The organism is Pseudomonas sp. NPDC096950 (genome assembly GCF_044762525.1).
Classification (GTDB): Bacteria; Pseudomonadota; Gammaproteobacteria; order Pseudomonadales; family Pseudomonadaceae; genus Aquipseudomonas.
The window spans coordinates 113,814-169,351 of record NZ_JBIWEL010000008.1 but is presented as its reverse complement, the minus strand read 5'-3'; the positions used below and the strand labels follow the sequence as shown (position 1 = coordinate 169,351).

Annotated in this window: 55 protein-coding genes (2 of these 55 cut by a window edge); 23 read left to right on the top strand and 32 right to left on the bottom strand. The window is 60.5% G+C overall.

Annotated features, from left to right (window positions below; genetic code table 11):
• The 4 genes from ACIQY3_RS15370 to ACIQY3_RS15355 form a co-directional block, all read left to right on the top strand.
• Window positions 1-1,459, top strand: partial view of a DUF2126 domain-containing protein gene (locus tag ACIQY3_RS15370; RefSeq protein ID WP_403020786.1) — the 3' portion only. It extends 1,817 nt beyond the left edge of the window; the window shows 1,459 of its 3,276 coding nt (coding positions 1,818-3,276); its start codon lies off the left edge, out of view; the stop codon is at window positions 1,457-1,459.
• 88 nt (window positions 1,460-1,547) lie between these two features.
• Window positions 1,548-4,034: a circularly permuted type 2 ATP-grasp protein gene (locus ACIQY3_RS15365; protein WP_403020783.1), complete on the top strand. Its 2,487-nt coding sequence runs from the start codon at window positions 1,548-1,550 to the stop codon at window positions 4,032-4,034.
• Window positions 4,034-4,924, top strand: a complete 891-nt coding sequence (locus ACIQY3_RS15360) for a transglutaminase N-terminal domain-containing protein (protein ID WP_403020781.1) — start codon at window positions 4,034-4,036, stop codon at window positions 4,922-4,924. The genes ACIQY3_RS15365 and ACIQY3_RS15360 overlap by 1 nt, the downstream gene beginning before the upstream one ends.
• A 139-nt stretch (window positions 4,925-5,063) precedes the next feature.
• The gene (locus ACIQY3_RS15355) at window positions 5,064-5,441 is read left to right on the top strand and encodes an NUDIX domain-containing protein (protein WP_403020779.1); all 378 of its coding nucleotides are present in this window, start codon (window positions 5,064-5,066) and stop codon (window positions 5,439-5,441) included.
• Window positions 5,442-5,514: 73 nt separating this feature from the next.
• Here ACIQY3_RS15355 and ACIQY3_RS15350 read toward each other — a convergent pair whose 3' ends face one another.
• Complete coding sequence (locus tag ACIQY3_RS15350) at window positions 5,515-5,706, bottom strand: hypothetical protein (protein WP_018928487.1); 192 nt, start codon at window positions 5,704-5,706, stop codon at window positions 5,515-5,517.
• 68 nt (window positions 5,707-5,774) lie between these two features.
• Window positions 5,775-6,362: a TIGR00730 family Rossman fold protein gene (locus ACIQY3_RS15345; protein WP_054044093.1), complete on the bottom strand. Its 588-nt coding sequence runs from the start codon at window positions 6,360-6,362 to the stop codon at window positions 5,775-5,777.
• Window positions 6,363-6,705: 343 nt separating this feature from the next.
• Between ACIQY3_RS15345 and azu the strand changes: the two genes are divergently transcribed.
• Complete coding sequence (azu, locus tag ACIQY3_RS15340; protein WP_403020775.1) at window positions 6,706-7,152, top strand: azurin; 447 nt, start codon at window positions 6,706-6,708, stop codon at window positions 7,150-7,152.
• A gap of 200 nt (window positions 7,153-7,352) precedes the next feature.
• On the opposite strand, the gene nadE is transcribed toward azu, so the two are convergent.
• From nadE to ACIQY3_RS15325, 3 genes are all read right to left on the bottom strand, one after another.
• Complete coding sequence (nadE, locus tag ACIQY3_RS15335; RefSeq protein WP_403020772.1) at window positions 7,353-8,180, bottom strand: ammonia-dependent NAD(+) synthetase; 828 nt, start codon at window positions 8,178-8,180, stop codon at window positions 7,353-7,355.
• A gap of 4 nt (window positions 8,181-8,184) precedes the next feature.
• Window positions 8,185-9,408: a nicotinate phosphoribosyltransferase gene (gene pncB, locus ACIQY3_RS15330; protein ID WP_123402411.1), complete on the bottom strand. Its 1,224-nt coding sequence runs from the start codon at window positions 9,406-9,408 to the stop codon at window positions 8,185-8,187.
• A gap of 228 nt (window positions 9,409-9,636) precedes the next feature.
• Entirely contained in the window at window positions 9,637-10,548 is a 912-nt protein-coding gene (locus tag ACIQY3_RS15325) for a LysR family transcriptional regulator (RefSeq protein ID WP_403020770.1), read from the bottom strand.
• A 184-nt stretch (window positions 10,549-10,732) separates the two neighbouring features.
• Here ACIQY3_RS15325 and ACIQY3_RS15320 point away from each other — a divergent pair, with 184 nt between their 5' ends.
• The 9 genes from ACIQY3_RS15320 (at window position 10,733) to ACIQY3_RS15280 (ending at window position 21,856) form a co-directional block, all read left to right on the top strand.
• Window positions 10,733-12,223, top strand: coding sequence for an aldehyde dehydrogenase family protein (locus ACIQY3_RS15320; protein ID WP_054044088.1), 1,491 nt, complete (start codon window positions 10,733-10,735; stop codon window positions 12,221-12,223).
• Between the two features lie 162 nt (window positions 12,224-12,385).
• Window positions 12,386-13,669, top strand: a complete 1,284-nt coding sequence (locus tag ACIQY3_RS15315; RefSeq protein ID WP_403020766.1) for an NAD(P)/FAD-dependent oxidoreductase — start codon at window positions 12,386-12,388, stop codon at window positions 13,667-13,669.
• A gap of 365 nt (window positions 13,670-14,034) precedes the next feature.
• Window positions 14,035-15,168 (top strand): branched-chain amino acid ABC transporter substrate-binding protein, encoded by a 1,134-nt coding sequence (locus tag ACIQY3_RS15310; protein ID WP_169371860.1) that lies wholly within the window; start codon window positions 14,035-14,037, stop codon window positions 15,166-15,168.
• A gap of 171 nt (window positions 15,169-15,339) precedes the next feature.
• Window positions 15,340-16,254, top strand: a complete 915-nt coding sequence (locus ACIQY3_RS15305) for an ABC transporter permease subunit (protein WP_027921961.1) — start codon at window positions 15,340-15,342, stop codon at window positions 16,252-16,254.
• Window positions 16,255-16,257: 3 nt separating this feature from the next.
• Window positions 16,258-17,541, top strand: coding sequence for a high-affinity branched-chain amino acid ABC transporter permease LivM (gene livM / locus ACIQY3_RS15300; protein WP_403020763.1), 1,284 nt, complete (start codon window positions 16,258-16,260; stop codon window positions 17,539-17,541).
• Window positions 17,538-18,413, top strand: a complete 876-nt coding sequence (locus tag ACIQY3_RS15295; RefSeq protein WP_403020761.1) for an ATP-binding cassette domain-containing protein — start codon at window positions 17,538-17,540, stop codon at window positions 18,411-18,413. The genes livM and ACIQY3_RS15295 overlap by 4 nt, the downstream gene beginning before the upstream one ends.
• A complete protein-coding gene (locus tag ACIQY3_RS15290; RefSeq protein WP_213940976.1) occupies window positions 18,410-19,126 on the top strand; it encodes an ABC transporter ATP-binding protein in 717 nt (238 codons plus the stop codon). The genes ACIQY3_RS15295 and ACIQY3_RS15290 overlap by 4 nt, the downstream gene beginning before the upstream one ends.
• 852 nt (window positions 19,127-19,978) lie before the next feature.
• Window positions 19,979-20,749 (top strand): SDR family oxidoreductase, encoded by a 771-nt coding sequence (locus ACIQY3_RS15285; protein ID WP_054044081.1) that lies wholly within the window; start codon window positions 19,979-19,981, stop codon window positions 20,747-20,749.
• Window positions 20,750-20,950: 201 nt separating this feature from the next.
• Window positions 20,951-21,856, top strand: a complete 906-nt coding sequence (locus tag ACIQY3_RS15280) for a cation diffusion facilitator family transporter (protein ID WP_403020758.1) — start codon at window positions 20,951-20,953, stop codon at window positions 21,854-21,856.
• 102 nt (window positions 21,857-21,958) lie between these two features.
• Here ACIQY3_RS15280 and ACIQY3_RS15275 read toward each other — a convergent pair whose 3' ends face one another.
• From ACIQY3_RS15275 to ACIQY3_RS15245, 7 genes are all read right to left on the bottom strand, one after another.
• On the bottom strand, window positions 21,959-23,086 hold the full coding sequence (locus ACIQY3_RS15275; RefSeq protein WP_403020756.1) for an AGE family epimerase/isomerase: 1,128 nt from the start codon (window positions 23,084-23,086) through the stop codon (window positions 21,959-21,961).
• A 172-nt stretch (window positions 23,087-23,258) separates the two neighbouring features.
• Entirely contained in the window at window positions 23,259-23,831 is a 573-nt protein-coding gene (locus tag ACIQY3_RS15270) for a HupE/UreJ family protein (RefSeq protein ID WP_403020754.1), read from the bottom strand.
• Between the two features lie 29 nt (window positions 23,832-23,860).
• Window positions 23,861-24,475, bottom strand: a complete 615-nt coding sequence (gene ureG, locus ACIQY3_RS15265) for an urease accessory protein UreG (protein WP_054044077.1) — start codon at window positions 24,473-24,475, stop codon at window positions 23,861-23,863.
• Window positions 24,476-24,498: 23 nt separating this feature from the next.
• Window positions 24,499-25,173, bottom strand: coding sequence for an urease accessory protein UreF (locus tag ACIQY3_RS15260; protein ID WP_403020751.1), 675 nt, complete (start codon window positions 25,171-25,173; stop codon window positions 24,499-24,501).
• Window positions 25,170-25,670: an urease accessory protein UreE gene (ureE, locus tag ACIQY3_RS15255; protein WP_054044075.1), complete on the bottom strand. Its 501-nt coding sequence runs from the start codon at window positions 25,668-25,670 to the stop codon at window positions 25,170-25,172. Before ureE ends, ACIQY3_RS15260 begins: the two co-directional genes overlap by 4 nt.
• Before the next feature lie 273 nt (window positions 25,671-25,943).
• Window positions 25,944-26,576 carry a TetR family transcriptional regulator gene (locus ACIQY3_RS15250; protein ID WP_403020749.1) on the bottom strand — a complete coding sequence of 211 codons (633 nt, stop codon included), beginning with the start codon at window positions 26,574-26,576 and terminating at the stop codon, window positions 25,944-25,946.
• 157 nt (window positions 26,577-26,733) lie between these two features.
• Window positions 26,734-27,246, bottom strand: a complete 513-nt coding sequence (locus tag ACIQY3_RS15245; RefSeq protein WP_403020747.1) for a hypothetical protein — start codon at window positions 27,244-27,246, stop codon at window positions 26,734-26,736.
• A gap of 388 nt (window positions 27,247-27,634) precedes the next feature.
• On the opposite strand from ACIQY3_RS15245, the gene ACIQY3_RS15240 reads away from it, so the two are divergent.
• The gene (locus ACIQY3_RS15240) at window positions 27,635-29,710 is read left to right on the top strand and encodes an AsmA family protein (RefSeq protein WP_403020745.1); all 2,076 of its coding nucleotides are present in this window, start codon (window positions 27,635-27,637) and stop codon (window positions 29,708-29,710) included.
• A 116-nt stretch (window positions 29,711-29,826) separates the two neighbouring features.
• On the opposite strand, the gene ACIQY3_RS15235 is transcribed toward ACIQY3_RS15240, so the two are convergent.
• Together ACIQY3_RS15235 and ACIQY3_RS15230 are read right to left on the bottom strand one after the other, a co-directional pair.
• Window positions 29,827-30,357 carry a bacterioferritin gene (locus ACIQY3_RS15235; RefSeq protein ID WP_403020743.1) on the bottom strand — a complete coding sequence of 177 codons (531 nt, stop codon included), beginning with the start codon at window positions 30,355-30,357 and terminating at the stop codon, window positions 29,827-29,829.
• Window positions 30,358-30,448: 91 nt separating this feature from the next.
• A complete protein-coding gene (locus ACIQY3_RS15230; protein WP_403020741.1) occupies window positions 30,449-31,390 on the bottom strand; it encodes a LysR substrate-binding domain-containing protein in 942 nt (313 codons plus the stop codon).
• Window positions 31,391-31,511: 121 nt separating this feature from the next.
• Here ACIQY3_RS15230 and ACIQY3_RS15225 point away from each other — a divergent pair, with 121 nt between their 5' ends.
• The 3 genes from ACIQY3_RS15225 (at window position 31,512) to ACIQY3_RS15215 (ending at window position 33,453) form a co-directional block, all read left to right on the top strand.
• The gene (locus tag ACIQY3_RS15225; RefSeq protein ID WP_403020739.1) at window positions 31,512-32,150 is read left to right on the top strand and encodes an FMN-dependent NADH-azoreductase; all 639 of its coding nucleotides are present in this window, start codon (window positions 31,512-31,514) and stop codon (window positions 32,148-32,150) included.
• Window positions 32,151-32,456: a DMT family transporter gene (locus tag ACIQY3_RS15220; RefSeq protein ID WP_403020736.1), complete on the top strand. Its 306-nt coding sequence runs from the start codon at window positions 32,151-32,153 to the stop codon at window positions 32,454-32,456. It begins immediately after the preceding gene.
• Between the two features lie 106 nt (window positions 32,457-32,562).
• The gene (locus ACIQY3_RS15215; RefSeq protein ID WP_403020734.1) at window positions 32,563-33,453 is read left to right on the top strand and encodes an esterase/lipase family protein; all 891 of its coding nucleotides are present in this window, start codon (window positions 32,563-32,565) and stop codon (window positions 33,451-33,453) included.
• 96 nt (window positions 33,454-33,549) lie between these two features.
• On the opposite strand, the gene ACIQY3_RS15210 is transcribed toward ACIQY3_RS15215, so the two are convergent.
• Window positions 33,550-34,437, bottom strand: coding sequence for a DMT family transporter (locus tag ACIQY3_RS15210; RefSeq protein WP_403020732.1), 888 nt, complete (start codon window positions 34,435-34,437; stop codon window positions 33,550-33,552).
• Window positions 34,438-34,535: 98 nt separating this feature from the next.
• Between ACIQY3_RS15210 and ACIQY3_RS15205 the strand changes: the two genes are divergently transcribed.
• The 3 genes from ACIQY3_RS15205 to ACIQY3_RS15195 all read left to right on the top strand — a co-directional run bounded on the left by ACIQY3_RS15205 (window position 34,536) and on the right by ACIQY3_RS15195 (window position 36,952).
• Entirely contained in the window at window positions 34,536-35,324 is a 789-nt protein-coding gene (locus ACIQY3_RS15205; protein WP_403020729.1) for an AraC family transcriptional regulator, read from the top strand.
• Between the two features lie 72 nt (window positions 35,325-35,396).
• On the top strand, window positions 35,397-35,702 hold the full coding sequence (locus ACIQY3_RS15200) for a PsiF family protein (protein WP_403020727.1): 306 nt from the start codon (window positions 35,397-35,399) through the stop codon (window positions 35,700-35,702).
• A 236-nt stretch (window positions 35,703-35,938) separates the two neighbouring features.
• Entirely contained in the window at window positions 35,939-36,952 is a 1,014-nt protein-coding gene (locus tag ACIQY3_RS15195) for an AI-2E family transporter (RefSeq protein ID WP_403020724.1), read from the top strand.
• A 117-nt stretch (window positions 36,953-37,069) separates the two neighbouring features.
• Here the strand turns inward: ACIQY3_RS15195 and ACIQY3_RS15190 are convergent, their stop codons facing one another.
• On the bottom strand, window positions 37,070-38,344 hold the full coding sequence (locus ACIQY3_RS15190; protein ID WP_054044063.1) for an Hsp70 family protein: 1,275 nt from the start codon (window positions 38,342-38,344) through the stop codon (window positions 37,070-37,072).
• A 297-nt stretch (window positions 38,345-38,641) separates the two neighbouring features.
• Here ACIQY3_RS15190 and ACIQY3_RS15185 point away from each other — a divergent pair, with 297 nt between their 5' ends.
• Window positions 38,642-39,589 (top strand): DnaJ C-terminal domain-containing protein, encoded by a 948-nt coding sequence (locus tag ACIQY3_RS15185; protein WP_403020721.1) that lies wholly within the window; start codon window positions 38,642-38,644, stop codon window positions 39,587-39,589.
• A 27-nt stretch (window positions 39,590-39,616) separates the two neighbouring features.
• On the top strand, window positions 39,617-39,922 hold the full coding sequence (locus ACIQY3_RS15180) for a chaperone modulator CbpM (RefSeq protein WP_054044061.1): 306 nt from the start codon (window positions 39,617-39,619) through the stop codon (window positions 39,920-39,922).
• A gap of 127 nt (window positions 39,923-40,049) precedes the next feature.
• Here the strand turns inward: ACIQY3_RS15180 and ACIQY3_RS15175 are convergent, their stop codons facing one another.
• The 16 genes from ACIQY3_RS15175 to ACIQY3_RS15100 form a co-directional block, all read right to left on the bottom strand.
• On the bottom strand, window positions 40,050-41,174 hold the full coding sequence (locus ACIQY3_RS15175) for a sensor histidine kinase (protein WP_403020719.1): 1,125 nt from the start codon (window positions 41,172-41,174) through the stop codon (window positions 40,050-40,052).
• 199 nt (window positions 41,175-41,373) lie between these two features.
• Entirely contained in the window at window positions 41,374-43,074 is a 1,701-nt protein-coding gene (gene ureC / locus ACIQY3_RS15170; protein ID WP_403020716.1) for an urease subunit alpha, read from the bottom strand.
• Between the two features lie 139 nt (window positions 43,075-43,213).
• Window positions 43,214-43,519 (bottom strand): urease subunit beta, encoded by a 306-nt coding sequence (locus ACIQY3_RS15165; RefSeq protein ID WP_096513645.1) that lies wholly within the window; start codon window positions 43,517-43,519, stop codon window positions 43,214-43,216.
• Entirely contained in the window at window positions 43,516-44,052 is a 537-nt protein-coding gene (locus ACIQY3_RS15160; protein WP_054044056.1) for a GNAT family N-acetyltransferase, read from the bottom strand. The genes ACIQY3_RS15165 and ACIQY3_RS15160 overlap by 4 nt, the downstream gene beginning before the upstream one ends.
• 5 nt (window positions 44,053-44,057) lie before the next feature.
• Window positions 44,058-44,591 carry a GNAT family N-acetyltransferase gene (locus ACIQY3_RS15155; protein WP_403020711.1) on the bottom strand — a complete coding sequence of 178 codons (534 nt, stop codon included), beginning with the start codon at window positions 44,589-44,591 and terminating at the stop codon, window positions 44,058-44,060.
• Window positions 44,592-44,600: 9 nt separating this feature from the next.
• Window positions 44,601-44,903 carry an urease subunit gamma gene (ureA, locus tag ACIQY3_RS15150; protein ID WP_033055605.1) on the bottom strand — a complete coding sequence of 101 codons (303 nt, stop codon included), beginning with the start codon at window positions 44,901-44,903 and terminating at the stop codon, window positions 44,601-44,603.
• Between the two features lie 162 nt (window positions 44,904-45,065).
• Window positions 45,066-45,905, bottom strand: coding sequence for an urease accessory protein UreD (locus ACIQY3_RS15145; protein ID WP_403020707.1), 840 nt, complete (start codon window positions 45,903-45,905; stop codon window positions 45,066-45,068).
• A 30-nt stretch (window positions 45,906-45,935) separates the two neighbouring features.
• Window positions 45,936-46,634, bottom strand: coding sequence for an urea ABC transporter ATP-binding subunit UrtE (urtE, locus tag ACIQY3_RS15140; RefSeq protein WP_123435938.1), 699 nt, complete (start codon window positions 46,632-46,634; stop codon window positions 45,936-45,938).
• Between the two features lie 132 nt (window positions 46,635-46,766).
• A complete protein-coding gene (gene urtD / locus ACIQY3_RS15135; protein WP_403020704.1) occupies window positions 46,767-47,636 on the bottom strand; it encodes an urea ABC transporter ATP-binding protein UrtD in 870 nt (289 codons plus the stop codon).
• On the bottom strand, window positions 47,633-48,712 hold the full coding sequence (gene urtC / locus ACIQY3_RS15130; protein WP_403020702.1) for an urea ABC transporter permease subunit UrtC: 1,080 nt from the start codon (window positions 48,710-48,712) through the stop codon (window positions 47,633-47,635). The genes urtD and urtC overlap by 4 nt, the downstream gene beginning before the upstream one ends.
• On the bottom strand, window positions 48,712-50,214 hold the full coding sequence (gene urtB, locus ACIQY3_RS15125) for an urea ABC transporter permease subunit UrtB (RefSeq protein WP_403020700.1): 1,503 nt from the start codon (window positions 50,212-50,214) through the stop codon (window positions 48,712-48,714). The genes urtC and urtB overlap by 1 nt, the downstream gene beginning before the upstream one ends.
• 251 nt (window positions 50,215-50,465) lie before the next feature.
• Window positions 50,466-51,731 carry an urea ABC transporter substrate-binding protein gene (urtA, locus tag ACIQY3_RS15120; RefSeq protein WP_403020698.1) on the bottom strand — a complete coding sequence of 422 codons (1,266 nt, stop codon included), beginning with the start codon at window positions 51,729-51,731 and terminating at the stop codon, window positions 50,466-50,468.
• Between the two features lie 336 nt (window positions 51,732-52,067).
• On the bottom strand, window positions 52,068-53,078 hold the full coding sequence (locus ACIQY3_RS15115; protein ID WP_403020695.1) for a FecCD family ABC transporter permease: 1,011 nt from the start codon (window positions 53,076-53,078) through the stop codon (window positions 52,068-52,070).
• Window positions 53,075-54,022 carry an ABC transporter substrate-binding protein gene (locus ACIQY3_RS15110; RefSeq protein ID WP_403020693.1) on the bottom strand — a complete coding sequence of 316 codons (948 nt, stop codon included), beginning with the start codon at window positions 54,020-54,022 and terminating at the stop codon, window positions 53,075-53,077. The genes ACIQY3_RS15115 and ACIQY3_RS15110 overlap by 4 nt, the downstream gene beginning before the upstream one ends.
• Complete coding sequence (locus ACIQY3_RS15105) at window positions 54,019-54,807, bottom strand: ABC transporter ATP-binding protein (RefSeq protein WP_403020691.1); 789 nt, start codon at window positions 54,805-54,807, stop codon at window positions 54,019-54,021. Before ACIQY3_RS15105 ends, ACIQY3_RS15110 begins: the two co-directional genes overlap by 4 nt.
• Before the next feature lie 116 nt (window positions 54,808-54,923).
• Window positions 54,924-55,538, bottom strand: the final stretch of a protein-coding gene (locus ACIQY3_RS15100; RefSeq protein WP_403020689.1) for a TonB-dependent receptor. The gene runs 1,506 nt beyond the window's last position; the window shows 615 of its 2,121 coding nt (coding positions 1,507-2,121); its start codon lies beyond the right edge, outside the window — the gene reads right to left on this strand; its stop codon occupies window positions 54,924-54,926.

Here is a 55,538-nt window from a genome sequence, read left to right as displayed (position 1 = left end):
GTTTATGCCGCCGCTGGAGCGGGTCGAGGATTATCTGGAACTGGTCACCGCCATTGAAGCCACCGCGCAGGAACTGCATTGCCCGGTGTTGCTGGAAGGCTATGAACCACCGAGCGACCCGCGCCTGAGCAACTTCCGCATCACCCCGGATCCGGGCGTGATCGAGGTCAATGTGCAACCGTCCGCCACATGGGATGAATTGGTTGAACGCACCGAATTCCTCTACGAAGAAGCGCGCCAGACTCGCCTGACCACCGAAAAATTCATGATTGATGGTCGACATACCGGCACTGGCGGCGGTAACCATTTCGTACTGGGCGGCGCGACACCGGCTGACTCACCGTTCCTGCGCCGCCCCGATCTGCTGCGTAGCCTGATCAGTTACTGGCATAACCATCCGTCCTTGTCCTACCTGTTTTCCGGATTGTTCATCGGCCCGACGTCCCAGGCGCCGCGGGTGGACGAAGCGCGTAACGACTCGTTGTATGAGCTGGAAATCGCCTTCGCCCAAATGCCCAAACCGGGAGAAGAATGCGCGCCGTGGCTGGTGGACCGACTGCTGCGCAACCTGCTGATCGATGTCACCGGCAACACCCACCGCGCTGAATTCTGCATCGATAAACTCTATTCACCGGACGGCGCCACCGGGCGTCTCGGCTTGCTGGAATTGCGCGCCTTTGAAATGCCGCCCCATGCGCGCATGAGTCTGGCCCAGCAGCTGTTACTGCGGGCACTGGTGGCGCGGTTCTGGCGCGAACCTTATGCGCCGCCGAAACTGGCGCGCTGGGGCACCGAGCTGCACGATCGTTTCCTGTTGCCGCACTTTATCGAGCAGGATTTCGCCGATGTCATCGTCGATCTGAACGCCGCCGGTTATCCGGTGCGCGCCGAGTGGTTTGCGGCGCACCTGGAATTCCGCTTTCCCAAGGTCGGCGATTACGCCGTCAGTGGCATCGAGCTGGAAGTGCGCCAGGCGCTGGAGCCTTGGCATGTGCTGGGCGAGGAGGGCGCGGTCGGCGGCACGGTGCGTTATGTGGATTCGTCACTGGAGCGCTTGCAGGTCAAAGTCACCGGCCTGGCACCGCAGCGTTATCTGTTGACCTGCAACGGCATTCCGGTGCCGTTGCAACCCACTGGCCGGATCGGCGAATTCGTCGCGGGCGTGCGGTTCCGCGCCTGGCAACCGTTCAACTGCCTGCAACCGACCATCCCGGTCCACGCGCCGCTGGTGTTTGACTTGCTCGATACCTGGATGGAGCGCTCGCTGGGCGGCTGTCAGTACCACGTCGCTCATCCGGGCGGGCGCAACTATGACAGCCTGCCGGTGAACGCGAACGAGGCGGAGAGTCGGCGCATGGCGCGTTTCTTCCGAATCGGACACACCCCTGGGAAACTTCCTATACCTAACGTCACGATTAACGACGAGCTGCCGATGACACTCGATTTACGACGTTTCTAAGCCCTACGCGACACTCGGATTTTTCGTATATCCGAGCGTCATGAGCCTGCGTTAGTCTGACCGTTCTTTGCTGTCTGACGAGCTTTCCATGCCTGACCTGCTTGACCGCTACCCGCTGACGGCGGGCACTTATCACGAACTGCTCGACGACAGCGGCGCGGTGCGTCCGCACTGGCGTCGGCTGTTCGACCAATTGCAGCGCAGCACCCCGACGCAACTGGTGCAGCGCCAGGCGTTGCTGACCCGGCAAATCCAGGAAAACGGCGTGACCTACAACGTCTACGCCGACCCCAAGGGCGCCGATCGTCCGTGGGAACTGGACCTGTTGCCCCATGTGATCGCCGCCGATGAGTGGCAGCAACTGTCCGCCGGGATTGCCCAGCGCGCGCGCTTGCTCAACGCGGTGCTGGCGGATTTGTATGGTCCGCAGCGTTTGATCGCCGAAGGCCTGCTGCCGGCCGAACTGGTGTTCGGGCACAACAACTTTCTATGGCCTTGTCAGGGGATTTCTCCACCTGATGGGGCCTTTTTGCATCTGTACGCGGTGGATCTGGCGCGCACCCCGGACGGTCGCTGGTGGGTCACCGCGGACCGCACCCAGGCGCCGTCGGGTGCCGGTTATGCGCTGGAAAACCGCACCATCGTGTCCCGGGCCTTTCCCGAGTTGTACCGCGATCTGAAGGTGCAGCATCTGGCCGGGTTCTTCCGTACGTTGCAGGAAACTTTGGCCCGTCAGGCGCCGAGCGACGATGAAGCGCCGCTGATCGTGCTGTTGACGCCGGGGCGGTTCAACGAAAGCTATTTCGAACATTTGTACCTGGCGCGCCAGCTCGGTTATCCGCTGGTGGAAGGCGGCGACCTGACGGTGCGTGACGCCACGGTCTATCTGAAAACCTTGAGCGGTCTGCGGCGGGTGCACGCGATCATGCGTCGCCTCGACGATGACTTCTGCGATCCGCTGGAACTGCGTACCGACTCGGCCCTCGGCGTGCCGGGGTTGCTGGAAGCCGTACGCCAGGGCCGGGTGCTGGTCGCCAATGCCCTGGGCAGCGGCGTGCTGGAATCGCCAGGGCTGTTGGGCTTCCTGCCGAAGATCAATCAATTCCTGTTCGGCGAAGAATTGATCCTGCCGTCCATCGCGACGTGGTGGTGCGGTGAAGCGCCGGTGCTCGCGCAAGCCCTGGAAAAACTCCCGGAATTGCTGATCAAACCGGCATTCCCGTCCCAGAGCTTTGCGCCGGTGTTTGGCCGTGACTTGAGTGAAAAACAGCGTCAAACGCTGGCCGAACGCATGCAGGCGCGGCCTTACGCTTATGTCGCGCAAGAATTGGCGCAGTTGTCCCAAGCCCCAATCTGGCAGGCCGAGGACGGTCAACTGCAACCCCGGGCCATCGGCATGCGCGTGTATGCGGTGGCCAGTCGCGAAGGTTATCGGGTGCTGCCCGGCGGCCTGACCCGTGTCGCCGCCGAGGCCGACGCCGAAGTGGTGTCGATGCAGCGCGGTGGCGCGAGCAAGGACACGTGGGTGCTCGGTGAGCGCGCCCCGAGCGGCGAACAATGGAAAACCCAGCGCACCATCGGCGTCCACGATCTGGTGCGACGCGATCCCTATCTGCCGTCGCGAGTGGTGGAGAACCTGTTCTGGTTCGGTCGTTACTGCGAGCGCTGCGATGACAGTGCGCGGTTGCTACGGATCATGCTGGCGCGCTATGTCGATGGCGATGATCCGCAAGCGCTGGAAGCGGCGGTGGATCTTGGTGAGCGGCTGAACCTGCTGCCCGACGAAGGCGAGTTGCCGGAGCGCTTGCTGGCCGCATTGCTTGGCGATGACTGGCCATTCAGCCTGCGTTCCAACCTGCAACGTCTGCAATGGGCGGCCTCGCAAGTGCGCGGCAAGCTCTCCCGGGAAAACTGGCAGGCGCTGGTGGAGTTACAGCGCGAGGCCATGGAGCTGGAAACCGAGGAACCGGATTTCGGCGAGTTGCTGGATTTCCTCAACCGCTTGGTGATGTCCCTGGCGGCCCTGTCCGGTTTTGCCCTGGACGACATGACCCGGGACGAAGGCTGGCGTTTCCTGATGATCGGCCGGCGCATTGAGCGCTTGCAGTTTCTCAGCGGCAGCCTCGCGGCATTTCTGCGTGGTGCGGGTGCCTTCGATCAGGCCGGGCTGGAATGGTTGCTGGAGCTGGGTAACAGCAGCATCACCTACCGCTCGCGCTACCTGGCGGTGGCGCAGTTGATTCCGGTGCTCGACCTGTTGCTGCTGGATGAGCAGAACCCGCACGCGGTGCTGTTCCAGTTGAAACTGGTGACCCGCACATTGAAGCGCCTGAATGACGATTTCGGTGCGCCGCGAGAGGCGGGGCTGCCACGGTTGGTGGAGCGCTTGATGCACTTCGATCTGGGCTGTCTGGAGAACTCGTTGTTTGGCGAGGCCAGCGTTCACGCGGCGGTCGAGGGCTTGGCCGATTTGCTGCAAGAGATCGCCGATGCCAGCGGCCAGGTCTCGGATCGCCTGGCGCTGCGCCATTTTGCCCATGTCGATGATGTCAGCCAGCGCACGGTGTCCGTCTGATGAATGCTCGTTACCAGATTTTCCACGACACCCATTATCACTACGACAGCCCGGTGTCCCTGGCCCAGCAGTTGGCGCATTTGTGGCCGCGCGCCTGCACATGGCAGCGTTGCACCGCCCAGGCGTTGCTGATTAGCCCGGACCCGACGACCCGTCGCGATGAACTGGACGTGTTCGGCAATCCGCTGACCCGCCTGGCTTTCGAGCGCCCCCACGATGAACTGCTGGTGAACGCCGAGCTCACGGTCGAAGTGCTGGCCCGGCCGATCCTGGATTTCAATCAATCCCCGGCCTGGGAAGAAACCCGAAATGCCCTTACTTATAGCAGCCAACCGCTTTCGCCTGAGCTGCTGGAAGCCTGTCGTTATCGTTTCGAATCGCCGTACGTGCATTTGAAGCGCAACTTCGTCGAGTTCTCGGAAAGCTGTTTTCCTGCGGGACGGCCGCTGCTACTGGGTGTCCAGGCATTGATGGAGAAGATTTTCAGCGAGTTCACCTTCGATGCCGAGGCGACCCAAGTGGCCACGCCGCTGGTGGAAGTGCTGGAGCGTCGACGCGGGGTTTGTCAGGACTTCGCGCACCTGATGCTCGCCTGTGTGCGCTCGCGGGGTCTGGCGGCGCGGTACATCAGCGGTTATCTGCTGACCCAGCCACCACCGGGCCAGCCGCGACTGATCGGCGCCGATGCGTCCCACGCCTGGGTATCGGTGTTTTGCCCGGTGCTTGGCTGGGTGGATTTCGACCCGACCAACAATGTGCAACCGGCGCTGGAACACATCACCCTGGCCTGGGGCCGGGATTTTTCCGATGTCTCGCCGTTGCGCGGGGTGATTCTTGGCGGCGGCAATCATGATCCGGAAGTCCGAGTGACCGTGATGCCACTGGATTAACAGAAATCCCCTTGTGGGAGCGGGCTTGCTCGCGAATGCGGTGTATCAGTCGATATCAATGTGGCTGACACACCGCATTCGCGAGCAAGCCCGCTCCCACAGGGGTTGGATGGTGTGACAGTGAAAAGGAGGAAATCCGATGTTCCCGGTTTCAATCAAGGGTGTCCTGCAATCCCCCGAAGGCTTGGTCGTGCTGATGCTCAACGAGCGTGACGAATGGGAATTACCCGGTGGGCGAATCGAGCTGGGTGAAACAGCACCGGACTGCCTGGCACGGGAAATCGCCGAGGAGCTGGACGTCGAAGTGGGGGTGGGAGAGCCGCTGGATTCGTATCTGTTCGAGGTGATCCCCGGCAAATACGTGTTTATCTCGACTTACCGCTGCCAGTTGCTGGGCGGTTTTGTGCCGAAAGTCAGTCATGAACACAAGGAGATCGGGCTGTTTGATCCGGCGAATCTGCCGGGCAACTTGCCCAAGGGGTATCGCGATTCGATTCACAAAGCGTTGGGCCTGTGAGGGTCAGCAGCGACGCTGCTGACCCTGGACACAGATCCGGTGAGCCTGATCAGATCATCGGGCCCTGAGGGTCTCAGGCGTCGGGCGCCTGATCTTTCGGTGCTTCAACATCATCTTCTGCCGCTACTTCACCTTCTGCATCCGGGTTCAGTGCTGCTGCTTCTTCTTCAGCTGTAGCTTTCTTGCGCTGAAGCTTTTCCTCTTTCTTCTGCTCCTTGGCCAAGTCTCTCTGACGTTTGGCGAAGGAATAATTAGGTTTAGCCATGGGCGATCCTCTGGGGTCGAAGGTGAGGTTGAGCGGCGCATATTCTGCCCTGTATCGGTGCCTAGCCGTTAGCTGGGTTTTTGCTCGGCCCATTTTGGCAGGATCGAGGGTTGCCAGGCGTCCAGTGCATCGAGCAGGGTTTGCGGCGATTCGCTCACTTGCAGCATGTCACGGTGTGGTGCGCGAACGAAGCCTTCGCCGACGATATGATCAAGAAAAGCGGTCAATTGGCCATAGAAACCGTTTACTTCGAGCAAACCGAGGGGTTTTCCGTGGTAACCGAGCTGGCCCCAGGTCCAGACTTCGAACAGTTCTTCGAGCGTGCCGAGGCCGCCGGGCAGCGCGATAAACGCATCGCTGAGTTCAGCCATCCGCGCCTTGCGCGCATGCATGCCGTCGACCACTTCCAGGCGCGTCAGGCCGCTGTGGCCGATTTCCTTGTCCTTGAGGCTTTGCGGGATGATCCCGATCACTTCGCCACCCGCCGCCAGTGCCGCATCGGCGACGATTCCCATCAGCCCGACGGCGCCGCCGCCATAGACCAGGGTCAGCTTGCGCTCGGCCAATGCTCGCCCCAGGGCGACAGCCGCTTCACGATAAGCCGGGTTGGTGCCAGTGCTGGCACCGCAAAATACACAAACGGACGCGATAGACATGCCTTACTCCATGGTCAGGTTGGCCACAGAGTAAAGGCAGGCAAGCATCGATCCAAGGGTTAAACCTCGCGTTGAGGTGTTTCGTAAGTGCCGCTGGCGCCACAGGCGTAGGCGGCGAGCAAACTGCGTAATAAGCTGTTGATGGACATGACAGGCGCTCCAGATAAGGGATGACGACTTGAGGATAAGGCCGACCCAGACGTCTGGCTGTTAGATTGTTTCGATGAGTGTCATAGCCCGAAAGTTGTATACAATTTTTGATTCAGGTCATAGGAACTTGCGAAGTTTTCAGGCAGTCTTCTGTCCATTCGCGATTTTGTTAACCCTGCCTTGGAGATTCACCATGTTTGCCAAACTTGTTGCGGTATCCCTGCTGACACTGGCCAGCAGCCAATTGATGGCTGCCGAATGCAAGACCACCGTCGACTCCACTGACCAGATGTCCTTCAACACCAAAGCCATTGAAATCGACAAGAGCTGCAAGACCTTCACCGTCGAGCTGACTCATTCGGGCAGCTTGCCGAAAAACGTCATGGGCCATAACTGGGTGCTGAGCAAAGAGGCTGACATGCAGCCGATCGCCACCGCAGGCCTGGCCGCCGGCATCGATAAGAACTACCTGCCCGAAGGCGACGCACGCATCATCGCCCACACCAAGATCATCGGTGCCGGCGAGAAAGATTCGGTGACCTTCGACGTGTCGAAACTGGCAGCTGGCGAAGCGTACGGTTTCTTCTGCTCGTTCCCTGGCCACATCTCGATGATGAAAGGCACGGTTACCCTGAAATAAGTCGGCCACCGCGTTATCGTTCTTCGCGAGCAAGCCCGCTCCCACAGAAGATCTTCTGCGAACACAGTATTTGTGTTCAGCACAGATCCAATGTGGGAGCGGGCTTGCTCGCGAATGGGCCTTCAGCATCGATCAATGCTTGAGCCAAAGAAAAGCCCGCTGCGGATCAACTCCTTCAGCGGGCTTTTTTTATTCACTGATCAAGGCGCAAACGGCATCACACGTTTGTGATGCGTCTTTTTGTACGTATCACAGATGATCTTGAACGCTTCCTCACGCACCGGCTCGCCGTGCAGAAACGCGTCGATCTCGGCATAGGTCACGCCGTGGGACGCCTCGTCCGGTTTACCCGGCGACAGGTCTTCAAGGTCGGCAGTCGGGATTTTTTCCACCAGCGATTCCGGCGCGCCGAAGCTGCGGGCAATCGCCCGCACCTGATTTTTCACCAGCCCGCTCAACGGAGCCAAATCGCAGGCACCGTCACCAAACTTGGTGAAGAAGCCCATTACCGCTTCCGCCGCGTGATCAGTACCGATCACCAACCCGTGGGCCGCGCCGGCGATGGTGTACTGGGCGACCATGCGCATCCGCGCCTTGGTGTTGCCGAGCACGAAATCCACCGACACCGCGTGCTGGCCTTCGAAGGCCGCGACTTCAGCGGCCAGGGATTTGACCGCCGGGCCGATGTTCACTGTGTGGCGTTCGTCCGGGGCGATGAAATCCACCGAAGCCTGGGCGTCGTGTTCATCGAACTGGGTTTCGTACGGCAGGCGCACGGCGATGAACTTGTAGCTGTCATCACCGGTGCGGGTGCGCAGTTCGCGCATGGCACGCTGGGCCAGCAGGCCGGCGGTCAGGGAATCGACGCCGCCACTGATGCCCAGCACCAGGGACTTGAGCCCGGAATTGACCAGGCAATCCTGGATAAAAGTAATCCGCCGGGCGACTTCAGCCTCAAGGGCCGCTTGGTCGGCGAATGGCGGCTGAACCTTCAACTGATCAGCAATCTCACGCTGTACGGCTTGCATGAATTCACTCCTTGCTAGGAATACTGGAAAGGGCAGGTACTTTGAAAACATGTCGCAAATAGGCGACGAAATTCGGGTCTTTGCAGTGAGTCTTGCCTGGCTCGTCGGAGATCTTCGCCACCGGTTGGCCGTTGCAGGCGGTCATTTTAAGCACGATGCTCATCGGTTCAACACCCGGAATATCACAGGTCAGGTTGGTGCCGATGCCGAAACTGACATTGATCCGACCCCGCAGCGCGCGGAATATTTCCAGGGACTTGGGCAGCGTGAGGCTGTCGGAGAACACCAGGGTCTTGCTCATCGGGTCGATGCCGAGCTTGTGGTAGTGGGCGATGGACTTCTCCGCCCAGAGCACCGGATCACCGGAGTCATGACGTAAGCCGTCGAAGAGCTTGGCGAAATACAGGTCGAAATCGCCGAGGAAGGCATCGGTGGTGATGCAGTCGGTCAGGGCGATCCCCAGCAAGCCGCGATACTCGCGGACCCAGCAATCGAGGGCGGCAATCTGGCTGTCGATCAACCGTGGGCCGAGTTGCTGATGGGCCATGATCCACTCGTGGGCCATAGTGCCCAAGGGTTTCATGTCCAGCTCCCGGGACAGATGCACGTTGCTGGTGCCGACGAAGCGTCCGGGGAAGTCGTGCTTGAGCACGTTCACCACTTCTTCCTGCACACGGTACGAAAACCTGCGACGGGTGCCGAAATCGGCTACCTGCAACTCGGACAATTCGTCGCTGCTGGCGTTGGCGGTCAGCCAGTCGAACTTGCGATAGAGCTGCTCGCGCGCTTGCTCGAGGACGACTTCCCGGTAACGATAGCGGTTTCGCACTTCGCTGACGATCGCCAGCATCGGCACTTCGAACAAAATCACATGCAGCCACGGCCCGCGCAGGCGGATGAACAACTCGCCGTTTTCAATGCCGGTGTGGACGTAGCGCAGATTGAAGCGGAACAACCCGAGAAACCGCAGGAAATCCGGCTTCATGAAGCTGATGCGCTCAAGGAAACTCAACTGGTCGGCGCTCAGGCTCAACTCAGCCAGGCGCTCGATCTGGTAGCGGATTTCCGCCAGGTACGGGCGCAAATCCTCACTGTTACGGCAACGAAACTCCCATTCGACTTCCACGTTAGGGTAGTTGTGCAGCACCGCCTGCATCATCGTCAGTTTGTAGAAGTCGGTGTCGAGCAGGTTCTGCACGATGCGATCGCCAAATACGCTCTCGCTCATAAGGGAATCTCCAGGCTGGCCGCGGCCCGTGGTCGCGACGTTTCAGCTGTATCAATGAATGGGGCTAGTGGCGCATATCGGCGGTGGTGATTGCCAGCGATTTTTTTTGCTGTAGCAGATCCCGGTGGGAGCGGGCTTGCTCGCGAAGGCGGTGGGTCAGTCAATATTAATGTTGAATGTGCCGGCCTCTTCGCGAGCAAGCCCCCTCCGACAGGGATTGGGGTAACTCTAAATCTGTGGTGTGTCCGGGCTATCAATCTGCTCCAGCATCCACTTCACAAAGTCCCGCACCTTGGGCACTTCCGCCGAATGTTCGGGGTAGGCCAGGTAATACGCGTCGGAGCTCGGCATCGCATGCTGCCAGGGTATGACCAGTTTGCCGTCCGCCAATTCCTCTTCCACCAGAAACCTTGGCAACAACGCCACGCCGCAGCCGACTTGCGCGGCGCGGATGCACATATAAAAGGTTTCGAAACGCGGGCCGTGGTAGCTGTGTTCGGTGTGGTAGCCCTGGCTGTCGAACCAGTCGTGCCAGGCCTGAGGCCGGGAGGCGTTTTGCAGCAGGACCAGGTCGGTGAGTTGCGTCGGGTCGGTGAACGGTGTATCCGGCAGGCTACCCGGTGCGCAGACCGGCACCAGCTCTTCGCCGAACAGCTTCAGGCTTTCGGTGCCCGGCCGCGAGCCTTGGCCGAAATAAAAGGCCAGGTCGCTGCGGCCTTGCAGTAGGTCGTCGGCTTCCTGCTCACTGCACAAATCGAGGTGAATCGACGGATGACGCAGGCGCCAGCCTTTCAGGCGCGGCACCAGCCAGCGGGCGCCGAAGGTCGGTGGCGTCGAGACGCGCAGGACTTCGGTGTCACCGCCGTAGGAACGCAGGTAGTGGGTCGACATCTCGACCTGAGTGAGGATTTTTCGTACCTCCACCAGGTACAAATCACCGGCCGGGGTCATTTGCAGGCGTCGACGCACCCGGCGGAACAGCAGGTGTTGCAGCAGCTCTTCGAGTTGCGCGACCTGTTTGCTGACGGCGCTCTGGGTCAGGTTCAGCTCTTCGGCGGCCCGGGTGAAGCTCAGATGCCGGGTCACGGCCTCGAAACACTGCAATGCGGTGATCGACGGCAAGTAGCGTTTATTCAGCATGGGTGGTCCTTTTTCTTGTATCTCTATGCTTTTCTTAACCGGCAGATGCGAAGCATGAATAAACGGAATGATATCTCGCTTAATGGTCGTTTGTTGGCTCGTCTCGGTGGCGCTACAACTACAGGTCTGATCAGCCGTGAAATTCCGGCTGCACGATTTCCGTTTTCTGCTTGAGGAGTGACCCATGGTTGCCGCATTGCTTGATCGTCTTGGTGTGAACCCGGCCCTGTACCAGAACGGCAAAGTGCCGGTGCATTCGCCGATCGATGGCAGCCAGATTGCCGCCGTGAACTGGGAAGGCGCTGCCGAAGTCGAGCAACACATCAGTCGCGCAGATCATGCGTTCGAATTGTGGCGCAAGGTCCCGGCACCGCGCCGTGGCGAACTGGTGCGCCAACTGGGCGACATCCTGCGTGAATACAAGGCCGATCTCGGTGAGCTGGTCTCCTGGGAAGCCGGCAAGATCACCCAGGAAGGGCTGGGCGAAGTGCAGGAAATGATCGACATCTGCGACTTCGCCGTCGGTCTGTCCCGCCAGCTGTACGGCTTGACCATCGCTTCCGAGCGTCCTGGCCACCACATGCGCGAAACCTGGCATCCGCTGGGCGTTGTCGGTGTGATCAGTGCGTTCAATTTCCCGGTCGCGGTCTGGGCCTGGAACACCACGCTGGCGCTGGTCTGCGGTAACCCGGTGATCTGGAAACCGTCGGAAAAAACCCCGCTAACCGCTCTGGCCTGCCAGGCACTGTTCGACCGCGTGCTGAAAAACTTCTCCGACGCACCACCGCACCTCAGCCAAGTGATCATCGGCGGCCGCGATGCCGGCGAAGCACTGGTGGATGACCCGCGTGTCGCGCTGATCAGCGCCACCGGCAGCACCCGCATGGGCCGTGAAGTGGCGCCGAAAATCGCCGCACGCTTCGCTCGCAGCATTCTCGAACTGGGCGGCAACAACGCAATGATCCTCGGCCCAAGCGCCGACCTGGACATGGCCGTTCGCGCGATCCTGTTCAGCGCTGTCGGCACCGCCGGCCAGCGTTGCACCACCCTGCGTCGTCTGATTGCCCACGAATCGGTGAAAGAAGAAATCGTCACCCGCCTGAAGGCTGCGTACTCCAAGGTTCGCATCGGCAACCCGCTGGAAGGCAATCTGATCGGCCCGCTGATCGACAAAAACAGCTTTGAAAACATGCAGGAAGCGCTGGAACAGGCTCTGAGCGAAGGCGGCCGGGTGTTTGGCGGCAAGCGTCAACTGGAAGACAAGTTCCCGAATGCCTACTACGTGTCCCCGGCGATCGTGGAAATGCCGGAGCAAAGCGACGTGGTTCGCGATGAAACCTTCGCGCCGATCCTCTACGTTGTGGGCTACACCGATTTCGCCGAGGCCCTGCGCCTGAACAACGCTGTACCCCAAGGCCTGTCTTCGTGCATCTTCACCACCGACGTGCGTGAAGCCGAGCAGTTCATGTCCGCCGTGGGCAGCGACTGCGGCATCGCCAACGTCAACATCGGCCCGAGCGGCGCGGAAATCGGCGGCGCGTTTGGTGGCGAGAAGGAAACCGGCGGTGGTCGTGAGTCGGGCTCCGACGCATGGCGCGGCTACATGCGCCGCCAGACCAACACCGTGAACTATTCGCTGGAGTTGCCGTTGGCGCAGGGGATTACCTTCGACTAAGTACAACGCTTGAACCCATGAAGATCCCCTGTGGGAGCGGGCTTGCTCGCGAAAGCGGTGTGTCATTCAGCACAAATGTTGGATGTGACGCCGCCTTCGCGAGCAAGCCCGCTCCCACACTGGGAATGGTGTGTTGGTTAGGTTTCTGATTGGAGTCTGGCAATGCCGTTACGCGAAGAGTGTCTGTGGGAAAAACTGACGCCACAAAGGCCCGACAATGCGGCGCTCAAGGGTGAAGTGAAGGTTGATGTCTGCGTCATCGGCGCCGGGTTTACCGGGCTGTCGGCAGCGGTGCATTTGTTGGAGGCGGGTAAAAGCGTCTGTGTGCTGGAAGCTCATCGCGCCGGGCATGGCGGGTCTGGACGCAACGTCGGGCTAGTCAATGCCGGGATGTGGATTCCGCCGGACGAGATCGAAGCCGGATTCGGCGAAGCGGTGGGCAGTCAGCTCAACCGCATGCTCGGCGCGGCACCGTCCCTGGTGTTCAGCCTTGTGGATAAGTACAACATCGATTGCCAATTGCGCCGCGAAGGCACGCTGCACATGGCGCACAACAGCCGTGGCGAAGCGGATTTGCGCAGTCGTGAAGAACAATGGAAACGTCGCGGCGCCCCGGTCGAACTGTTGACCGGCCAGGCCTGCGAACAAGCCACCGGGACCAAAAAGATCGCCGCCGCGTTGCTGGATCGACGTGCTGGCACGATCAACCCGATGGCCTACACCACCGGGCTGGCCAAAGCGGCCATCGCCCTCGGAGGTCAGCTGTTCGATCATTCCCCGGTAACCCGCCTCGAACGTCAGGGCCAAAAGTGGTCAGTGCAGACCGCCCAAGGCTCGGTGCTGGCCGATCAGGTGGTCATCGCCTCCAACGCCTACACCGAAGGCGACTGGACAGAACTGCGCCGCAACTTCTTCCCCGGTTACTACTACCAAGTGGCCTCGGTCCCGTTGACCGAAGACGCCGCGCAACAGATCCTGCCCGGCGGCCAGGGTTCCTGGGATACGCGCCAGGTACTCAGCAGCATCCGTCGCGACAAAGATGGACGCCTGCTGCTCGGCAGTCTCGGCAACGGCAATCAGAAACCGACCTGGTTCTTGAAAGCCTGGGCCGATCGGGTCCAGCAGCACTATTTTCCGTTCCTCAAACCGGTGGAATGGGAATGCACCTGGACCGGTTGCATCGCGTTTACTCCCGATCACCTGATGCGTCTGTTCGAGCCGGCGCCCGGTTTAGTGGCGGTCACGGGGTACAACGGCCGGGGCGTGACGACGGGAACTGTGGTCGGCAAAGCCTTTGCCGACTATTTGTGTAACGGAAATCCTCAGGCGCTACCGATTCCGTTCGCACCGATGCAGCCCCTGGCAGGTGTTGGCCTGCGCAGCTGTCTGTATGAGGCCGGTTTTTCGCTGTATCACGCAGGCCAGTGCTTGCGGATCGTGATTTGATTGTTGAAATGTGTTGCTGGAAGCGGCGCTTTTTCGCGCAGCGACTAGCCTGTAAAAGGTGCGGGTTGTAGCAGTACCGCACCAGCAGTGTGCACTTCGGTGACGCACGTTGTTACAGGCTGGTTGCACGTCGTTTAGTGCCGCGGTTGCAATGATGGCGCGTGCGGGTTGCGCCTTTTTAAAGTAATGGTTTCACCTCCCGCGGTTTAGACGGTTGCACGCCCAATGAAAATGGGATCGAAACAGTCGAAATAACAATAAAGCAGCGACTTTTTTCAGAATAAAAAACCGATGGCACGGCCCTTGCTCTGAGCAACCAGAGAAGTCGCAGTGCCAACTAAAAAAAAACCTTGGAGCACCACCTCATGTCCCAGACGTTTTACAAGAAAGGCTTTCTGGCCCTCGCAGTGGCAACTGCGTTGGGTGTTTCTGCGTTTGCACAAGCTGATGTGAAAATCGGTGTGGCAGGTCCAATGACTGGCGCCAACGCGGCATTTGGCGAGCAGTACATGAAGGGTGCACAGGCAGCAGCCGACGCGATCAACGCATCGGGCGGCGTCAACGGGGAAAAAATCGTACTGGTCAAGGGCGATGACGCCTGCGAACCGAAACAGGCTGTGACGGTCGCCAAGGACCTGACCAACCAGAAAGTCGCTGGCGTAGTCGGCCACTTCTGCTCCTCGTCGACCATCCCGGCCTCCGAGATCTACGACGAAGCGGGCATCATCGCGATCACTCCAGGTTCCACCAACCCACAAGTTACCGAGCGCGGCCTGAGCGCCATGTTCCGTATGTGCGGGCGTGACGACCAGCAAGGCATCGTGGCGGGCGACTACATCGTCGACGTGCTCAAGGGCAAGAAAGTCGCCGTATTGCACGACAAAGACACCTACGGCCAAGGCCTGGCGGATGCCACCAAGGCTCAACTGGTCAAGCGCGGCGTAACGCCAGTGCTGTACGAAGGCCTGACCCGCGGCGAGAAAGACTTCAGCGCCGTGGTCACCAAGATCCGTGCGGCCGGTGCCGACGTGGTCTACTTCGGCGGCCTGCACCCAGAGGCGGGTCCACTGGTTAAACAGCTGCGTACCGAAGGCCTGAAAGACGTGAAATTCATGTCCGATGACGGCATCGTGACCGACGAACTGGTGACCACCGCTGGCGGCCCGCAATACGTCGACGGCGTGCTGATGACCTTCGGCGCCGACCCGCGTCTGCTGCCAGACAGCAAAACCGTAGTGGACGAGTTCCGCAAAAAAGGCACCGAGCCTGAAGGCTACACCCTGTACGCCTACGCTTCGGTCCAGACCCTGGCTGCCGCCTTCAACGGCTCCAAGTCCAACAGTGGCGAAAAAGCCGCCGAGTGGCTGAAGAAAAACCCGGTCAAGACCGTCATGGGCGAGAAGACCTGGGACAGCAAGGGCGACTTGAAAGTCTCCGACTACGTGGTTTACCAGTGGGACAAGGACGGCAAATACCACCAGCTGGAAAAACAGAAGTGATATGAACTGCTGACTTGCCCGGCGCCTTGTGCGCCGGGCAGTCAAAGAACATGTCCGTGCAGTACCTGTCTTTTCTCGTAGAGCTGCACACAACCGTGTTGCACTGGCGGCTGAACCCCGGTCCGTTGCAACCCGCTTCTGTGCAGTCTCTCAAATGCGTGAGATTGCGTTATGGATGGTATTTTCCTGCAGCAACTGGTCAACGGTCTGACCCTCGGGTCGGTCTATGGCCTGATCGCCATCGGCTACACAATGGTCTATGGCATCATCGGCATGATCAACTTCGCCCACGGCGAGGTTTACATGATTTCCGCTTACCTCGCGGCAATCAGTCTGGCTCTGCTGGCTTACTTCGGTATTGAATCCTTCCCTCTGCTGATGCTCGGCACACTGGTCTTCACCATCGTCGTCACGGCGGTGTATGGCTGGGTCATCGAGCGTGTCGCCTACAAACCGCTGCGCAACTCCACACGACTGGCACCGCTGATCAGCGCCATCGGTATTTCCCTGATCCTGCAAAACTACGCACAGATCGCCCAGGGCGCTCGCCAACAGGGTGTTCCAACCCTGCTGACCGGTGCATGGCGCGTTGAAGTCGGTACTGGCTTCGTCCAGCTGACCTACACCAAGATCTTCATTCTGGTGGCAGCGTTCGTCGGCATGGGCCTGCTGACCTATGTCATCAAGTACACCAAGCTCGGCCGCATGTGCCGCGCCACCCAGCAAGACCGCAAGATGGCCTCGATCCTGGGGATCAACACCGACCGCGTGATTTCCTACGTATTCATCATCGGTGCAGCGATGGCGGCCCTCGCCGGCGTGCTGATCACCATGAACTACGGCACGTTCGACTTCTACGCAGGCTTCGTTATCGGGATCAAGGCGTTCACCGCCGCGGTACTCGGTGGCATCGGTTCGCTGCCTGGCGCGATGCTCGGCGGGATCATCCTCGGGATTTCCGAGTCGCTGTTCTCAGGTCTGGTGAACTCGGACTACAAAGACGTTTTCAGCTTCTCGCTGCTCGTTCTCGTTCTGGTCTTTCGGCCCCAAGGCCTGCTCGGCCGTCCTCTTGTGTCGAAGGTGTAAGCGATGTCTTCAACCACTAAAAAAACCATTGATCTCAAAAGAAGCCTGGTTGACGCGATTCTTGCCGGCCTCGTTGCCCTGATTGTGTTCGGCCCGATTGTCGGCGTGGTCCTCGACGGCTACGGCTTCAACCTGCAACCGACACGGGTGGCGTGGATTGTCGCCATCGTCATGGCTGGCCGCTTTGCCTTGAGCCTGTTCCTGCAAACCCCCAAGGGCCTGAGAATCCTCGAAGGCTTTGAAAGTACCGGCTCCGGGGTTCATGTACTGCCGCCCGATTACAAAACCCGTTTGCGCTGGATCGTGCCACTGGTGATTGTCATCGCCGTGGTGTTTCCGTTCTTCTCCAACTCCTACCTGCTGGGCGTGGTCATCCTCGGGTTGATCTACGTGTTGCTGGGCCTGGGGCTGAACATCGTGGTTGGCCTGGCCGGCCTGCTCGACTTGGGTTACGTGGCGTTCTACGCCATCGGTGCCTACGGTCTGGCACTCGGTTATCAATACCTGGGCCTGGGTTTCTGGACGGTGCTGCCACTGGCGGCGATCACCGCGGGCCTGGCCGGTTGCATCCTCGGTTTCCCGGTGTTGCGCCTGCACGGTGACTACCTGGCGATCGTGACCCTGGGTTTCGGTGAAATCATTCGCTTGATCCTCAACAACTGGCTGTCCCTGACCGGCGGCCCGAACGGCATGCCAGCGCCGTTGCCGACGTTCTTCGGCCTCGAGTTCGGCAAACGCGCGAAGGACGGCGGGGTGCCTTTCCATGAGTTCTTCGGCATCGCCTACAACCCGGACGTGAAGTATTACTTCATCTACGCGGTGTTGTTCCTGGTGGTTCTGGCCGTGCTGTACATCAAGCATCGCCTGGTCAAGATGCCAGTCGGCCGTGCCTGGGAAGCCCTGCGTGAAGACGAAATCGCCTGCCGCTCCATGGGCCTGAACCACGTACTGGTCAAGCTCTCGGCGTTCACCATCGGTGCATCGACGGCGGGTCTGGCGGGTGTGTTCTTCGCGACCTATCAAGGCTTCGTCAACCCGACCTCGTTCACCTTCTTTGAATCGGCCCTGATCCTCGCCATCGTGGTACTCGGCGGCATGGGCTCGACCATCGGTGTGGTGATTGCAGCCTTCGTGCTGACCGTCGCCCCGGAACTGCTGCGTGGCTTCGCGGAATACCGCGTGCTGCTGTTCGGCGTGCTGATGGTGTTGATGATGATCTGGCGACCGCGCGGCCTGATTCGGATCAGCCGTACCGGTGTGACCCCGCGTAAAGGAGTAGCGCCATGAGCGAAGTCGTACTCTCGGTCGAGAAGCTGATGATGCACTTCGGCGGCATCAAGGCGTTGAGCGATGTCAGCCTCAAAGTCCACCGCAACTCGATCTTCGCCCTGATCGGCCCCAACGGCGCCGGCAAGACCACGGTGTTCAACTGCCTGACCGGGTTCTACAAGGCCTCCGGCGGCAAGATCGAACTCAATGTGCGTGGCGAGAAGACCAACGTTATCCAATTGCTGGGTGAATCGTTCAAACCGGTGGATTTCGTTTCACCGAAATCCTTCTTCAGCCGCATGTACTACAAGATGTTCGGCGGCACCCATCTGGTGAACCGGGCCGGCCTGGCGCGGACCTTCCAGAACATTCGCCTGTTCAAGGAAATGTCGGTGCTGGAAAACTTGCTGGTGGCCCAACACATGTGGGTCAACCGCAACATGTTGGCGGGCATTCTCAACACCAAGGGCTACCGTAAGGCTGAAAGCGATGCGCTGGACCACGCGTTCTACTGGCTGGAAGTGGTGGATCTGGTGGACTGCGCCAACCGGCTGGCCGGTGAACTGTCCTACGGCCAGCAACGTCGCCTGGAAATCGCCCGGGCCATGTGCACCCGGCCGCAGATCATAGGAGTCGTCGAACAGGCCGGCGGCCTCAACGCTGATGTAACCGAAGCGCTGTTCGTGATGATCCGGCTGCTGCGCGACGAGCACGATCTGACCGTGGTGCTGATCGAACACGACATGGGCATGGTAATGAGCATTTCCGACCACATCGTGGTGCTGGACCACGGCATCGTCATCGCCGAGGGCGGGCCTGACGCCATTCGTAACGACCCGAAAGTGATTGCGGCCTACCTGGGCGCTGATGAAGAGGAAGTGGTGCTATGAGCCAACCCATCCTCGAACTGAAGGATCTGGATGTGTTTTACGGGCCGATCCAGGCCCTGAAGAAAGTCTCGCTGCACATCAACGAAGGCGAAACCGTCAGCCTGATCGGCTCCAACGGCGCCGGCAAGTCGACCCTGCTGATGTCGATCTTCGGCCAGCCCCGGGCGGCTGACGGGCAGATCATCTATCAGGGTGTGGACATCACCCACAAATCGTCCCACTACATCGCGTCCAACGGCATTGCTCAATCGCCGGAAGGGCGGCGGGTGTTCCCCGACATGACCGTCGAGGAAAACCTGCTGATGGGCACCATCCCGATTGGCGACAAGTACGCCAAGGAAGACATGCAGCGCATGTTCAAGCTGTTTCCACGGCTTGAAGAGCGGCGGACCCAGCGGGCCATGACCATGTCCGGCGGCGAGCAGCAAATGCTCGCCATCGCTCGTGCACTGATGAGCCGGCCGAAGTTGTTGCTGCTCGACGAACCAAGCCTGGGCCTGGCGCCGATCGTGGTGAAACAGATCTTCGCCACCCTGCGGGAACTGGCGAGCACCGGCATGACCATCTTCCTGGTCGAGCAGAACGCCAACCACGCGCTCAAGCTGTCGGACCGGGCATACGTGATGGTCAACGGCGAGATCCGCCTCACAGGCACCGGCAAGGAGCTGCTGGTGAATGAGGAAGTGCGTAACGCTTATCTCGGCGGGCACTAATTCTCTGCTGAAGTAATCCACAGCCCCGACGAGCAATCGCCGGGGCTTTTTTACATCCCCAAAACACCACAAATCCCCCTGTGGGAGCGGGCTTGCTCGCGAAGGCGGCGTTTCAGCCACTTTGATGCTGGATGTGCCGCCGCCTTCGCGAGCAAGCCCGCTCCCACAGGTGTCTGCGGTGTGCTTTCGGGAAATTGTGGAAAACAATATTCACAAGCTCTCAAAGCGCGACATAAAGCCGCTGCAAATAGTTGTTTTGTCACGCTTTTGACTTGTCCCCGTTTGCTGTGGAGCTGGCTGTGAATAACGTGGGAGTAGCTGGCTGAGCGCCTTTGAAACCGTGGCTTTCAGGCTTGTGGTTGTTTTTTGATCAGGCGTTTTTCCCTAAGCATGAGCCGCCGTTGTCAACCTTTTTGTTGTGGGTCAAAAGCGCCAGATCCGAGGCGCGCCAGCCTGTGGATAAGTCTGTGGTTAAACTCTGGAAAGACTCGGCTGAGGGCCGTCGTTGCTGGCTTGGCGCCATCGTCGGTGTGTGCGGAGGATCGTGCAAAATGCCATGGGCTACACGGTGGCCTCTTGAGGGTCAAGCAAAAAAGTTTCTATTCTGCTCGCAAAGCCTTATGCACAGCGGCTTCCAGCTTTTGCACTTGCCCCCAAAGACTGTGGACCGGCCTGTGGATAACGTGCGCGCACATGGCTGCAAGCCACGGCGTGTAAGGCGTTGCCGTGGTTGGTTGTTTTTCGTACAGAAAAGACCGGGGAACGAGGTTGCCGGTAAGGGCCGCGCCGGGCATGCTGGCGGCTGATTTTCTATTCCAATGGCTGCCGATCAGCCGAAGCAAGGAGAACACGATGTCCAACACCCTGTTTATCACCGGCGCGACGTCCGGTTTTGGCGAAGCCTGTGCCCGTCGTTTTGCCGAGGCTGGCTGGAAACTGGTGCTGACCGGGCGTCGTGAAGAACGCCTCAATGCCCTGTGCGCTGAGCTGTCGAAGCAGACCGAGGTCCATGGCCTGGTGCTCGACGTGCGTGACCGCAAGGCCATGGAGGAAGCGATTGCCAACCTGCCGCCGTCCTTCGCCAAGCTGCGCGGGCTGATCAACAACGCCGGCCTGGCCCTGGGCGTGGACCCGGCGCCCAAGTGTGATCTGGACGACTGGGACACCATGGTCGACACCAACATCAAGGGCCTGATGTACAGCACTCGGCTGCTGCTGCCGCGCCTGATCGCCCATGGTCGCGGCGCCGGCATCGTCAACCTTGGCTCCATCGCCGGCAACTACCCGTACCCGGGCAGCCACGTGTATGGCGCGAGCAAGGCGTTCGTCAAACAGTTCTCCCTGAACCTGCGCTGCGACCTGCAAGGTACCGGCGTGCGCGTCAGCAACATTGAACCGGGCCTCTGCGAAAGCGAGTTCTCCCTGGTGCGTTTCGCCGGTGACCAGGAGCGTTACAACGCTACCTATGCCGGTGCCGAGCCGATCCAGCCGCAGGACATTGCCGATACCATCTTCTGGGTTCTCAACGCGCCGGCGCACATCAACATCAACAGCCTGGAGTTGATGCCGGTGAGCCAGACCTGGGCGGGTTTTTCGATTGAACGTAATGGTGGCAAGGCTTAAGACCGCGTTATCGTTCTTCGCGAGCAAGCCCGCTCCCACAGGAAAATATGTTGTGTCCAGGATTGCAGGTACACCATAACTCCAATGTGGGTGGGCTTGCTCGCGAAGGAGCCGGAACTGACAAAACAGCGCATAAGGTAGACTCCTCCCCCAACAACCCCACCGCACCCCGCGGTTTTCAGGGTTTTCAGAGGAGGCTACGTGAGTAACCGAGGTGAGCAGTCGCTGCTCAAACAATCGACGATCCTGATGTTCGCCGTGGCGATCGCCGGGATCGTCACCGGTTTCGTTTCAGGTGCCCAATCCATCCTGTTCGATGGTTTTTTCTCGTTGATCGCGACCTTTATCAAGGTCCTGATGCTGATCACCGCCAAATTAATCGCCAAAGAAAGCAACCACCGCTTCCAGTTCGGCTTCTGGCATTTGGAGCCGATGGTGTTGCTGATCGAAGGCAGCTTCCTGTTCTTGATTGCGATCTATGCCTTTCTCAACGGTGTGTTCGGCATCATCAATGGCGGCCGCGAGATCGAGCTGGGGCTGGTGATCATCTACGCGGCGGTGTTTACCGTCGTCGAGTTCGCGTACTTCTTCTACGTTCGCCATCGCAATCGCAAGCTCAAATCCACGCTGATTCAGTTCGACAACATCAGCTGGCTGGTGGACGCGATGCTCTCGGTGGGCCTGCTGGTGAGTTTCCTCACCGCGCTGCTGCTCAAGTCCCAGGGTTACGGCCAGTGGGCGGTCTACGTCGATCCGCTGATTTTGATTCTGCTGGCCCTGAGCATGTTGCCGCCAGCCTTCAAGATCCTGCGTCCGGCGTTGCGCGACGTATTGGGGATTGTCCCGGATCAACTGAACGACACGGTGCGCCAGGTGATGGACGCGGCCAAAGTCGAGCATGGTTTCGACGACTACAGCTCCTACGTGCAGAAGCACGGGCGGGCGCGGTTTATCGAGATTCACGTGGTGTTACCGGCGGATTACCGACTGGAAAGCGTGGGGCAACTGGATGTGCTGCGCGAGGAGATATCCGCGAAGCTGGGTCAGGCGGATGCGGCACGATGGCTGACCATCAGTTTTACCGGGGATCGGAAGTGGATTTCCTGACAGTTCGGTGACCTTTTCGAGGCCATTCGCGAGCAAGCCCGCTCCCACATTGGAATGCATTCTCCTGTGGGAGCGGGCTTGCTCGCGAAAGCAATCTATCGGTCAGCGCAAATATTCAACCAACCCACGATAACAAGTCGCCAAGTGATAAGGCGTGGTCGAAGGCATGTCCTTGCGGCTGACTTCGCCCACGGCATCACGGCACTCATACCAGCCACCCGCATGCAGGAAGCGTTGCTGCAACGCCTGCAATTGACGCAGCACTGCCGCTTCACTGTCAGGCCGTAAAGTCAGCGCCCGCAGATACTCGGCCTGGGCCCAGATTCTTTCGGTGCCATCCTTCGGGCAGCCATCCAGATCAAGCATCGCCCGCACCGCGCTGGTCTGTGGATCAACACCCAATTGCTCGCTGAGCGCAAACGCCCGATCCAGCGACGCATGGAGCTTCGATCCACGCAGCAATGGCGAGGATTCCAGCAGGAAATACCATTCGAATTGATGCCCCGGTTCGAACCAGTTATCCACAGCCCCCAACGGCTTTTCCATCAACACACCGGTCTGCGGATCGATGAAGTGCTTCTGCATGGCTGTGCATAACTCAACCAGCGCGCCTTGGGCGGCAGCGTCTTCGCGAACGGAAAGGGTGGCGAGGAAGGCTTCGGCCAAGTGCATCAGCGGGTTTTGCAATGGCCCGGTCTTGAGGGAAGACCAGTCCCGCTCAAGGCACGCTTCGTACAGACCGTCGTCCGTGGCGAAGCGCTTGGCTACAACTTCCAGTGCCGCATTGAGCACGGATTCCACCAGCGGCTCACGCACCTTGTCCCAATAATGAGCGCAGGCGAACAGGATGAAGGCGTGGGTGTAGAGGTCTTTGCGCTGGTCCAGCGGCGCGCCTTGCGGGTCGATGCTGTAGAACCAGCCGCCGTGCTCGGCATCGTGGAAATGCTGCTGCAAGGAGCGGAACAGCGCCGCCGCACGTTCTTGAGCCTCCGGCACCTGGCCGATCAGGCTCGAAAACAGATACAGCTGACGGGCGCAGGCCATGGCGCGATAGCGTTGCGGTGGCAAGGGTTGGTGCCCGGCGTCCAGCGCTTCATAGGGCAGCGCCATGTCGGTGTTCCAGCCGGGGCCTTGCCAGAGCGGCACGATCACGTCCTGGAAGTGCTGTTGCACCGAGGCGAACAGGGCGGTCAATTCAGGCTGGGAGGCAGAGCGGGAAACAGGTGGCATTGGCTGGCGTCGTCACGGCAGGGGCGATTGCGCGACATGTTAGCAGCCTGGGAGAGGTGGTGTCTGTCAGGCCGCCTTCGCGAGCAAGCCCGCTCCCACAGTGGATCTGTGTACACAGGACCAATGTGGGAGCGGGCTTGCTCGCGAAGGGGACAGAACAGTCGATAAAGAATCAGCCCGCCAACAACCAAACCCCAGTCGCCGCCGAAGCCGCACCCGCCACGCGAATCAAGGGCGCCGCCGCTTGCGGCAGAACGCGAACCACCGCGTAACCCAAGCCATGCAACGCCGCCGTCGCCACCACAAATCCTGCGGCATACGCCCAAGGGCTCGACATGTCTGGCAATTCCAGACCATGGGCCACGCCATGGAACAAGGCAAACAACGCCGTCGCGCCAACGGCCACGCTCAACGGCGGACGCACCGCCAGCGCCACAGCCAGGCCCAGCGCCAGCACCGACGCGGCAATCCCGCTTTCCATAGCCGGTAGGTTCAGTCCTTCAAAACCCAGCAAGCCGCCGATCAACATGGTGCCGACGAACGTGCATGGCAGCGCCCAGCGTGCCGCGCCTTTTTGCTGAGCCGCCCACAATCCCACCGCGACCATCGCCAGCAGGTGATCAATGCCCCCAATCGGGTGGCTGATACCGGCGATCAAACCGTTGTCGCCATGGCCCGGGTGGGCGAAAGCGATGGCCGGGGTCAGCAGCAGGGCCAGGGCGCCCAGGATGCGTTTCAGTGTCATGGATAAGCTTCCTTGTTGAAAAGTCGTGATCAGGCTGCGGTCAGCAGGCCCTGGCGTTCGATGAAGGCGATGATGTCTTCCAGGCCCAGGCCGGTCTTCTGGTTGCTGAAGACGAACGGCTTGCCGTTGCGCATGCGTTTGGTGTCGCTGTCCATCAGTTCCAGCGATGCGCCCACCATTGGTGCCAAGTCGACTTTGTTAATCACCAGCAGATCGGATTTGCAGATCCCCGGCCCGCCCTTGCGCGGCAACTTGTCGCCGGCCGAAACGTCGATCACGTAAATGGTCAGGTCCGACAGCTCCGGGCTGAAGGTCGCCGAAAGGTTGTCGCCGCCGGACTCGACGATGATCAGATCCAGCCCCGGAAAGCGCCGGTTCAACTGATCCACGGCTTCGAGGTTGATCGAAGCGTCTTCGCGGATCGCCGTGTGCGGGCAGCCACCGGTTTCCACGCCGATAATCCGCTCGGGCGCCAGGGCTTCATTGCGCACCAGAAAATCGGCGTCTTCACGGGTGTAGATGTCGTTGGTCACGACCGCCAGGTTGTAGCGGTCGCGCAGGGCCAGGCACAGGGCCAGGGTCAGCGCTGTTTTACCGGAACCGACCGGGCCGCCGATGCCGACGCGCAGAGGTTGTGTGTTCATGTGCTTCTCCAAAATAAAAGGCCCTAGGAACGGAACAGGCGGCTGTACTGGCGCTCATGGGCCATGCACGCCAGGGACAGGCCGAACGCGGCGCTGCCATAGTGTTCGGGATTGATTCGAGTGGCGTTGTGCTGGGCTTCCTGCAACAGCGGCAGCAATTGGCTGGTCAGGCGTTGGGCGGCTTGCTGGCCCAGGGGCAAGGTTTTCATCAACACCGCCAATTGGTTTTCCAGCCAGCTCCAGAGCCACGCGGCCAAGGCGTCTTGCGGACTGATGCCCCAGGCGCGAGCGGCCAGGGCCCAGCCGAGGGCCAGGTGCGGCTCCGGGCGTTGTTCGAGAAAGGCCCGGGCCGGCGCATCGAGTTCTGGCAAACCATTGAGCAGTTGCTGCAACGAATAGCCCATCTGCCGGCTCTCCTGATGCAACTCGCGGGTTTCGCGGCTGGCGCGATGTTCCTCGCAGCGTTGCAGCAGTTCGGCCCAATTTTCTTGCGAGGCGGCCACGCAATGGGCGAGCAGCAGCGGCGCTTCGAAGCGGGCGAGGTTGAGCAGCAACTGATCACTGATCCAGCGCCGGGCGCTGTTGGCATCCGTCACGCGGCCGTTATCCACCGCCATTTCCAGACCTTGGGAATAGCTGTAGCCGCCAATCGGCAACTGCGGACTGGCCAGGCGCAGCAGCGCCCAGGCTGGGTTCATAGACGTACGCCGAACTGGTGCAGTTTCGGCGGATAGTTGAAGTCTTCGTCGCCATGGCGCGAGTGGTGATGGCCGCCACCGTAGGCGCCGTGTTCCGGCTGGAACGGCGCTTCGATGTTTTCGACCTTGGCATCGAGTTGTTCAAGCATGGCTTTGAGCACGTAATCGTCGAGCAGGCGCAACCAGCCGTCACCGACTTGCAGGGCGACGTGGCGATTGCCCAGGTGATAGGCGGCGCGGGTCAGTTCGAAAGCATTGGCGCAGGTGACGTGCAGCAGTTGTTCGGGGCGGGCGCAGACGCGGACGATGCGCCCGTCTTCGGCCTGCAGGCATTCGCCGTCATACAGCGGTGGCTGGCCGCGCTCCAAAAATAACCCGACGTCTTCCTGCTCGGCACTGAAACAGCGCAAGCGACTTTTGCTCCGGGCTTCGAAGGTCAGGTGCAACTCGGCGGCCCAGACGGGTTGAGGGTCGATTCTGCGGTGAATCACCAGCATCGGAAAGCTTCCAGCAAAGGACAATGCTCAGGCTAGAGCAAGGGGCTTGCCAATCGGGCGATGCGTAGGAAAACCCTGTCGGAGAGTAGTAGTTGTTGCAGGATGTTGCAGGGTTTTGAGTCATGTTGGTGCGTGAAGGATTCTTCATGCACCAAATGTGGGAGTGGCGGTGCGGCGATCCCGACTTGCTCGCGAAGGCGGTTTGTCAGTCGAAGTTGATTTCGCCTGACACACCGCCTTCGCGAGCAAGCCCGCTCCCACAGGGGATTTGTGTTATTCCGTGCTGCCGAGGCCTTGCCAATGCTTGAGGCCGATGAAGATAAAGCGCAGCTGCTGAGTGATTTTTGCTTGGGGCGTCAGGTGCTCGGGCAACGCTTCAACCGGCGGATCGATGATGTCGGGCAAGGTTGCAAACACACTTTTAACAATCAGGTCAGCCATGACACTCAGGCCGGCTAGGTCCAGATGCTGCAGCTTTGGCATCAGCGACAGGTCTGAAGCCAGGTCGGAGCTGATGTCTTCGCGCAAGCGGCCGATGGCTTGGCGCACTGGTAATGAACCGCCGTATTGCTCGCGAGCCAGAAACAGGAATTGCGAGCGGTTGGCGCTGACCACATCGAGGAAGATCCGTACCGACGCATCAATGATGCCGCCCATGACGAATTCGTTGTGGCGGACCAGGCGGATGGTTTCGCGGAAGGTCTGGCCGACTTCACTGACCAGCACCAGGCCCAGTTCGTCCATATCGGCAAAATGCCGGTAGAAACCGGTGGGCACGATCCCGGCGGTTTTCGCCACTTCGCGCAGGCTCAGGCTGCCGAATCCTCGGCCGCATTCCATCAAATGGCGGGCGGCGTCCATCAGGGCGTTGCGGGTCTGTTGTTTCTGTTCGGCGCGGGGCAGCATCGCAAGGGTGTTTTCTGGAAAGGACAGCGGCGCACTCTAGCAAATCGGCTTTGCCGGCGTCGAACGGGGATAGGGATCAAGCGAGGAGAAGTGTGGCTCTATATAAAGTCAAAAGCCCAATCCGGGGATTGGGCTTTTTTTCAGGGCCGCCATGGGCTCAGCTCACAGCACTGTTGCGTTCGATTACACGGTCACCACCACCTTCAGCAAGGGTTTGGCCTTGTGGGGTGCGGTCCGAACCATCAGAAGCGAGGGTCTGGCCTTGTGGAGTGCGGTCCGAACCATCAGCAGCGAGGGTTTGGCCTTGTGGAGTGCGATCGGAACCGTCGGAAGCCAGGGTTTGGCCCTGTGGAGTGCGATCCGAACCGTCGGAAGCGAGGGTTTGGCCTTGTGGAGTACGATCGGAACCGTCAGCAGCCAGGGTTTGACCTTGTGGGGTTTTGTCGTAGCCGTCTTGGGTGATCAAGCCTTTTTCTTTCAGGCGATCATTACCACCTTCGGCAAGGGTCTGGCCTTGTGGAGTGCGATCCGAACCATCGGCTGCGACGGTTTGGCTGAACACCGAGTGGCTGTCTTTGACTTGTGGTGTGGCTTGATCAGCAGCTGGCAGAGCAAAAGCGGTGCTGGCTAGCATCGAAAGGGTCAGGCTAAGCAGTAATTGGCGTTTCATGATGGGTTGCTCCTTGGGAGGGCGATAAAGTGGGTACGAGGGTAATGCTACTCTCGATAAGTCGATATAAAAGTTCATAAACGCAATGGTAATAATCAACAGAATTGATTGTTTGACGCAGAGGCTCTAGAACGGGCGTTTCCGGCGGGTCGTTTTGCACCGAGGTGGGTATTTTCGACCCACTCGTGCCGCACAAAAGTGCGGGGCCGGTAACGCCAGAAGCGGGCGCACTGTGTCCGTGGCCGATTATTTGAACGTTAAGAGGCATTTTCGGTTAAACCTGCGAGCCGTTTCCCAGTCGTAGATTTCAAGGCAGGCCGATTCTGGCCTACCGTTTCAAACGTGCGTCGCAGTCAGGGCGCTCAGTCGTATTCAGGAGCCCTGTGCAATGACGCGCACTTCAAAAATAATCAGCTGGACCTTAGCCACGCTTGTTGTCTTGCTGGCGATACTGGTTCTGATCATCGTGTTCTTCGATTGGAACCGGATCAAACCACCGCTCAATGCCAAAGTTTCCGAAGAGCTGCATCGCCCGTTCGCCATTAATGGCAACCTCGCCGTGGTGTGGCGGCGCGAGCTCGATGAAGGCGGCTGGCGCGCCTGGGTGCCATGGCCGCATGTGGTGGCGGAGGATCTGAGTCTGGGCAACCCGGACTGGTCGAAGCAGCCGCAGATGGTCACCCTCAAACGCGTCGAACTGCGCATCTCGCCCCTGGCCTTGTTGGCGCAACGGGTGGTGATTCCGCGAATCGACCTGACCGAGCCGAACGCCGACCTCCAGCGCCTGGCCGATGGCCGCGCGAACTGGACCTTCAAGTTCGACCCCAAAGACCCGAACGCAGAACCGTCGAATTGGGTGGTGGACATCGGCGCCATCGGTTTCGACAAGGGCCACGTCACCCTCGACGACCAGAGCCTGAAAACTCAACTCGACCTGTTGATCGATCCGCTGGGCAAGCCAATTCCATTCAGCGACATCGTCGGCGACAAAGCGGCGAAAACCGCGGTCGAGAAGGGCGGCGCACCTCAGGACTACGCGTTCGCGATCAAGGTGAAGGGCCAATACCACCAACAGAAACTCGCCGGCGAAGGCAAGATCGGCGGCCTGTTGGCTTTGCAGGACGCGGCCAAGCCGTTTCCGCTGCAAGCCCAGGTGAAGATCGCCGACACCAGCGTCGAACTGGCGGGCACCTTGACCGATCCGCTGAACCTCGGTGCCTTGGACCTGCGCCTGAAACTGGCCGGCAGCAGCCTCGCTAACCTGTATCCGCTGACCGGCGTCACCCTGCCGGACTCGCCGCCTTATGCCACCGACGGTCACTTGACCGCCAAGCTGCATGACGCGGCTGGCGCGCAGTTCCGCTATGAAGGCTTCAACGGCAAGATCGGCGACAGCGATATCCATGGCGACCTGGCGTACGTCGCCAGTCAGCCGCGGCCGAAACTCAGCGGCTCGCTGGTTTCCAATCAACTGCTGTTTGCCGACCTCGCGCCATTGATCGGCGCCGATTCCAATGCCAAGCAAAAGGCCCGTGGCGGCGAAAGCAAGCAGCCGGCGGACAAGGTGCTGCCGGTCGAAGAGTTCAAGACCGAGCGCTGGCGGGATATGGACGCTGATGTCGAATTCACGGGCAAACGCATTGTCCACAGCGAAAAACTGCCGTTCACCGACCTTTATACCCATCTGGTGCTGACGGATGGCGTGCTCAGCCTGGAGCCCCTGCGCTTCGGCGTGGCCGGCGGCAAGCTCGATGCGCAGATTCGCCTCAATGGCCGTACCGAACCGTTGGAAGGCCAGGCGAAGCTCACCGCTCGCGGTTTCAAACTCAAACAGTTGTTCCCAACTTTTGAACCGATGAAAACCAGTTTCGGCGAATTGAACGGCGACGCGGATATCTCGGGTCGCGGCAATTCGGTGGCCAAGTTGCTGGGCACGTCCAACGGCAAGCTGAAAATGCTGATCAACGACGGCGCCATCAGCCGCGAGTTGATGGAGCTGGCCGGGCTCAACGTCGGCAACTACGTGGTCGGCAAGATCTTTGGCGACAAAGAAGTGAAGATCAACTGCGCGGCGGCGGACTTCGACATCAAGACCGGCCTGGCAACCACCCGGTTGTTTGTCTTCGATACCGAGAACGCAATCATCTACATCGATGGCACCGCGAACATGGCGACGGAACAACTGGACCTGACCATCACCCCGGAATCCAAGGGTTGGCGGTTGATTTCGTTGCGTTCGCCGCTGTACGTGCAGGGCAAGTTCATCAAGCCGAGCGCCGGGGTGAAAGCCGTGCCGTTGTTGCTGCGTGGCGCGGGGATGGTGGCGCTGGGCGTGATTGCTGCGCCGGCGGCAGGGTTGTTGGCGCTGGTGGCGCCGAGTGGCGGCGAGCCTAACCAGTGCGCGCCGTTGCTGGAGCAGATGAAGGCTGGGAAGGCGCCGGTTACCGTCAAGCCAACCAAGTAAATCTATGGCGTCTGTGAAGACGCCTTCGCGAGCAAGCCCGCTCCCACATTAGATCTGCGAATGAATACAGGTCAAATGTGGGAGCGGGCTTGCTCGCGAAGGCGGTCCCGCAGGCGCTACAGGTCTTTCAGAATGTCAGCCATATCGTCGGCATGCTCTTCTTCCTGAGCCAGGATGTCTTCGAAGATGCGCCGGGTGGTCGGGTCTTTTTCGCCGATGTACTGGATGATCTCGCGGTAGCTGTCGATGGCTATCCGCTCGGCGACCAGGTCTTCGTAGACCATCTCCTTGAGGTTGTTGCCGGCCACGTATTGCGCATGGGAGTTTTTCGACAGCAGGTCGGGGTTGAACTCCGGCTCGCCGCCCAGTTGCACGATGCGCTCGGCCAAGCGGTCGGCGTGTTCGGCTTCCTGGTTCGCGTGTTCGAGGAATTCGTCGGCGGCCACATGGGCCTTGAGCCCGTTGGCCATGAAGTAGTGGCGCTTGTAGCGCAACACGCAGACCAATTCGGTGGCCAGCGATTCGTTGAGCAGGCGCAACACCTCGTCGAGGTCGGCACTGTAGCTCTCGGTCACGGCGCCGTTTTCGACATTCTTGCGGGCCCGCTCACGCAGGGTGGTTACATCAGACAAATGCATGTCGCTCATCTCGATCTCCTGGAGGCTAATCCGGTTTGCGTCACGCCTCTAGGGACGTGATCGCTACTTAAGGTGTGAGTGATGAGCGCTGCAGAAAGTTTTATGTAATTGAACCAGCGGTCAGCCTTTGTTGATCTGGATCACGCAAGACATGCCCTGACGCCTGCGCCTCTTCGCGCAGCCATTCGAAAAACGCCCGCACTGGCGGATGCCGTTCGCGTCCCGGCACGCAAAGGGCGCTATAGCCTGCGCCATCCACCTGAACCTCAGACTTGTAAGGCACCAGCAAACCGCTGGCCACGCTTTCGGATACCAGAATGTTGCTGGCCAGCACCAAGCCTTGCCCGGCAATCGCCGCTTGCAGGGCGTAATGCTCTTCGTCGTATTCGCGTACCGCCGGTTGACCGGTCAGCCAGGTTTCGCCGGACTCCGCGCACCAGGCCTCCCAGCCGTGGGCGTACAGCTTGGAATTGTGCCAGCGCACGCTGATCAATGTCGGCACTCGGCTGCCGGCCAGCGCCACTTGTTCGGGCGAACCATAAACGCCGAAGGATTCATCGAACAGGCTCTGTCCATACAGGTTCGGGTAGTCACCGAGGCTATAGCGCACCACCAGATCAACGCTGGCGTCCTGATGCAGGTCGATGACTTCGCAATGGGTATCGAGCCGCAGGTTGATCCCGGGATGCCGGGCATAGAAACGCCCCAGTCGCGGCACCAGCCACAACGCGGCGAACGCGGCGGTGGTGGAAATCGTCAGGCTGGCGCTGCTGCGTTGCGGTCGCAGGGTGTCGACGCTCTGCGCCACGTCCAACAAAGCACCGTGCAGGCTCTGGAACAGACGTTCGCCGCCCTCGGTGAGGCGCACCTGTCGCGGCAGCCGTTCGAACAGCGCAATGCCGAGCCAGTTCTCCAACGCACGAATCTGATGGGAAATCGCCGTGGGCGTCACCGACAGTTCTTCGGCGGCGGCCTTGAAGCTCAGCAAGCGCGAGGCGGATTCAAAGGCGCGCAGGGCGGTCAGCGGCAACGAGGCGAACATGAATACTCCATGGATGAAATTAATTCATCCTGACTGACTTTTGATCATTTGAAGAGGGTGATTGTGAGCCACAAGCTGCACGCCATAAGCAGTTTTCAGTGTAGCCCTTCAGGAGATTCAGATGAGCACAATTCTTGCGATTCATGCCAGTCCCCGTGGTGAGCGTTCCCATTCCCGGCGCCTGGCGGAGGTTTTTTTGTCGGCGTGGCAGGCGCGCCATCCGCAGTCGCGCCTGACCCGTCGTGAGGTCGGCCGGGCGTTGATTCCGCCGGTCAACGAGGCGTTCGTCGCGGCGGCGTTTTACCCCGAGCCCGAGGCCCGGCCGCTGTCGATGCAAGCCGATCTGGCGTTCAGTGATGAACTGGTCGGCGAGTTGCTCGGCCACGATCTGCTAGTGATTTCCACACCGATGCACAACTTCAGCGTGCCCAGCGGCCTCAAGGCCTGGATCGATCAGATTGTGCGGCTCGGTTTGACCTTCAATCACACCCTGGACAATGGCGTGGCGCAGTATGAGCCGCTGGTAAAGGGTAAAAAGGCGCTGATCGTCACCAGTCGCGGTGGGTTCGGCTTCGGGCCGGGCGGGGAGCTGGAGGCGCTGAACCACGCCGATACATTGCTGCGCACGGCCCTGGGTTTCATCGGTATCACTGACATCACCGTGATCGCCGCCGAGGGTGAAGAGTCGGCTGAGCGGACATTCCAGGTTTCCGTCGCCGAGGCCGAACAGCGCCTGCTGGCATTGGCCGGGGAGTTCTAAATGGCCTGGCTGTTTTTGCTGATCGCCGCCGGGTTTGAAGTCACCTTCGCCATGGGCATGAAGTACGCCGAAGGCTTCACCCGGCTCTGGCCGTCGGTGATCACGGTCGTGGCGGCGATTGCCGGGATTTACTTCCTGACCCTGGCCATGCGCGAATTGCCGGTGAGCATCGCCTACCCGATCTGGACCGCCATCGGTTCATTGGGCACGGTGTTTCTCGGCTTTGCGCTGTTGGGCGAAAGCCTGACCGTGGTGAAACTGGTATCGGTCGGGTTGATCGTGACGGGTGTAGTGGGGTTGAAGTAAAGCGTGTTTGGCGGATGTCATAGACTGGTCATGTTCGCTGGCGATGCTTGGCTGATGTCTTGCATCCCGCCTTGCGCCACCTCACAGATCACAAGGATGTCCGCCCATGTCGCAAGGTTCCGCCACGCGTTACCCGTTGGTGCTGGTCCCGGGAATGCTCGGGTTTATCCGCTTGCTGCTGTATCCCTACTGGTACGGGATCGTCGCGGCGTTGCGCCGGGGTGGCGCGACGGTGTTTGCGGTGCAGGTGTCGCCGCTCAATTCCACCGAAATACGCGGCGAGCAATTGCTGGCGCGGATCGACGAAATCCTGCGGGAAACTGGCGCCGAGAAGGTCAATCTTATCGGCCACAGCCAGGGCTCGCTGACCGCACGTTACGCCGCCGCCAAACGCCCGGACCGGGTGGCTTCGGTTACATCGGTAGCTGGCCCCAATCACGGCTCGGAACTGGCGGATTACCTGCACAAGCATTACCCGGCGGACAGCGCCAAGGGCCGGTTGCTCAGTTTTTTATTGCGGGTGTTTGGTGCGTTGATGAGCCTGCTGGAAACCGGCTATCGCGGACCGAAACTGCCGGTAGATATCAACGCGTCCCACCATTCCCTGACGACCGAAGGCGTGGCGCAATTCAACCAGCGTTATCCACAGGGCCTGCCTGAAACCTGGGGCGGGCAGGGGCCGGAAGAGGTCAACGGCGTGCGTTATTACTCCTGGTCCGGGACGTTGCAGCCGGGCAAAACCGATCGCGGCGGCAATCTGTTCGACGGGACCAATCGTTTTTGCCGGTTGTTTGCGACAACGTTCGTGCGCGAAGCCGGGCATTGCGACGGGATGGTCGGGCGCTATAGCTCGCACCTGGGGACGGTGATTGGGGACGAATATCCGCTGGACCACTTCGATATCGTCAACCAGTCGCTGGGGCTGGTGGGGAAGGGCGCGGATCCGGTGCGCTTGTTTGTGGAGCATGCGGCGCGGTTGAAAGCCGCCGGGGTTTAACCTTCAGACCGAGTCATCGTTCTTCGCGAGCAAGCCCGCTCCCACAGGGGAACGCATTCCAAATGAGGAAGCTGGCTTGCTCGCGAAGGCGCCCGCTCAGGCAACGCGAATCTTGCGGCCCAAAACGGTGGTCCACCGCTCCGAAAGAATCACCCCACCCAACGTCAACATCCCACCCACCAGGTGATACATCGCCAACTGCTCATGCAGCACCACCGCCGCAATCAGCGCGGTAATCACCGGCAGCAAGTTGAAAAACAGTGTGGTCCGGCTCGGGCCCAGGCGCACCACGGCTTGCATCCACATCAATGGCGCAACCATCGAGGCCAGCAGGCAGGCGTAGAGCACCAGTGGAATGTTTTGCATCGTCAGGCCGATTTTCGGCGAGATCACGAACAGCGGAAACAGCACCAGCACCGCCACCCATATCTGCATATACAACAACACCAGCGGCGGCAGACGCAGCTGCCATTTCTTCAACAGCGTGCTGTAGATCGCGTAGGCCAGGGTCGCGATCAGCATCATGGCGTCGCCCATGTTCACCCCGTGCTCCAGCAATGCACACAGGCTGCCCGACGACACCACCACCAAAACCCCGGCAAAGGACAACACGGCACCCGTCAGCGCTCCGGCGGTCAGGCGTTGGCCGAGGCTGATAATCGCCATCGCCAGGGACATCAGCGGCATCAGCGACAGGATGATGCCCATGTTGGTGGCCGAGGTCAGGCTGGCGGCGAAGTAGGCCAGGCTCTGATAAACCGCCATGCCGAGCACGCCGAGGACGAAAATCTTGCCCAGATTCGGGCGAATCATCGGCCAATGGGCAATCACCGGTTTGAGCAGAAATGGCGTGAACAAAATCCCGGCGAGCAGCCAGCGGTAGAAGCCGATCTCGGCGGGAAAAATCGCGCCGGCGGACATCTTGGTGATCACGGTGTTGCCGGCCCAGATAAAAATGGTCAGCAGGGGAAACGCGTATTGCATGGGAGAGAAACCAGAACATTGATGAGGGCCAATTATCCGCCTGTCTGGATGCAAGCCTATACTGCGATCCAGACAATCGGCCCCGGATGACGGACAGCATGACCAGTAAACACATCGATCTGCTAGATTTCAGCGAATTGCCGGCCCCGGTGTACTTCCGCTACGCCGACTTCGACACCCACGAATACGCCTCGGCGCACACCCACCCGTGGGGCACGCTGGAGTATTCGGCCAATGGCGTGTTGCACATGGAGATCGGCAACAGCCGCTTCATGTCGCCGCCGCAGTACGCGGTGTGGGTGCCGCCGCACACCGAGCACAGTTTCTACAGCAACCAGCCGATCAACTACCGCGCGGTGTGCCTGGCGCCGTTGCTGTGCCGTGATCTGCCGCCACAGGCCTGCACCCTGGCGATCAGCGACATTCTCAAGGCGATCCTCAAGGACTTCGCCGCCCGGGACGTGAAAATCCCCGAGCGCGAAGCCGACGTACGCCTGGCCCAGGTGCTGGTGGATCAGTTGCAACTAGCGCCCGAGCACGCGTGTTATTTGCCCTACGCCAGCAGTCCCGGGTTGCTTGGGATACTCGAAACCTTGCAGGCCGAACCTGGGGATAACCGGCCATTGGCGGACTGGGCGGCGCAGATTCACGTCAGCGAACGCACCCTGGCCCGGCAGTTCGTGCGCGAGTTGGGCATGAGTTTCGGCGAGTGGCGACAACGCCTGCGGTTCCTGGCGGCGATCGAGGCGCTGGACAGCCAGCGCAGCATTCAGGACATCGCTTTTGACATGGGCTACAGCACCGGTTCAGCGTTTATCGCGATGTTTCAACGCCAGGCCGGATGCACGCCGGAGCAATATCGACGCAGTCATCTTGAGACCAGGTGAAGGTGTAACGGGGTTTGTCTACACTTCAGGGCGAGGCCGCATCCATCGGTGCGGTAACAAGGAGAAAACTCCATGAAGATGTTGCGTGTCCCTTTGTTGATGATCGGTTTGCTGCTCTGCTCCCAGGGCTTCGCCGCCACGGCCCAACAGAACAAAATGACCACCTGCAATGCCGACGCTACCGCGAAAAGCCTCAAGGGCGATGAGCGCAAGACATTCATGAGCACGTGCCTCAAAGCCGCCCCGGCCGCCAATGACGCCAAAGCCCTGACCCCGCAGCAAGAGAAAATGAAAACCTGCAACGCCACCGCCGCCACACAGGCGCTCAAGGGCGATGCGCGCAAGGCGTTCATGAGTGATTGCCTGAAGAAAAAGTAGGAATTGGTCCGGAGAATGTGGGGGCTGTGAGGGCCTCTTCGCGAGCAGGCTCGCTCCCACATTTGCCCGGTGAACACAGATCCACTGTGGGAGCGAGCCTGCTCGCGAAGAGGCCAGTCAGGGCACTGAAAAAAGCCGTCAGTCCCCCCACTAAGGTCGACCTACACAATCCCTAGTGCTGGCCCCGGATCGCTGGCAGACTGCCCATCCTTTTATGTCGTTCGTTTTGAGGCTGTATGCCAACGTTTTCTCAACGTCACGTCTTGCTGTTAATCAGTTGGGTCATCATCTTCGGTGGTTTGCTACTGGTCATCCCTCTGCGCCTGCTGCCGAGCCTGCTGGCCGGGTTGTTGGTGTTCGAACTGGTCAACATGCTCACGCCGCAATTGCAGCGGCTGATCGAAGGTCGCCGCGCCCGCTGGCTGGCGGTGGCGTTGCTCGGCACGTTGGTGGTCAGTGTGCTGGCGTTGATCTTCGCCGGTGCAATCAGCTTCCTGCTGCACGAAGCGGAAAACCCCGGCGCTTCCCTCGACAAATTCATGCAAGTGGTCGATCGCGCCCGCGGGCAACTGCCGCCGTTCATCGACGCCTACCTGCCGGCCAGTGCCGCCGAGTTCCGGGTGGCCATCGGCGAGTGGATGAGCAAACACCTCAGCGACTTGCAACTGGTGGGCAAGGATGCGGCGCACATGTTCGTGACGCTGCTGATCGGCATGGTGCTGGGCGCAATCATCGCCTTGCAGCGTGCGCCGGACGTGACCAAGCGCAAGCCGCTGGCCGCCGCCCTGTTCGACCGCTTGCACCTGCTGGTCCAGGCCTTTCGTAACATTGTGTTTGCGCAGATCAAGATTTCCCTGCTCAACACCTTCTTCACCGCGATCTTCCTCGCGCTGATTCTGCCGATGTTCGGCATCAAGCTGCCGTTGACCAAAACCCTGATCGTGCTGACGTTCCTGCTCGGCCTGCTGCCGGTGATCGGCAACCTGATGTCGAACACCCTGATCACCATCGTCGGCTTGTCGCTGTCGATCTGGGTCGCCGTGGCGGCGCTGGGCTACCTGATCTTTATCCACAAGCTCGAATACTTCCTCAACGCGCGCATCGTCGGCGGGCAGATCAGTGCCAAGTCGTGGGAGTTGCTGCTGGCAATGCTGGTGTTCGAAGCCGCGTTCGGCCTGCCTGGAGTGGTGGCGGGGCCGATTTATTACGCGTATTTGAAGAGTGAGTTGAAGCTGGTGGGGATGGTTTGATCAGGTCGATGTGTATTGCCTGATCTGGCCTCTTCGCGGGCAAGCCCGCTCCCACAGGGAAATGCGGTCAAATGTGGGAGCGTGGCTTGCCCGCGAAGGGCGCGACTCGGTTCTGGATCAGTCCATCGACCCGTAACGCTTCATGGCCTCAATCGCCAAACCGCTGCCGATACTGCCAAAGATGTTGCCTTCCACATGCCGTGCGTTTGGCAGCATCGCCGAGACGCTGTTGCGCAGCGCCGGAATCCCGCTCGAACCGCCGGTGAAGAACACCGTATCCACCTGATCAACCCGCACGTTGGCGTCGTTCAACAGTTGCGTGACGCTGTTGCGCACGCGCTCCAGCAGGTTGTCGATGGCTGATTCGAACAATGCGCGGGTCAGTTCCACGCTCAGGCCTGGCTCGATGCGGTCCAGCGGCACGTGGCGGCTGTCGGCGTGGGTCAGCTGGATCTTGGTTTCTTCCACTTCCATGGCCAGCCAGTGGCCGGCGCGCTGGTCGATCAGCTTGAACAGGCGATCGATGCCGCCAGTGTCTTCGATGTCGTAGCGCATGCTGCCCAGGGCCAGGGTCGATTTCTGCGAGTACACCGAGTTGATGGTGTGCCAGGTCGCCAGGTTCATGTGGTGGCTGGTGGGCATGTAGGCGCCACTCTTCATGCGGCTGCCATAGCCGAACAGCGGCATCAGGCCTTGCAGGCTCAGCTGCTTGTCGAAATCGGTCCCGCCGATGTGCACGCCGCCGGTGGCGAGGATGTCATCGTGGCGGTTGTCGTGCATGCGGCGCTCGGGCGACAGGCGCACCAGCGAGAAGTCGGACGTACCACCGCCGATGTCGACGATCAGCACCAACTCTTCTTTTTCGATGGTCGACTCGTAGTCGAACGCGGCAGCAATCGGTTCGTACTGGAACGACACGTCCTTGAAGCCGATAGCGCGGGCCACGTCGACCAAGGTGTTTTCCGCTTCCTGGTCGGCCAGTTCATCGTCGTCGACGAAGAACACCGGGCGACCCAGCACCACTTCCTCGAACTCGCGACCGGCGGCGGCTTCGGCGCGCTTCTTCAACTGGCCGATAAACAGCCCGAGCAGGTCCTTGAACGGCATCGCCGTGCCGAGGACGCTGGTGTCGTGCTTGATCAGCTTGGAACCCAGCAGGCTCTTGAGCGAGCGCATCAACCGGCCTTCGTAGCCTTCCAGGTACTCGTGCAGCGCCAGCCGGCCGTACACCGGGCGGCGTTCTTCGATGTTGAAGAAGACCACCGAAGGCAGGGTGATCTTGTCGTCCTCCAGCGCGATCAGCGTTTCCATGCCGGGGCGCAGCCAACCGACGGTGGAGTTGGACGTGCCGAAGTCGATACCACAGGCACGGGCTGGGGATGCGTTTTTCATGTCTTTCGAGTTCCGGTTAAAAAACGGCCGCGCAGTGTATGCCAGTGCGGCGAAGATTCGAAGGCCGACTATCCGCTAAATCATCATCAATAGCGCCTTGATAAGCTGGCCCGATGCCCCAAACTTGTCTGCATCGACCCTGGCAGCCATTTGGCGGTCGCAAGAACCGCCAGCCGCTGCCGATAAACTTCTGATGCGCTGCCCGGTCACAACCTTGAGATCGGTCAACCCGGTGGCTGTTAATGCGCGCATGCTGCCGGTGACGGCGCGATTTTGATAACGGATGGTGATCCTTAGATGGACTTCAAAGACTATTACAAGATTCTCGGTGTGGAACCGACCGCGGACGATAAGACGATCAAGGCCGCCTATCGCAAGCTGGCTCGCAAGTACCACCCAGACGTCAGCAAGGAAAAGGACGCCGAGGCCAAGTTCAAGGACGCCTCGGAAGCCTATGAAGCGCTGAAAAGTGCGGACAAACGCGCCGAATACGACGACTTGCGCAAATACGGCCAGCACGGCCAGCCGTTCCAGGGCCCGCCGGGTTGGCAGGGGCGTGGCGGCGGCGGTTTTGGTGGCGGTCAGGACACGGGCGATTTTTCGGACTTCTTCAGTTCGATCTTCGGCAACCGGGGTCCTGGTTTTGGTGGTGGTGAGTCGCGTCGCAGTACGGGACGTCGAGGGCAAGACGTGGAAATGGAACTTGGGATTTTTCTGGAAGAAACCCTCTCGAACGAATCGAAGAAGGTCACCTTCCAGGTGCCGCAATACAACGCAGCCGGCCAGCATGTGAGCAACACACCTAAAAGCCTGAACGTGAAGATCCCGGCCGGTGTGACCGACGGCGAGCGTATCCGCCTCAAGGGCCAGGGCGCTCCGGGGACCGGCGGCGCTGCGAATGGTGACTTGTTCCTGATCATCCGTTTTGCACCGCACCCTAAATTCGACGTCGAAGGCGAGAACCTGATCATCACTTTGCCGCTGGCACCGTGGGAACTGGCGCTGGGCGCGGAAGTGGCGGTGCCGACCCTGACCGGCAAGATCAACCTCAAGGTTCCGGCCGGTAGCCAGAACGGCCAGCGCATGCGCGCCAAGGGCCACGGTTTGATGAACAAAAAGGGTGAACGGGGCTTCCTGTTCGTGCAACTCAAGGCCGTCATGCCTAAAGTCTTGGATGATGAGACCAAGGCGTTGTGGCAGGAACTGGCGAAGAAAGCCGCATTCGACCCGAGAGAAAATTTCTGATCCGCTAGAACCATGGAGCTACTGACTATGAGCAGTCCCCTGATCGTTCAACTGGACATGGCAGAATTCTGTGAGGCGACCGACCTGTCGGACGTCTACGTGATCGAAATCGTCGAACACGGCATCCTCGAACCTCAGGGCTCCGCGCCCAAGGATTGGCGTTTCAACGATTACGAACTGGCCCTGGCCAAACGCGCCGCCAAGCTGCGGCGCGACCTGGAACTGGAATGGGAAGGCGTCGCCCTGGCGCTGGACTTGCTTGAAGAGGTCCAGCAACTGCGGGCTGAGAACCGGATGCTCAAGCAGCGGTTGGGGCGGTTGGTGGTTGAGTAGGCGGTTCTGATGTCGCTGTGTTGTCTATTCGGGCGCTTTCGCGAGCAAGCCCGCTCCCACAGGGGATTTGTGTACACCGCAAAACCCTGTGGGAGCGGGCTTGCTCGCGAAGAACGATAACCCGGTATCAAGCCTTGCGCGGCAACACCACCGTAAACAAAGTCCCCGCCACCTCATTCGAACTGACCTCAATCGTCCCCCGATGAGCGGTCACCACTTCCTTGACGATAAACAATCCCAGGCCAAGGCTGGTCGATGGCTGGCCGAGTTCTTCACTGGCCGTGCGCACCAGCGGGTCGAAGATTGTGCTGATCGCATCCTCCGGAATCGGTACGCCAAAGTTATGCACCGTAAGGCGCACCGCGTCGGGCTCGCCGATGAGGGTCACCGTGACATCGCGTTTGTTCGTGCCATGCTGCAACGCATTGCCGATCAGGTTCTGCAACAACTGCGCGATGCGCCCGGCATCCCAGGTGCCTCGGGTGTCGCCTGTGATGCTGATGATGGGATCGCACTCGGGGTTGCCGGCGCAGGCCTGGGCGATCGCCTCATGCGCCGCATCGGCCATGTCCATCGGGCCGGGTTCGATCGGCAGGCTCTTGCCCAGGCGACTGCGCACCAGTTCCAGTAAATCGGCGACCATCACCGCCATGTGCCGGGTGCCACGCTGGATATGGTGCAAACAGGTCAGGGCATCGCCTTCAAGATTCACTTTGCGCTGCAACAACTCGGTGGACATGCTCACCGCCTGCAACGGTGCGCGCAGGTCGTGGCCGAGGATCGCCAGGAAGATGTCGCGCGAGTGGTTGACCTGCTCGGCATAGGCCGCCGTCGATTCAGCCAGGGCTTCGTCAATGGCTTCGTTGAAGCGGATCATGTCCTGGAAGTACGCCATGTCCGGGGCTTGCAGGCTATTGACCCACAGGCGAATCACGGCGGCCCGCAGATGGCGGAACTCGGACGTCATCTGCACCAGATCGAAACCGACGTTATGCCGCAGTTCGCCATGGCTGGCGGCGGCCTGATCCAGGCTTGGGGTTTTTTCCGGGCCGTCACCCATGGCCTTGGCGGCTTGTTCCTGGGCGGTCTGGGCGGTGTTCATGTCCCGGGCGGCCGCCAGCAGAATGGAGCGGGCGTGATCGCGCAGGGTGATGCGATCGAGGTTTTCATCCGGTGTGATGACGCGGGCGAAGTGCTCCCACTCATCGACGATACGATCAACCTCAACCACGATGAATTCGCTTAGGCGCATGGACGATGGTTCCGAACAAAAAATGACCGATGATGGAGCAGCATCTTAGCCCCTTCAGGAGCGGGTAAACACTGTTGAATGTGGCCTGTCAGGATGCGGGAAAGCGCAGGTGGTATTCACCGGTCGTCGATATTCCTGTGTACGGATCGCCTGTGATTGATCAAGCCCCGATGTGTTGCGCATCGGGGCTTTTTGCGGCTTAAAACAGGAAGTAACGCTGAGCCATTGGCAGGATTTCCGCCGGCTCGCACCACAGCAACACACCATCGGCCTTGACCTGATAAGTCTGTGGATCGACGTCGATGTTCGGCAGGTAATCGTTGTGGATCAAGTCGGTTTTCTGCACCTCGCGGCACCCTTTGACCACGGCGATTTTCTTCTTCAAACCCAGCGCCTCGGGCAATCCCGCTTCCTGCGCGGCCTGACTGATAAAGGTCAGGCTGGTGGCGTGCAGCGAGCCGCCGTAGCTGGCGAACATCGGGCGGTAGTGCACCGGTTGTGGCGTCGGGATCGAAGCGTTGGCGTCGCCCATCAGGCTGGCGGCGATGGCGCCACCCTTTAGGATCAGCGTCGGCTTGACCCCGAAGAACGCCGGGCGCCACAGCACCAGGTCGGCCCATTTACCGATTTCGATGGAACCCACTTCATGGCTGATGCCGTGGGTGATCGCCGGGTTGATGGTGTACTTGGCGATGTAGCGTTTGGCGCGGAAGTTGTCGTTGCCTTCAGCGTCCTGGGGCAACGGGCCGCGCTGCTTTTTCATCTTGTCGGCGGTCTGCCAGGTGCGGGTGATGACTTCACCGACGCGGCCCATGGCCTGGCTGTCGGAGCTGATCATCGAGAACGCACCGAGGTCGTGAAGGATGTCTTCGGCGGCAATCGTTTCGCGGCGGATGCGGCTTTCGGCGAAGGCTACGTCTTCGGCAATGCTCGGGTCCAGGTGATGGCAGACCATCAGCATGTCCAGGTGTTCGTCGATGGTGTTGCGGGTGAACGGACGGGTCGGGTTGGTCGAGCTCGGCAACACATTGGCAAAGCCGCAGGCCTTGATGATGTCCGGGGCATGACCGCCACCCGCGCCTTCGGTGTGATAAGTGTGGATGGTACGGCCCTTGAACGCGGCGAGGGTGGTTTCGACGAAACCGGATTCGTTGAGGGTGTCGGTGTGGATCGCCACTTGTACGTCGTACTGATCGGCGACAGTCAGGCAGTTGTCGATGCTGGCCGGGGTGGTGCCCCAGTCTTCGTGCAACTTGAGGCCGATGGCGCCGGCCTTGACCTGCTCGATCAACGGTTCTGGCAGGCTGGCGTTGCCCTTGCCGGTGAGGCCGATGTTCATCGGGAACGCATCCGCCGCCTGGAGCATGCGCGCCAGGTGCCACGGCCCGGAGGTGCAGGTCGTCGCATTGGTGCCCGTGGCCGGGCCGGTGCCGCCGCCGATCATGGTGGTGACGCCGCTCATCAGCGCTTCTTCGATCTGCTGCGGGCAGATGAAGTGAATGTGCGTATCGATGCCGCCGGCGGTGAGGATCATGCCTTCACCGGCGATGACTTCGGTGCTGGCGCCGATGGCGATGGTCACGTCCGGTTGCACGTCCGGGTTGCCGGCCTTGCCGATCCCGGCGATGCGCCCGTCCTTGAGGCCGACGTCGGCCTTGACGATGCCCCAGTGGTCGACGATCAGGGCGTTGGTGATCACCGTATCGACCACCTCGGCGGCGAGCAATTGGCTCTGGCCCTGGCCATCGCGGATGACCTTGCCGCCGCCGAACTTCACTTCTTCGCCATAGGTGGTGAAGTCTTTTTCCACTTCGATCCACAGCTCGGTGTCGGCCAGGCGCACCTTGTCGCCGACGGTGGGGCCGAACATGTCGGCGTAGGCTTGACGGGAAATCTTCATGTGTTCGCCTTGGAATTCAATTGAATATGAAATCGTTCGCTGCGCTCACTTTCGCGAGCAGGCTCGCTCCCACAGGGGAATGCGATCACCTGTGGGAGCGAGCCTGCTCGCGAAGGGGTCAGTACAGACACCGCATTAATCAGAGGTCACCCATGACCCGCCCGGCAAACCCGAAAACTCGCCGATGCCCGGCCAGATCGACCAGCTCGACCTCGCGGCTCTGCCCCGGTTCGAAGCGCACGGCGGTGCCGGCCGGGATGTTCAGGCGCATGCCGCGGCTGGCGGCACGGTCGAAGGTCAGGGCGTCGTTGGTTTCGAAAAAGTGGTAATGCGAGCCGACCTGGATCGGCCGGTCGCCGCTGTTGGCCACCTTCAGGCTGAGGGTGCGGCGGCCCGCGTTGAGCTCGATGTCGCCGGGCTGGATCTGGTATTCACCGGGAATCATCCATTCACTCCTTGCAGAATCTTGTAGTAGAGGGCGGTCGGCCGATAGTTGCCGGCGGGGTCGCAGGCGTAGTCGGGGATCTGCCCGGCGCGGGTGTAACCCAACGCCTTGTAGAAGTCTTCGGCAGGGGAGCCGGCCTCGGTGTCGAGGTAGAGCATGCCGCGCTTGTGCTGGCGGGCGGCGAGTTCCAAAGCACTCATCAATTGCTGGCCGAGGCCGCGACGGCGGGCGTGTTCACGCACCAGCAGTTTCTGCACCTCGGCACGGTTCAGGCCGTTGGCCTTCTGGCACAGGGTCAACTGGACGCTGGCCTGCACCTGCTCATCCTTGACCACCACCCACAGCAACACATTGCCTTTGTTCAGGTTGGCCTGGACCTCATCGAAATAGGCCCGGGCCTGAGTCGCATCGAGGTCGGCCATGAAACCGACGCTGGCGCCATACCCCACGGCGTCCAGCAGCAAATCGATCAAACCCTGGCGATAGTGCGCAAAGCTTTCAACATTCACGCGACGCAGTTGGGCGGCGTTCATCGGTGTTACTCCTTGTTGGCGATCGGCGGCTCCGCGCCTGGATTGAGGGTCAATTGCATGAAGGTCAGGTCCAGCCAGCGACCGAACTTGGTGCCCACCTGGGGCATCTGCCCGGTGATCAGGAAACCGGCGCGTTCATGCAGACGAATAGAAGCGGCATTGCCGCTTTCGATGGCGGCGACCATCACATGCTTGGCGCAGCCTCTGGCGCGCTCGATCAGCTCGACCATCAATTGCGGGCCGAGGCCGTTGCCGCGCTGGTCGCTGCGCACATAGACCGAGTGCTCGACGGTGTGGCGAAAGCCGTCGAACGGCCGCCAGTCACCGAATGAAGCGTAGCCCAGCACGGTGTTATCACCGTCGACGATCACCAGGATCGGATAACCCTGGGATTGCCGGGCGCTGAACCATGCCTGGCGGTTGCCCAGGTCCACGGCCTGTTCGTTCCAGATCGCGGTGGTGTTGAGTACCGCATCGTTGTAGATGTCGCGGATCGCCGGCAGGTCGGCGTGCAGCGCATCACGAATGAGATAAGTCATGGCGCGGCCTCAGGCGATCGGTTGGTGGACGGTGACCAGTTTGGTGCCGTCGGGGAACGTCGCTTCGACCTGGATCTCGGGGATCATTTCCGGGATACCTTCCATCACCTGTTCGCGGCTCAACAGGGTGGTGCCGAAGTGCATCAACTCGGCCACGGTGCGACCGTCACGGGCGCCTTCGAGCAGCGCCGCGGAGATGTAGGCCATGGCTTCCGGGTAATTGAGTTTCACGCCGCGAGCCAAACGCCGCTCGGCGACGAGGCCGGCGGTGAAGATCAACAGCTTGTCTTTTTCGCGTGGGGTCAGGTCCATCGTTGGGAATCCATCTGGGCAGATAAAAAAGGTATTCGGATCTGTAAATACAAAACCCCTGTGGGAGCGGGCTTGCTCGCGAAAGCGGACTGGCATTCAACATTTTCGGTGTCTGATACACCGCTTTCGCGAGCAAGCCCGCTCCCACAGGGGAATCGTGTTTCAGGTGCTCCATATTCTTGGGGGGACGGCTTCTCGGCCGAGCAACGCTGGCCTGAGCAATCGCCACAAATCTATAAGCCAACCCCGTGCCAACAATGCCTCGCTGGCCAAACATCGCGCCACCAACAGCCCGGGCAACTGGGTCAGATCCCCGCGTACGTCATTGGGCAGCGAGCGGCAGGTTTCCAGCAGTTCACTGTCGATTTCCCCGGTCACCAGCAACGTCGCAAACACCGGTTGGCCGTCCAGCCCGATCGGCGAGTCGAGCAAGCCATCGTTCCCGACAATGCGCTGGCGTTCGTGCCAGAGCAACTGGCCGTCGCGGCGGATGTCGAGTTTTGCCTGGAAATGCCCGAGGTCGAAGCGTTCGCCACTGGCCGGGCGACCCAGTGCCACCACGTCCCAGTAGAACAATCGGGCATCGCCTTCAAGGTTGATCGAGGTGCTGAGTTCGGCCTGGGCTGCGCTGAAAATGATCGTCTCCTGGGGCAACCATTCCAGTGTCGCACCGGCCGCCACGTTCAAGTCCAGCTGCTGATAAGCGGGTCCGGCGGCGCGATACCACTTGGCGGCGCCGGGGCTGGTGATTTGCGCCCAGGCATCGCTGCCGACGCTGGCGCTGATGTCCAGCCGATCACCCCCGGCAATCCCGCCCGGCGGGTGGACGATGATGTGCTGGCACACCTCAGGCCCTTCGGCGTACAGGTGTTTTTGCACGCGCAGCGGACCTTGATGCCGGCGCAGGACCGGGCGCGTGCTGTCGCCGAAGCGGGCGTAGCCCAGCTCCAGCTCGGCGTGCCAGCTCGGGGTAAACAGGACAGTGGAGGCAGGTAAATTCATATCGTCTTATTATCGTTAGGACGCTACAGACTAGATCGTAACCAGTCCGCGCACACCTTCGGCTTCCATATTTTCACCGCGACCCTGTTGCACGATCTCGCCCCGGGACATCACCAGGTACTGATCGGCCAGTTCGGCGGCGAAGTCGTAAAACTGTTCCACCAGCAAAATCGCCATGTCGCCGCGAGCCGCAAGCTTCTTGATCACCGCGCCGATTTCCTTGATCACCGACGGCTGGATGCCTTCGGTGGGTTCGTCGAGGATCAGCAGGCGCGGACGGCTGGCCAAGGCTCGGCCAATCGCCAATTGCTGTTGTTGACCACCGGACAAATCACCGCCACGCCGCTGTTTCATTTGCAGCAGCACCGGGAACAGCTCGTAGATGAATGCCGGGACTTCTTTCGCCTCGCTGCCGGGGAAACGCGACAGGCCCATCAGCAGGTTTTCTTCCACGGTCAGCCGCCCGAAAATCTCCCGGCCCTGGGGCACGTAGGCGATCCCCGCATGCACCCGTTGATGCGGCTTGAACGTGGTGATCGGCTTGCCTTCCCAGTTCACCGCGCCTTCCTTGGATGGCAGCAAACCCATCAGGCATTTGAGCAGGGTGGTCTTGCCCACGCCGTTGCGCCCGAGCAGGCACGTGACTTCGCCGACCTTCACGTCAAACGTCAGGCCGCGCAGGATGTGGCTACCGCCGTAGTACTGGTGCAGTTTGTCGACTTGCAGCATGTTCAAAGTTCTCCTCGATTCCCTGTGGGAGCGGGCTTGCTCGCGAATGCGGTGTATCTGTCGCAAAGAGGTTGGATGTGCCGCCGTCTTCGCGAGCAAGCCCGCTCCCACAGGGGGGATGTATTTGCAGGTCTAGCGCCCGAGGTAAACCTCGATCACGCGCTCATTGTCCTGCACCTGCTCCAGCGACCCTTCCGCCAGCACGCTGCCCTGGTGCAACACGGTGACGTGGTCGGCAATCGAGCCGACGAAGCCCATGTCGTGTTCCACGACCATCAGCGAATGCTTGCCGGCCAGGCGCTTGAACAGCTCGGCGGTGAATTCGGTTTCAGCGTCGGTCATGCCCGCCACTGGCTCGTCGAGCAGCAACAGTTGCGGGTCTTGCATGAGCAACATGCCGATCTCCAGGAACTGCTTCTGCCCGTGGGACAACAACCCCGCCGGGCGATTGACCGACGTGGTCAGGCGAATGGTTTCCAGCACTTCGCTGATGCGATCTTTCTGTTCGCCGGTTAGGCGCGCCCGCAAACTCGCCCACACCGACTTGTCGGTTTTCTGCGCCAGTTCCAGGTTTTCGAACACGCTCAAGGCTTCGAACACCGTCGGTTTCTGGAACTTGCGACCGATGCCAGCCTGGGCGATTTGCACTTCGCTCATCTGCGTCAAATCCAGGGTTTCACCGAACCAGGCCTTGCCGTGACTCGGCCGGGTCTTGCCGGTGATCACGTCCATCAACGTGGTCTTGCCCGCGCCGTTGGGGCCGATGATGCAGCGCAATTCGCCGACGCCGATGTACAGGTTCAGATTGTTCAACGCCTTGAAACCATCGAAGCTGACGCTGATGTCTTCCAGGGTCAGGATCGTGCCGTGGCGCGTGTCCAGGCCGGGGCCGACACGTTGGCCGAAGCCGATGCTGTCGCGGCTGGTGCCGGCGTCCTTGTTCGGTTCCACCGGGAAAAACGCGGGTTCGAGCATAAATTCCGCCGTCGCTGTGACTCTCATTGTTCACCCCTTTTCTTCAGCAGACCGATCACGCCTTTGGGCAGATACAAGGTCACGACAATGAACAGGGCCCCGAGGAAGAACAGCCAGTATTCCGGGAACGCCACGGTGAACCAGCTCTTCATGCCGTTGACCACACCGGCGCCGAGCAACGGCCCGATCAGCGTGCCGCGACCACCCAGCGCCACCCAAACCGCCGCTTCAATGGAGTTGGTCGGCGACATTTCGCTCGGGTTGATGATCCCGACTTGCGGCACGTAAAGCGCGCCGGCCAGGCCGCACAACACCGCGCTCAACACCCACACAAACAGCTTGAAACCGCGCGGGTCGTAGCCGCAAAACATCAGGCGGTTTTCGGCATCGCGCAGTGCGGTCAACACGCGACCGAACTTGCTTTGCGCCAGGCGCCAGCCGATAAACAGGCTCGCCACCAGCAACACCACCGTGGCGAAAAACAACACCGCGCGGGTCACCGGTTCGGTAATGCCAAACCCGAGAATCGTGCGGAAATTGGTGAAGCCGTTGTTGCCGCCAAACCCGGTTTCGTTGCGGAAAAACAGCAGCATCCCGGCGAAGGTCAGGGCCTGGGTCATGATCGAGAAATACACGCCTTTGATCCGCGAACGGAAGGCGAAGAAGCCGAACACCAACGCCAACAATCCCGGTGCCAAAACCACCAGACACATGGCCCAGAGGAAGCTGCTGGTGCCGGTCCAGTACCACGGCAATTCGGTCCACGACAGGAAGGTCATGAACGCCGGCAACGCATCGCCCGAGGCCTGGCGCATCAGGTACATGCCCATCGCGTAGCCGCCGAGGGCGAAGAACAGGCCATGGCCCAGGGACAGCAAACCGGCGTATCCCCAGACTAGATCCAACGCGAGGGCGACGATGGCGTAGCACAGAATCTTGCCCACCAGCGTCAGCGTGTAGGCCGAAACGTGAAAGACACTGACCGGCGATAGCAGCGACAGCAGCGGCAACGCCAGCAGTAGAACAAGGATCACCGCGCCAACGACGACCGTGACTTTGGGGCCGGCCTTTTGCGTGGCCGTGACTATCAGAGGCTGGTTCATCAGTCGATCACCCGTCCTTTCAGTGCGAAGAGGCCTTGCGGACGTTTCTGAATGAACAGAATGATCAGCGCGAGGATCAGGATCTTGCCGAGTACGGCACCGATTTGCGGTTCGAGAATCTTGTTGGCGATACCGAGGCCGAACGCGGCCAGCACGCTACCGGCCAATTGGCCGACACCGCCGAGCACCACCACCAGGAACGAGTCGATGATGTAGCTCTGGCCGAGGTCCGGACCGACGTTGCCGATCTGGCTCAGCGCCACGCCGCCGAGGCCGGCGATGCCCGAGCCGAGGCCGAAGGCGAGCATGTCCACGCGCCCGGTCGGTACGCCGCAGCAGGCGGCCATGTTGCGGTTCTGGGTGACGGCGCGCACGTTTAAACCGAGCCGCGTTTTGTTCAGCAGCAGCCAGGTCAGCACCACCACAAACAATGCGAAGGCGATGATCACGATGCGGTTGTAGGGCAGCACGAGATTCGGCAGCACTTGAATCCCGCCCGACAACCACGCCGGGTTGGCCACTTCTACGTTCTGCGCGCCGAACAGCAGACGCACCAGCTGAATCAGCATCAAGCTAATGCCCCAGGTTGCGAGCAAGGTTTCCAGCGGGCGGCCGTAGAGGTGACGAATCACCGTGCGCTCCAGCGCCATGCCGATGGCGGCGGTGACGAAAAATGCCACCGGCAATGCGATCAGCGGGTAGAACTCGATGGCTTGCGGGGCGAAGCGCTGGAACATCAATTGCACCACGTAGGTCGAGTAGGCGCCGAGCATCAGCATCTCACCGTGGGCCATGTTGATCACGCCGAGCAATCCGAACGTAATCGCCAGGCCCAATGCCGCGAGCAGCAGAATCGAACCGAGGGACATGCCGCTGAATGCCTGCCCGAGCAACTCGCCGATCAGCAGTTTGCGTTTGACTTGAGCGAGGCTGGTTTCGGCGGCTGTGCGCACACTGGCATCGGCTTCGACGCCGGGTTCGAGCAAGCCTTCGAGACGCGTGCGGGCCAGCGGATCGCCGGTTTCACCGAGCAAACGCACGGCGGCGAGGCGCACGGCGGGGTCGGTGTCCACCAGTTGCAGGTTGGCCAGCGCGAGGCTCAGGGCGGCGTGAACGCTTTCATCTTTTTCGCCAGCCAGTTGCTGGTCGAGGAATTTCAGCTGCGCCGGTTTGGCACTTTTCTGCAATTGCTGCGCGGCGGCCAGACGGATTTTGGCGTCGGCGGCGAGCAATTGGTGGCTGGCCAATGCGGTGTCGATCAGACCCCGCAGGCGATTATTCAGGCGCAGGGTTTTCGGTTGGCCGTCGACGGTCAACTCGCCTTGTTGCAGGGCATTGATCAGTTCGACACGGGCCGGATCGGGCTGCGCGGCCCAGGTTTCCAGGAGTTTGGCTTGCTGCACGGGATTGGCCGCGACGAAGTCTTCGGCGTCGCCGGCCTGGGTGGCCATCGGCAATAAAAGCGCGATAGCGAGGATGAGGCGGTAAAGGGCGGTGGGCATTAGTGGTGTCCTGTTCAGCGGCGGCCGATGAGACTGTGTTCGGCTTTGAATCGACCCCTCACCCTAACCCTCTCCCCAAAGGGGCGAGGGGACTGACCGAGGTGATTGGCAGACATGCTGCGACTTGCAAAATCGAGCCGAACTCAGGCCTTGAAAAGCATGAAGATCGGCTCCCTTTCCCCCTCTCCCCTTTGGGGAGAGGGCTGGGGTGAGGGGTGGATTTCAAGTCTTCCCCAAAACCCGGATCCGCCTCAGTTGCTCTTCACCGCATAATCCGGCTTCTTGTCGTTGCCATCGATAAACGGGCTCCACGGCTGGGCGCGGATCGGGCCTTCGGTCTGCCACACGACGTTGAACTGCCCGTCCGCCTGAATCTCGCCGATCATCACCGGTTTGTGCAGGTGGTGGTTGGTCGGGTCCATCGTCAGGGTGTAACCGGACGGCGCGGCAAAGGTCTGGCCGGCCAACGCTTCGCGGACCTTGTCGACGTCGGTGGACTTGGCTTTTTCCGCCGCTTGCGCCCACATGTGGATGCCGACATAGGTGGCTTCCATCGGGTCGTTGGTCACCGCTTTATCGGCGCCCGGCAGGTTGTGTTTCTTGGCGTAGGCTTTCCAGTCGGCGACGAATTTCTTGTTCTGCGGATTCTCCACAGACTCGAAGTAGTTCCACGCCGCGAGGTTGCCCACCAACGGTTTGGTGTCGATGCCGCGCAGTTCTTCTTCGCCCACCGAGAACGCCACGACCGGAACGTCGGTGGCTTTCAGGCCCTGGTTGGCCAGTTCTTTATAGAACGGCACGTTGGAGTCGCCGTTGACCGTGGAGATGACCGCCGTCTTGCCGCCGGCCGAGAATTTCTTGATGTTGGCGACGATGGTTTGGTAGTCGCTGTGACCGAACGGGGTGTAGACCTCTTCGATGTCCTTGTCTGCCACCCCTTTGGAGTGCAGGAACGAGCGCAGGATTTTGTTGGTGGTGCGCGGGTAGACGTAGTCGGTGCCCAGCAGGAAGTAACGCTTGGCGCTGCCACCTTCTTCGCTCATCAGGTATTCCACCGCCGGGATCGCCTGTTGGTTCGGCGCGGCGCCGGTGTAGAACACGTTCGGCGACATCTCTTCGCCTTCGTATTGCACCGGGTAGAACAGCAGGCCGTTGAGTTCTTCGAACACCGGCAACACCGATTTACGCGACACCGACGTCCAGCAACCGAACACCACGGCCACTTTGTCCTGGGTCAGCAACTGCCGGCCCTTTTCCGCGAACAGCGGCCAGTTCGACGCGGGGTCCACCACTACCGGTTCCAGCATCTTGCCGTTCACACCACCCTTGGCGTTGATTTCGTCGATGGTCATCAACGCCATGTCTTTGAGGGAGGTTTCGGAGATCGCCATGGTCCCGGACAACGAATGCAGGATACCGACCTTGATGGTCTCGGCGGCCTGGACAGTCCAGGTCATGCCCATCGCGGCAATGGATGCCGTGAGTGTGAAAGCCTTGATCAAGCTGCGACGCTTCATTGTGCGATCTCCGTGAACATTAGTATTTTTTTTGATTGGCAGAGGCGGACTACTGAAGGCTGTTTTGCAAGGGCTGTGCCTGGTCGGGTTTTGGCAAGGAAATGTCGTGTTAGAGCGGTCGCGCGGGGAGGGCGGCGCACCAGGAAGGAACGCTGAGGATGCACTGGTGCGCAGGGTTGCGCCAGATTGGGGCGAACATGTGACAGACAACGCTGATCAAAATGTGGGAGCGGGCTTGCTCGCGAATACGGTGTATCAGGCAACATCAAGGGTGACTGACACACCGCATTCGCGAGCAAGCCCGCTCCCACAGGGTTCGATGGTGTTCTTGTGGGATTAGCGGCGGCGCATGAGGCCGATGAAGAACAGGCCGCCGATGGCAGCGGTGGCGACGCCGATCGGCAAGTCTTCCGGGGCGATGAGGGTGCGGGCGGCGACGTCGACCCAGACGAGGAAAACGCTGCCGAGCAAAACGCAGACGGGCAGTAATCTGCGATGTTCAGCACCGACCAACCGCCGCGCAATGTGCGGCACCATCAACCCGACAAACCCGATGGAGCCGCTGATCGACACCAGCACCCCGGTCATCAGCGAAGCAATCAAAAACACCCGCAACCGCACCGTACGAGCATTCAAGCCCAGCGTCACCGCCGTCTGCTCACCCGCCATCAACGCATTCAACGGCCGGGCCATGCCGAGCAACAACACCAGCCCGAGCAACACGCTCGCTGCCGGCACCGCGAGCAATTCCCAGCGCGCCAACCCGAGGCCGCCGAGCATCCAGAACATCACCGCCGAACTCGCGCGGTGATCGCCCATGAACAGCAGCAAATTGGCAATCGCCATCATCACGAACGACACCGCCACGCCGCACAACAGCAGCCGATCACTGTCCAGACGCCCGTTGCGATTGGCGATCATCAGCACGATCAGCATGCTCGCCAACGCACCGATAAACGCCGCAATCGGCAAGGTCAGCAACCCGACGATTTCACCGACATGCAGCACCACAATCACCGCGCCCAACGTGGCGCCGGATGTGACCCCCAGTAGGTGCGGATCCGCCAACGGATTGCGCGTCACCGCTTGCAACACCGCGCCGATCAACGCCAACCCGGCACCCACCAATGCGCCAAGCAACATGCGCGGTACGCGGATCAGCCAAACAATATGTTCCTGCCCAGCCGCCCAATCCGGCACACCGATACCAAACATCTTGTGCAGCAAGATCCGCCACACCACCTCCACCGGCACCCGCGCCGGGCCGAAGCCCAGGGACACCACGCACGACACCAGCAACAGGGCGCCGAGGGCGATCAGCAGCAAGGCATAGCGACGCTCGATCATTCGCCGTGGAACCCTTTGGCCAGGGTTTCAACCGCGAGCACGTTGTCGATCCCCGGCGTGGCCTGCACGTAGGGGATGACGATAAAGCGCTGGTTCTTGATCGCGTCCACCGATTGCAGGGCTTTGTTGTCGAGCAGGAATTGCTCCTTCTGCTCGGCGGTGACTTCGCCGTAGTCGACGATCACGATCACCTGCGGATTGCGCTCGACCACGTTCTCCCAATTGACCCGGGTCCAACTGGCCTCGACGTCATCCAGAATATTGCGCCCGCCAGCGGCATCGATCAGTGCTTGCGGCATGCCGAGACGCCCGGACGTCATGGCCCGGTCTTCGCCGCTGTCGTAGAGAAAGACGCGGGGTTTGTCGGCGGGAAGATCCTTGCGCACCTCTTCAGCTTGCACCTGCATGTCAGCGATCAAAGTGTTGGCGCGGTCCTGCACGTCGAAGATTTTGCCGAGGTTGCGCAGGTCGTTGTAAGTGTCCTCCAGCGTGGCCGCCGGACGCTTCATCACGAACGCGCAGGACTCGGTCAGTTCGTAGACGTTGATGCCCAGCGGTTGCAGGGTTTGCGGCGTCAGGTCACCGCCGACGCGCATGCCGTAATCCCAACCGGCGAAGAAGAAATCGACGTTGGCGTTGAGCAGGGTTTCCACCGACGGGTACTTGGCCGCCAGTTCCGGCAAACCATCGAGCAACGATTGCATGTCCGGGGTGACGGATTTCCAACCGCTGACGCCGCTGTACCCGGCCATGCTCGGCTTGAGGCCGAGGGCGAGCATCATCTGGGTCATGTTGATGTCGTGGCTGACCGCGTGTTTCGGTGCTTGCTTGAACGTCACTTCGCGGTTGCAGCTCTGGACGGTCAAAGGATATTTCGTCGCCTCGGCAAAGGCGTGGGCACTGCCCAGCAACAGGGCGACGCACAGCAGGGAACGCACAGTCATGGTTGGGTTATCCAGGTGATTCGGGGGTAGCCGTGGAGGGGGTGGCCATCGATCAGCGCTTCGACGCCGAATACATCGCGCAGCAGCGGGGCGGTCAGGACTTCTTTCGGTGTGCCGCTGGCGACGATGCGGCCGTGGTTGATCACGTACAGACGATCGCAGAACGCGGCGGCCAGGTTGAGGTCGTGGATGCTCGCCAAGGTGCCGATGTTCAGGCGTTTGACCAGTTGCAAAAGCTCAAGCTGATAGCGCGGGTCGAGGTGGTTGGTCGGCTCGTCGAGAATCAGCAATTGCGGTTGCTGGGCCAGGGCGCGGGCGAGGATTACTCGCTGCTTTTCACCGCCGGAGAGGGTGGCGAAGGCATGGTCTTCGAAGCCTTCGAGGCCGACGGATTTCAGGGCTTGGGTCGCGAGATTTTGGTCTTCAATCGTGTCGCCGTCGAACAGGCCTTTGTGCGGCGTGCGGCCCATGGCGACCACTTCCTCGACCGTCAGGCCGAAGGCGTCGGGAAATTCTTGCAGGACCACCGCGATGCGTTGCGCGCACCAGCGTGAGGATTGCTTCCAGACGTTGTGGTGCTCGAGCTGGACCTCGCCGGCCTCGGGTTTGCTGAAACGATAGGCGCAGCGCAACAGGCTGGTCTTGCCGCTGCCATTGGGGCCGATCAACCCGACAAACTCACCGGCGGCCACGTGCAGCGAGGCGTCACGCAGTTTGAACTGGTGATGGCAATGGCCGTGGCCCAGGGGTGTCCAGGCGAGGTTTGTGAGGTTGAGCGAGGTCATGCAGGTTCTCTAGAGGTTTTCGGTGCTGCTGATGACGCTTTCGCGAGCAGGCTCGCTCCCACATTTGACCGCGTTCCATGTGGGAGCGAGCCTGCTCGCGAAGGGGGCGCCACGGTTTAAAACTGATAATCGGCGGTGACGAAGAACGACCGCGGTTCACCCAAAATCCATTGCTGCCCCTCATTGTATTGGCTTTGCGCATACTGCCGGTCAAACAGATTGTTTACTTGCAACCCCAGCGTCGTATTGCGCAGCGCTTTCCAGGACAACGTGGCATCGACCACGGTGTAGCTCGGCAACTCATTCTGATTAGCCATGTCTGCGAAACGCGCATCGACATAGCGCACGCCAGCCCCGGCCTTCAGGTCTTCGTTGATTGCTTTGCTCAGCCACAGGTTGGCGGTGCGGCGCGGAACATCGGTCGGCCGATTGCCGTTGTACGAAACGGTTTCTCCGTTCGCTACGGCCGAAAAATCGTCGTACTTGGCCTTGACGATGGCGGTGTTGGCTTGCAGTTGCCAGGCGTGGGGCAGTTGCAGGTCGAGGCTGGCTTCGATCCCATTCGACGACTGCTGGCCGACCTGTTGCTTGAGCGTCGGGTTGCCCGGATCGTCGGTCAGCAGTTTCTTTTTGACGATGCGATACGCCGCCAGGGTGAACTCGCCGCGCTGATCCCAGAACAGTTGCTTCACGCCGATTTCGGTTTGTTTCGCAGTGGCGAGGTCGTATTG

Bases quoted from the DNA above. Each gene is read 5' to 3' on its own strand.
- ACIQY3_RS15365 (WP_403020783.1), top strand. From the start codon at position 1,548: ATGCCTGACCTGCTTGACCGCTACCCGCTGACGGCGGGCACTTATCAC.
- ACIQY3_RS15360 (WP_403020781.1), top strand. From the start codon at position 4,034: ATGAATGCTCGTTACCAGATTTTCCACGACACCCATTATCACTACGAC.
- ACIQY3_RS15355 (WP_403020779.1), top strand. From the start codon at position 5,064: ATGTTCCCGGTTTCAATCAAGGGTGTCCTGCAATCCCCCGAAGGCTTG.
- ACIQY3_RS15350 (WP_018928487.1), bottom strand. From the start codon at position 5,706: ATGGCTAAACCTAATTATTCCTTCGCCAAACGTCAGAGAGACTTGGCC.
- ACIQY3_RS15345 (WP_054044093.1), bottom strand. From the start codon at position 6,362: ATGTCTATCGCGTCCGTTTGTGTATTTTGCGGTGCCAGCACTGGCACC.
- azu (WP_403020775.1), top strand. From the start codon at position 6,706: ATGTTTGCCAAACTTGTTGCGGTATCCCTGCTGACACTGGCCAGCAGC.
- nadE (WP_403020772.1), bottom strand. From the start codon at position 8,180: ATGCAAGCCGTACAGCGTGAGATTGCTGATCAGTTGAAGGTTCAGCCG.
- pncB (WP_123402411.1), bottom strand. From the start codon at position 9,408: ATGAGCGAGAGCGTATTTGGCGATCGCATCGTGCAGAACCTGCTCGAC.
- ACIQY3_RS15325 (WP_403020770.1), bottom strand. From the start codon at position 10,548: ATGCTGAATAAACGCTACTTGCCGTCGATCACCGCATTGCAGTGTTTC.
- ACIQY3_RS15320 (WP_054044088.1), top strand. From the start codon at position 10,733: ATGGTTGCCGCATTGCTTGATCGTCTTGGTGTGAACCCGGCCCTGTAC.
- ACIQY3_RS15315 (WP_403020766.1), top strand. From the start codon at position 12,386: ATGCCGTTACGCGAAGAGTGTCTGTGGGAAAAACTGACGCCACAAAGG.
- ACIQY3_RS15310 (WP_169371860.1), top strand. From the start codon at position 14,035: ATGTCCCAGACGTTTTACAAGAAAGGCTTTCTGGCCCTCGCAGTGGCA.
- ACIQY3_RS15305 (WP_027921961.1), top strand. From the start codon at position 15,340: ATGGATGGTATTTTCCTGCAGCAACTGGTCAACGGTCTGACCCTCGGG.
- livM (WP_403020763.1), top strand. From the start codon at position 16,258: ATGTCTTCAACCACTAAAAAAACCATTGATCTCAAAAGAAGCCTGGTT.
- ACIQY3_RS15295 (WP_403020761.1), top strand. From the start codon at position 17,538: ATGAGCGAAGTCGTACTCTCGGTCGAGAAGCTGATGATGCACTTCGGC.
- ACIQY3_RS15290 (WP_213940976.1), top strand. From the start codon at position 18,410: ATGAGCCAACCCATCCTCGAACTGAAGGATCTGGATGTGTTTTACGGG.
- ACIQY3_RS15285 (WP_054044081.1), top strand. From the start codon at position 19,979: ATGTCCAACACCCTGTTTATCACCGGCGCGACGTCCGGTTTTGGCGAA.
- ACIQY3_RS15275 (WP_403020756.1), bottom strand. From the start codon at position 23,086: ATGCCACCTGTTTCCCGCTCTGCCTCCCAGCCTGAATTGACCGCCCTG.
- ACIQY3_RS15270 (WP_403020754.1), bottom strand. From the start codon at position 23,831: ATGACACTGAAACGCATCCTGGGCGCCCTGGCCCTGCTGCTGACCCCG.
- ureG (WP_054044077.1), bottom strand. From the start codon at position 24,475: ATGAACACACAACCTCTGCGCGTCGGCATCGGCGGCCCGGTCGGTTCC.
- ACIQY3_RS15260 (WP_403020751.1), bottom strand. From the start codon at position 25,173: ATGAACCCAGCCTGGGCGCTGCTGCGCCTGGCCAGTCCGCAGTTGCCG.
- ureE (WP_054044075.1), bottom strand. From the start codon at position 25,670: ATGCTGGTGATTCACCGCAGAATCGACCCTCAACCCGTCTGGGCCGCC.
- ACIQY3_RS15250 (WP_403020749.1), bottom strand. From the start codon at position 26,576: ATGCTGCCCCGCGCCGAACAGAAACAACAGACCCGCAACGCCCTGATG.
- ACIQY3_RS15245 (WP_403020747.1), bottom strand. From the start codon at position 27,246: ATGAAACGCCAATTACTGCTTAGCCTGACCCTTTCGATGCTAGCCAGC.
- ACIQY3_RS15240 (WP_403020745.1), top strand. From the start codon at position 27,635: ATGACGCGCACTTCAAAAATAATCAGCTGGACCTTAGCCACGCTTGTT.
- ACIQY3_RS15235 (WP_403020743.1), bottom strand. From the start codon at position 30,357: ATGAGCGACATGCATTTGTCTGATGTAACCACCCTGCGTGAGCGGGCC.
- ACIQY3_RS15230 (WP_403020741.1), bottom strand. From the start codon at position 31,390: ATGTTCGCCTCGTTGCCGCTGACCGCCCTGCGCGCCTTTGAATCCGCC.
- ACIQY3_RS15225 (WP_403020739.1), top strand. From the start codon at position 31,512: ATGAGCACAATTCTTGCGATTCATGCCAGTCCCCGTGGTGAGCGTTCC.
- ACIQY3_RS15220 (WP_403020736.1), top strand. From the start codon at position 32,151: ATGGCCTGGCTGTTTTTGCTGATCGCCGCCGGGTTTGAAGTCACCTTC.
- ACIQY3_RS15215 (WP_403020734.1), top strand. From the start codon at position 32,563: ATGTCGCAAGGTTCCGCCACGCGTTACCCGTTGGTGCTGGTCCCGGGA.
- ACIQY3_RS15210 (WP_403020732.1), bottom strand. From the start codon at position 34,437: ATGCAATACGCGTTTCCCCTGCTGACCATTTTTATCTGGGCCGGCAAC.
- ACIQY3_RS15205 (WP_403020729.1), top strand. From the start codon at position 34,536: ATGACCAGTAAACACATCGATCTGCTAGATTTCAGCGAATTGCCGGCC.
- ACIQY3_RS15200 (WP_403020727.1), top strand. From the start codon at position 35,397: ATGAAGATGTTGCGTGTCCCTTTGTTGATGATCGGTTTGCTGCTCTGC.
- ACIQY3_RS15195 (WP_403020724.1), top strand. From the start codon at position 35,939: ATGCCAACGTTTTCTCAACGTCACGTCTTGCTGTTAATCAGTTGGGTC.
- ACIQY3_RS15190 (WP_054044063.1), bottom strand. From the start codon at position 38,344: ATGAAAAACGCATCCCCAGCCCGTGCCTGTGGTATCGACTTCGGCACG.
- ACIQY3_RS15185 (WP_403020721.1), top strand. From the start codon at position 38,642: ATGGACTTCAAAGACTATTACAAGATTCTCGGTGTGGAACCGACCGCG.
- ACIQY3_RS15180 (WP_054044061.1), top strand. From the start codon at position 39,617: ATGAGCAGTCCCCTGATCGTTCAACTGGACATGGCAGAATTCTGTGAG.
- ACIQY3_RS15175 (WP_403020719.1), bottom strand. From the start codon at position 41,174: ATGCGCCTAAGCGAATTCATCGTGGTTGAGGTTGATCGTATCGTCGAT.
- ureC (WP_403020716.1), bottom strand. From the start codon at position 43,074: ATGAAGATTTCCCGTCAAGCCTACGCCGACATGTTCGGCCCCACCGTC.
- ACIQY3_RS15165 (WP_096513645.1), bottom strand. From the start codon at position 43,519: ATGATTCCCGGTGAATACCAGATCCAGCCCGGCGACATCGAGCTCAAC.
- ACIQY3_RS15160 (WP_054044056.1), bottom strand. From the start codon at position 44,052: ATGAACGCCGCCCAACTGCGTCGCGTGAATGTTGAAAGCTTTGCGCAC.
- ACIQY3_RS15155 (WP_403020711.1), bottom strand. From the start codon at position 44,591: ATGACTTATCTCATTCGTGATGCGCTGCACGCCGACCTGCCGGCGATC.
- ureA (WP_033055605.1), bottom strand. From the start codon at position 44,903: ATGGACCTGACCCCACGCGAAAAAGACAAGCTGTTGATCTTCACCGCC.
- ACIQY3_RS15145 (WP_403020707.1), bottom strand. From the start codon at position 45,905: ATGAATTTACCTGCCTCCACTGTCCTGTTTACCCCGAGCTGGCACGCC.
- urtE (WP_123435938.1), bottom strand. From the start codon at position 46,634: ATGCTGCAAGTCGACAAACTGCACCAGTACTACGGCGGTAGCCACATC.
- urtD (WP_403020704.1), bottom strand. From the start codon at position 47,636: ATGAGAGTCACAGCGACGGCGGAATTTATGCTCGAACCCGCGTTTTTC.
- urtC (WP_403020702.1), bottom strand. From the start codon at position 48,712: ATGAACCAGCCTCTGATAGTCACGGCCACGCAAAAGGCCGGCCCCAAA.
- urtB (WP_403020700.1), bottom strand. From the start codon at position 50,214: ATGCCCACCGCCCTTTACCGCCTCATCCTCGCTATCGCGCTTTTATTG.
- urtA (WP_403020698.1), bottom strand. From the start codon at position 51,731: ATGAAGCGTCGCAGCTTGATCAAGGCTTTCACACTCACGGCATCCATT.
- ACIQY3_RS15115 (WP_403020695.1), bottom strand. From the start codon at position 53,078: ATGATCGAGCGTCGCTATGCCTTGCTGCTGATCGCCCTCGGCGCCCTG.
- ACIQY3_RS15110 (WP_403020693.1), bottom strand. From the start codon at position 54,022: ATGACTGTGCGTTCCCTGCTGTGCGTCGCCCTGTTGCTGGGCAGTGCC.
- ACIQY3_RS15105 (WP_403020691.1), bottom strand. From the start codon at position 54,807: ATGACCTCGCTCAACCTCACAAACCTCGCCTGGACACCCCTGGGCCAC.